This window comes from Sporosarcina sp. P1, assembly GCF_002743155.1.
GTDB lineage: Bacteria > Bacillota > Bacilli > Bacillales_A > Planococcaceae > Sporosarcina > Sporosarcina ureae_B.
In genome coordinates, this window is sequence record NZ_PDYS01000004.1 from 1 (window position 1) to 57,671 (window position 57,671).

A 57,671-nucleotide genomic window follows, 5' to 3' on the forward strand; every position below is an offset into this window, starting at 1 on the left:
TTTACTTACAGTATCTGCAAAGGTATGTACTTTTAGGTAGACGAAATTCTTAACTTACAATAAAAAATATTTTGGGTCACTAGTAAAGTCCGATAAACCTTGTCATTATCATCTTTTCAAGAGGGAGTCGCCGCCAGCTTCCGCTTCAATCCTATGTTGATAGTGGAGCTACCCAGATACGTCACTGTAGATAGTGTGCGAATAAGTTGTTGGCTTTGAACTTAGTTAAGTTCAAGTGCAGGTCAAATTCCATTTCTAATCACTTACTGTCGATATGAATTAGTAAAGCCCTTGAACTTGTTTAAATTCAAGGGCTTGGTTTATATATAGAAACTATTACAATCCTAACTTTAATGGACAACGATACGTGTCACCTACTCATATTACGAGAGATGGGCACTCCGGAAAGTGTTCTTTCCGAAGCGCCAACCCTTAACCTCAACCCGATTGCAACACCATCCACTTCCATCCACTCAATCTTTCATGATCTTCGGTGGAGTCTCGCCTGGAATCGCTGGTTTTTCATTCGGTGTATCTTCCAAGAACTTCGTCTCTACGACTTCTTTTGGCACACTCGCTTTGCCGTTCTTTTCTTCGAGTCGGTCAATCGTCCGCTCGATCGTTTTATTCAACGTCGAAAGCGCAACGATTGTATCCCCTGTTTGTGCTTGTAATTCTTTTTCTGCCGTGTAGAACTCTATATCACCAGTTGCCCGTATGATGTACAACAATATGGACTGGTCATCGCGCTCGCGTAAGTACTGTGTGTAGCTGTATTGTTTCGTCAGCAACGTTTTACGGAACACATGCCCTTGGTTGATACGATCATCTAGTTCGTGGATGGACAAGTTCGGCGTGAATAGGAATTGCCCTGTTGCCAGGTTGAACTGTTGATCAGCGCTTCGTTTATGTGTGGTCGTTTGGAACAACAAGTCTCTTCCTAGATCCGGCGTGAAATCGGCGCATACGTGTGAGTTGTAAGTATCCGTCTTTGTCATCGCCAACATATAACGGTATGGTGTCAAATCCAAATGGTAGCCCGTATGCTCGGATAAAATATCCCCCATATATGTGGGCACGCTAAGTTTTCGCGCATTGGAAAGACCGCCCCATGAATTTTCCACAACCAAAACTTTGTGACCAGCGTCACTAATATTCTTCGCAAGTTCCGCTACGAACCTTGTACTGCCGATTAGTACTACACCCGATTCAATCGGCGTGGTCAAATTAAGTTTCTTTGCAAGCCAACCAATCGAAAAGCCATGGACGATGACGGTCGCAAATACAAGTGCGAAAGTCAAAGCGGTTAAGAGCTCCGCATCTTCATAGCCGTTCTCAAGCAATATCGTCGCGAAATAGCCCGATACGGTCAGTGCCACAATCCCTCGTGGCGCAATCCAACCAATAAGTGTTTTTTCACGATTCGTCAAATCCGTACCAATTGTTGATACCCATATCGATAGCGGTCTGACGACAAATAGCATCGCAAGTACGTATAGAATGATTTTCGGATTCAAAATTTCGATTAAGATATGTGGATCTAACGACGCCGTCAACATGACGAAAATTCCCGAGATAAGCAATACCGAAATATTCTCTTTAAAATTACGGATGTCTTCTAAAGTAGTCAAATGCATATTCGCCATCGTCATTCCCATCGCCGTGACAGCTAATAAACCCGTCTCATGCATGATTTCATCAGATAATACGAAGACAAATAACACGAGGCCGAATAATATCGGCGCTTTTAAATATTCCGGTACCCAACCTTTTTCAAATGCTGTTCCTAGAATTCGACTCGTTCCCCAACCAAGAAGTACGGAAAACAGTGATGCACCAAAGAACAGCAACATCGCTTTGGCCGTTACTTCATCATTGATGAACTTGATAACTTCAAATGCAAATACTGCTAGAAGTGCGCCGAATGGATCAACGACAATTCCTTCCCACTTCAATATCGCGGCTGCGCGGGGTTTTAACCGCGCTTGTCTAAGTAAAGGCAAGATTACGGTAGGACCTGTGACGATGAATAGTCCTCCAATAATAAATGCCACTTCCCACGACAATCCTGCGATATAGTGAGCGGCTAGTGACCCAGCGATCCACGCAATGAACGCGCCGAACGTTACGATTCGCGCAACAGGACGTCCAAATCCTTTAATTTCTTTAAAATCGAGATTTAAACTGCCTTCAAATAATATAATCGCCACTGCGAATGTAATGATGGGTGAATATAGATCCCCCATGGATTGCTGCGGATTGATCAAACCGAAAATTGGCCCTACCAATAACCCAGCAATTGCCATCACGACAATCGCTGGCATCCTCGTCCGCCATGCTATCCATTGCGACGCTACGCCAATTAACACGACCAACATTAAATCCATAATCAATGAATTGAACATTAGGTAGGTCGCCTCCTTCCCTCTTCCAAGCCTTTCTGAACTGCTTTCTTCCCATTGTAATAAACTATTCCCATTTTTCATAGGGTAAGAGGAACAAGCAGATTCAGAAAGGGTGGTTCCTATCGAAAAACAAGTCCAAAAAACAATCGTAATCTATCTTTCCATAACTGAAGGTAAGGGAAGTTATCCTTTACGCCGTGCATTAATACTGGCAAATATGCTAAAAAGCGAAGCACAAGTCATCTTTTTACACGATCAAGAAACACCAGTCCCAAGCGAAAATTTCACATGCCATAAAGTAATCGGTTCTTCTTCCTTCATTAAATTAATAGGCAAACTTCAGCCTGATCTTTTGATTCGAGACAGTGGTCCAAGCTATAAAGAAGAAATGACTAAAATTCATGAACTAGTGCCAAGTATTCTACATTTCGATGATTTCGGTGATGGCGGACAATTAGCAGACTGGGTGATCCAGACGCTGTACCCGGAAACCCAAGAACTTTATGCCGACCACTATATTGTAGGACCTCAGACATTCATGGCAGATGCTACACTGAAATCTTTTCGGCATGCGGGTCTTAAGAGAAAATCTCCATCTTCTTCGCAACTCGTCATTTCATTCGGCGATGAAGACCCGGGCAATCTCACGTTTCGTGCGTTGCGACATTTAAAGCAATTACAAATTCCTTTGTCCGTACTGGTGCTACTCGGCCAGAATTATAAACATGATGTGAGTGAAATCCAAATGATGGCATTGAGTCGACCGAACACGAAAGTCGTACAAGCCCCGGACAACCGTGCAGAGCTATTCTCTAAAGCCGATATGGTTCTGTGTGATGCGGGCTATACACCATATGAAATAGCCGTGATCGGTGTACCTTGTATTGTACTTGCCCAAAACGAGTTCGAATCAAACCTCGGCTTTCCAACCGAACGAAATGGCTTTACCCATCTCGGTCTCGGTCGTAAAGTGACTCAGTCGAACTTACTGAATGCAATCATGGAACCGTTGTTGCATGACGCACGTAAGGAACGCGCCATCAAAAAGCAGTTGCAGATCGATATCGGCACAAGCGATGAAAAGGTACTTGAGGCTATCCGTTATTTGCTGGAGTTCCCTAAACGCACGAGGCAGAATATGTTACACTAAAGGAAAACATTATGATAGGAGTTTTCCATTATGACAAAGGATCAGCTGGAACAAGAGATCGCGGAGCTGAAGATGGACTACATCAGCTTACAGGGCGATATGGAGAAGTTAGAGTCGACAGGTCATGTGAAGATGATCGAAAATGCGGAGCTTCGTCTATCTAAAATGGAAGAGCGCCTCGCGGATTTGAATAAGCAGCTCGCTGAAGCGACGAATTAATACGAACAACCTCCATCGAGTGTATAGCTGATGGAGGTTGTTTTTTGGGTTTGGGAATAGTGAGGATGACTGTGGATTGGGGGTGGGGATTTGCGCTTCGGAGGGGACGCTTTCCTGAGGGCCCGCGGCGAGCCAACTGTTCGCTGCGCTCTCTTAGTTGTCTCGCCTGTCGGGCTTGATCCTCCAGGAGTCGCCCCTCCTACGCGCAGATCCCTTGCAATGCGAGTGTGAGATACTTTTTGTTGTGCATTAAAGTAAGTTCTGTAAGTGGTTGTGAACTTTAGTACTTGTCTTTAAATACGTTAAGACAAAACAATAATTTGCAGACTATCTACAGTGAGTTATCTACGTCCCAACACGATCAACGCAGGATGGAAGCGGAAGCTGGTGGCGATTCCTGATGGATCAGCCTGAACAGGTGAGACAACCAAAAGAGAGCGTAGCGAACTGGTTGGCTCACCGCAGGCCCATGGGAAAGCATCCACCAGCTGGAGCTTCCATCCCCTCCTGCCCCATAAAAAAAAGCCCACAGCAAGTGTGAGCTTAGGCCATTACATACTCTTGGGCTGCTTCGTCTTGCACGAGCAACTCTTTTAGGTACTTCTTCGCGCGGAACAAGCGGGACTTCACAGTGCCGATTGATACACTCATCAACCCTGCGATCTCTACTAACGAATATTGATTCACATAGAAATACTCAATCGTCTTCCGGTAAATACCGTCCAACTCGCTGATCTTCTGTTGTACTAGCTCGGAAATATCACTTTGTTCCATCAACTCAGCAGGAGTTTTCGCATTACTGGGAACCAAATCCAAGATCGGAACGTCTAATGTATCAGGTTGATTCATCACGTATTGACTGTGACGTACATTTTTTCTGTAACGGTCGCGGAATGTGTTCATACAAATCGTCGTCAACCAAGCCTTCATACGGTTGACTTCACTCATTTCACCACTGTAGCGCACTACTTTTACCCATACGTCTTGCATGAGATCTTCTGCTTCTTCCTTATTGCGAGTGAGTTTAAGACATAAATGATATATATAGCGTCCATATTCTTCGTATAATGCGTTTAAGTCGTTTTTCATAATAAGTAGCCTCCGTTTTATAACTGGTACCCTTATTATCACCGACAAACACATTATGAACTATCGCTTTCTCTTTCAGTAACCTTACAATTATGTAAGATTACTTGACAAGTTCTACGCTTCCATAACCTCTTCTTTCGGTTCCTGCTTGGTAATCTTTAGGCGCAAAATCCGCGTTCGGTCCATTTCCTCAATCTCAAACAACAATGAATTATAACTAAACTTCTCGCCTTCTTCTGGAATATGACCCACTTCCTGAAAAACAAATCCACCGATTGTATCATGATCTGTTGGTAACTCTATGTCGAGTAGTTCAATAACGTCTTCAATCTCTAAACGTCCTTGGCAGATTAAATGATTCTCTTCTTTTTCGAAAACCATCGACTCTTCCTCCACGTCCGTTTCATCCTCTATATCCTGTCCAATCATTTCTTCAATAATATCTTCCTGTGTGACGATTCCGAGTGTCCCACCATATTCATCTAGCACAATCGCCATATGTTTCTTTTGCGTTAACATACGCTTAAACACGAGCTCTACGCTTGCGGTCTGCACGACGAACAAAGGTTGGCGATCAATTACCTCGGAAAACTTTCGCTCGGGATACATGGACCACTCAATCAACATTTTCGAATAAAAAATACCGACCACTTTGTCGATACTCTCTTCATATACTGGATAGCGGGTATAGAAATACTGCAATACGACGTCGCGTACATCTTCATACGTAGAATCCATCGATAGTGAAATAATATCCGTACGGTGTGTTTCCATTACATCGCTAACATCTTTATCGCGGAAATCTAGCATACCTTTTAGACGGATTGATTCATCCTGACCGAATGTGCCTTCTGTAGACGCAATGTCCACCATCGAACGCACATCTTCTTTCGTCAACGTTGCTTCCGTCACCGTTCCTTTAGAAATCAAGCGAACAAAGAAATTGGTGAACAACGATAAAACCAATGTCAATGGAATCAATAACTTCACAAGTACCGAAATAGGTGGCGCTACAATATACGCGATACGATCCGCAAATGTCGCAGCAATCGTTTTCGGTAATACTTCTCCGAATATAATCAAAACTACCGTCAAGATCCCTGTCAGTAACCCAATACTCAATCCTTTATCGATTGCAATCATCGTCACAATCGTAGGCATCAAAATATTCGCAATATTATTTCCAATTAGTATCGCCGTAATCATACGGTCCGGCTTGGAAATCAATTTTCGTAATTTTATCGATTTAATGTCTCCCTGATCCGCACGCAACTGAACTTTCATTCGATTGATAGCAGTCAGAGCTGTTTCACTTCCCGATAAAAAGAAGGACAATAATAAACATAGTCCCAGTGCAATAAACAATTGCGTCTCCTCCAACGTTTCTCCATTTATTTGTTATCATTCATCAGATATTATTAACATGAATTCAACATTTCTTATTGCATAAGTATATCACATATATAATCTGAATCGTTAATGCTACATACAGGTAGGACGTATACTTTTATCATTCGGTTCCCTTATCCATAAGTGTCTAAACCTTAATACATCACGAATTTCTGCTATACTGTGATATAGAAAATATCCAAAGAAAAGAGGGTTTACTATGACTTCATCACAAGCATTGGACCACTATTTCACAAACAACCGTGACCGCCACTTGGAAGAGTTAACGAGCTTCTTGGCAATTCCAAGTATCAGTGCACTTTCCGAACATCAATCCGATATGCAAAAAGCGGCGGAATGGCTGGCGAATGAATTCGAAACTGTCGGATTAGAAAACGTGTCGATTGAAAAAACGGCTGGACAATCCGTTGTCTATGCAGACTGGTTACATGCTGAAGGTCAGCCAACCATCCTGATCTATGGCCACTACGATGTGCAACCTGTTGATCCGCTTCACTTATGGGAAACACCTCCGTTTGAAGCAACAATCCGTGATAATAAATTATATGCACGCGGAGCAAGCGATGATAAAGGGCAAGTGTTTATGCACAGTAAAGCGATCGAAGCGCTGATGAATGTTGAAGGCACTCTCCCTGTTAACGTCAAGCTGATTATTGAAGGGGAAGAAGAGATCGGTAGCCCGAGCCTCGAAGAATATATCCAAAATAATCAAGATAAGCTGGCGGCAGATTTCATCGTCATTTCAGATACCGGCATGTACGGACCTGGCCAGCCCGCCATTTGCTACGGGCTGCGCGGATTAGCCGGCGTACAAATCGATGTGAAAGGTCCTAAAGGAGACTTACACTCCGGACTATACGGTGGCGGTGTTCAAAATCCAATCCACGCACTCGTCGAAATTCTAGCTTCATTCCGTGACGCCGAAGGAACTATCGCCATCGACGGATTCTACGATCAAGTTCGCGATCTGACGGAAGAAGAACGCGCAGGTTGGGCAGCTCTCGACTTCGATAAAGAAGCAGTGAAAAAAGAAGTCGGTGTCAAAGAATTAACTGGGGAGCCCGGCTACACGTACACAGAACGCACATGGGCCCGTCCTACACTCGAGATCAACGGTGTATTTGGTGGATTTTCAGGAGAAGGCATCAAAACCGTCCTCCCTTCCGAAGCAGGTGCAAAAATCACATGCCGTCTAGTTCCTGATCAAGAGCCAGATGAAATCATAGAAAAACTACGTGCACACATTGCGAAACACGAACCAGTCGGATGTGAAGTAACGGTCACTGAATTTGATAAAGGCAAGCCTTACCTAACACCATACGACCACGAAGTGATTCAAGCGGCTGGCAGAGCATACGAGCAAGTATACGGTGTACCTACCGTCTATACCCGCGGTGGCGGCTCCATACCCATCGTTGCAGCATTTGATGAAATTCTTAAGTTACCCGTTGTCTTAATGGGCTTCGGACTGGATACCGAAAACTTCCATGCACCGAATGAACATTTCCATTTAGAGAATTTCGATAAAGGATTGCGTGTCATCAGTAGTTATTATGGAGAAATTGAAAAACTCGGGTTGTGATTTGTGAGGGGGTTGATGGGGCTACTGGGGCGATAGAGCGGTTGTGACGTTGGATTGAGCGGTTGCGCGGAGGCATTGAGCGCTCGTGACGCTGGATTGAGCGGTTACGCGGAGGCATTGAGCGCTCGTGACGCTGGATTGAGCGGTTACGCGGAGGCATTGAGCGCCCAGACATGGCAATAGATCACTCACTAAAAACTATGAGCGCCTCCTCCCTTTTCACATAACAAAAACAGGCTACTCCACAAAAGGGGTAGCCTGTTCTACATGAAGAATGGTACTTTACTACTCTCAAGATTCCTCTTCTTCGTCCTCATAATTACCAAAGTACGTTAGGATTTCCTCTACCGACTTACGCGGTGGAGCTTTCGGCGACGTGTCGAAATAGCCGAACTGCAACATGCTGATGATGCGCTCGCCTGCCTCTACACCTAAACGTTCGCGAAATTTCGGGTTGTCGATGAAAGGTGGTGTTTTCCAACAAGTACCTATTCCTTTATCCCAAGCAAGCAATTGGATATTTTGAATTAGTACGCTGGCTGCTGCGTAATCCTCTAGCCGCTCTTTTTGGCGTACATCTTCAGGTACGATGACGAATACAGCTGCACTGGCAGTCGAGAACTTCTTCATTTGTTTTTCGAGATCCTCGTCAGAAAGCTGCTTCCAATTTGCTACACCGAACTCCTTCAAGACGTCCAAAAGCTGTTCATACTGTTCACCTATCGCTACGATTAATCGCCAAGGATTACGGTTTCCGTGGTTTGGAGCCCAAACGGCATCTTCTATAATTTCTGGAATGATCTCTGGTTCGATCGGTTGTCCGTTAAAATTCTTAATAGAGCGCCGTGTGACGATGGCCTCTCTTACCGATAATGCTTGTTCATTCACACTCAACCTTCTCCTTTGCAATAAGTATCTGCTTTTCATTATACCCTAACTTGGTAGTCTGTTACTAGAGGCTATGAGAAACACTTTGATGCAAAACTGGACAATTATGAGAAATGATCATTAATTTTGAAGAAGATATACTTCGCATTCGGTGAGTAAGCATAAGAGTCTTTATAATCCCATGTACGATGATACGCATCATACGTATGCGCATTGACGAGCGGCATATCCCCATTCTTGGCAGTCACGATCGTCGTATGATCGAAACGGCCATCCCCATGGAAATCATATGAAATGACATCTCCCAGCTGTAATTCTTGAGGCGATTTTACTTGAGTTGCAGTCAGTCCTTTTGTAGATGTCGCTAAGTACCATCGCATGGAGTGAGCAACGGTATAACTGAAGCTCCACGTACCTTTTTGCATCCACCAACCCTTTTCGCGGTTTGGTTGTCCATGCATGGGTGCTCCACCCGCCAACAGACATTGTGAAATGAAATTCGTACAGTCATCTTCAAAACTTGGAAAGGCAGGGTTTCTGCTATTCCACCACTTATCCGCATAGTCTACTGCTGCTTGTCGATCGTACAAAAAAATCCCTCCTTGCCATATCATATGACAACGAGGGACGTTCAATTAATGATGTAACACTTTCGATAAAAAGTTTTGGGCACGTTCAGAATCAGGATTCGTGAAGAACTTGGCAGGTGATGCCTGTTCCACGACTTTACCGTCTGCCATGAAGATGATTTCATCGCAAATTTCTTTGGCGAAGCCCATTTCATGGGTCACGACGACCATCGTCATACCACTTTCAGCAAGTTTACGGATCGCATCGAGAACTTCGGTGACCATCTCAGGATCAAGTGCTGAAGTCGGCTCATCGAAAAGCATCACTTGCGGATCCATTGCGAGTGCACGTGCTATCGCGACACGTTGTTGTTGACCACCTGATAGCCGGTTCGGATACGCGTCGAATTTATCGCCGAGACCAAGCGAAGTCAGTAACTCCTTCCCTCGCGTTTCCGCTGCACTTTTGCTTAGTCCTTTTACATTGATAGGCGCAAGTGTGACATTTTGCAACGCCGTGAGGAAAGGATAGAGATTAAAGCTTTGGAAAACGAAGCCGATTTCAGAACGCGCTTTATTAATATTCACTTTTCTATCGTGGATGGAAACGCCGTCTACTACAATTTCTCCGTCATCAATTGGCTCGAGCGCATTGATCGTGCGAATTAATGTAGACTTTCCTGCTCCACTTGGGCCTATGATGGCCACAACGTTTGATTTAGGTACTTCAAGCGTGACATCTGTCAGCACTTGGTTCATACCGAATGTTTTATTTACGTTTTTTATAGAAATCATTTCTGGCACTCCTTCACATCAAACTTCATGAATTTTCTCTCGCTAATAATTTTTGTTCGATCGCCCGAATGATCATGGATAACGTGAACGTCATCGCAAAGTAAACGAAACCGATGAATGTCCATACTTCAATGGAACGCATACTAGTGGCAACGAGATTCTTTGCGTTCAACGTTAATTCCGTTGCACCGATGACCGAGATCAAAGAAGAGTCTTTAATTAGCATGATGAATTGTGAAGCTAGTGGCGGTAGAACTCGTCGGAACGCTTGCGGTAAGACGATCAAGCGCATTGCCTGCCAGTACGTCATGCCTGACGAACGAGCCGCTTCCATTTGCCCTCTTGGCACTCCTTGTATTCCTGAACGAACGATTTCTGCTATGAATGCTGCGGTAAAGACAGCTAGACCGATAATCGATGCCCAATAAGAACCGAGTTTTAAAAATTGGCCGAGTACAAAGAAAATCCAAATCAACAATACTAGCAACGGCACGCCGCGCATGACTTCTACATAAGCTGAGGAAAGAATACGGATGAAACTATTGCGGGAAATTCTACCCATTCCAATCATAATACCTAGAGGAATAGCCAGTAATAATGCGATCGCTGAAATTTCAAGTGTTTTCAACGCCCCTGCAATAAAGATATCCATATTTTGCGATATTACACTGAAGTCATATTCATAACCGCCCATATTATTCTCCCGAAACCTTATCTAGCCAGTCGCTTTCCTCAAACCAGCGACTTCTGGATGCTAATTCTTCCGGGCTATCCACATAACTATGCAAGAATGAATTCAACCATTGAATCGTTTCAAAATCATTTTTCTTCACTGCAATCCCTAAGTTTTCAGCAGACAGCAAACCTTCGAGCTGATGAACTTCCCCTTCGTGCTCTAAGCGCCATACCGCAATAGCAGGTTCATCGTAAACGACTGCATCAGCTTGTCCTGAACCCATTGTCGTAGCTGCCAACGGGAAATCTTCGAAATCTACTACTTCCGCATTTTTGAACTGAGACTTCGCAAGCAGCGCACCCGTAGTTCCGATACCTACCGCGATTTTATTCCCTTTTACGTCAAGCTCTTCCCATGATTTGATACCTTTATTGGCAGCTGGCACCATGATCGCCTGACCTGTTTTATAGTAAGGATTGGACATGCTAATGGATAGTGCACGATCCCCACGAATCGTCATACCTGCGATGACCATATCGACTTCACCTATTTGCAAAGCCGGCCCTAAGCCGTCAAATACGAATTGCTTAAATTCCACTTCCGTATTGAGCGCTTCACCTACTGCGTTTGCTAGATCGATATCGTAGCCGACAAAACCGCCTTCGATGCTTTTCATTTCAAAAGGGAAATAACCTGGTGCAATTCCAATCACCAATTTTTTGTTGTCTTTAATATTCTTCAACGTGGACTTTTCTGTTGATGCTGCCCCTCCGTCGTTACTACTACATCCCGCGATGACCAATACTAGGATGAGTAATAGTGCTGTAAACATCTTCTTCATACATTTCCCCTTCTCTCTCTTTACTAGTATAAATATTCTAAATTAATACAATTATAAGATACCAACTACCAACTGTCTACAAGTATATGTATACGTTTGCTTGTATACTCCCTATATCGGATAAGATCTTATAACGATTACTTTATATACTGCTTAATATACATCACTATGAATAATTATACAATAGTAAATAGTTTCATTATGCATGACGAAGGGGAATATAGTAATACTAGTATAGCCTCGAATAAAAAAACGACAGTTCTTAGAGATTTCTCTCAAGAACTGCCGTCATTACTTTTATGGAGCATAGGGGGCTCGAACCCCTGACCTTTGCACTGCCAGCGCAACGCTCTCCCAGCTGAGCTAATGCCCCTCATATCTGGTACAATATAGAGTATATCAACTGTTCGTTTAAAAGACAATAGGCAAGAAAGGTGGTTAAGAGTATGCAGCATGAAGAAAAAGAGTTGTCTGAAATTGTTTCTCTGTGTGACTCCAAAGGGCTTCTGAATCCTGAATCAATAGGATACGCACGCAGCCCTTTAGTGAGAAGCAATTTAAGAGGACAGTTCATGAAGAAGAAACGCTGGAACAATTGGTGCATCTACGGGGAAGACATTTTATTAACTACCTCGATTGTACATCTGGATCATAAAGTAATTTGTCTAATTTACATACTCAACTATGAAACCCAGCGTTTCTATGAAAAACATGTAACTCTCCCTTTTGGAAGACGTATTAAAATGCCAGAGGAAGCCCTCGATAGTATCAAGTTCGTACACGATGATATTACGATTCAATTCGTTCATATGCAAGGCGAAACGCATCTCTCCATTGTCATTCCTGATTTTGATAATGAAGTATTGCATGCAGATTTGCATATTATTCATCCCGAGAATGATGAATCATTGAATGTAGTCATTCCGAAAAGTCGGGACTCATTCCACTTCACTTCTAAACATTCGATTATGCCGACCGGTGGATATGTGCGTTTTGGTGATCGACGTTTTGATTTCAATCCATATTACAGTTTTGCCGTTTGTGATTTTGGCCGCGGTGTGTGGAATACCCGAACGAATTGGGACTGGGCGATGGCTTCCCAGCGGACAAGTGGTAAACGGATTGGCTTGAATTTCGGTGGTAGTTGGACGGACGGTACGGGACTGACGGAAAATGCCGTCTTCGTTGAAGGCACTATGTATAAATTTCATGAGGATGTACTATTCGATAGCGATAAGGAAGACCCGAAAAGCGCATGGAAAATCCACACAAAATTTTCGGATGATATCCAGTTGACGTTTAAACCATTTTTCCAATGTCCAACACTTGATGATTATATCGTACGCAAGATGTCGGTTAATCAATATGTCGGCTATTTTCATGGAAAGATTCGACTACCAAGCGGACAAGTCTTACCGATTCGACAGATGCTCGGTTCAATTATGGAGCGAAAGTATAATTAATTAAGCTTTTCCTCACCCACCTGTCTACAAAGAGATCATTTTTTGTTTAAGGTCGCTCTTTTAAGGAGATAATACAAGTAGTATAAACTTTAGAAAGGGTGGCGCTTATGTCAGTAATGCGAATGTTATCCATTGTAGGAGTTTCATCTATTTTACTTCTCGGAGGCTGCGCGTCAAAAGACGAAGCACCAAACAATGACGATGCGGTTAGCATTGAAAATGAGGGTGAAGGTAGTACCATAAACACGGGTGACGGTTACGGCTTCACAGATTTCGATTTAACGATCAAGAAAGACAATAAGAAAATCGAGACGGATTATGAAGATGTAAAGCCTGGTGATGCAGAGTACGTCAACGAGTTCCAAGAAGTCAATCTAGAAGGCAATGAAGCGATTGACGATATGCATAAAATGTTTATGGAAATTTTGATTGATAGCGGGACTACTAAAGAAGAAGCGATTGATCGCATTTTGCAGTGGTACGGTCTCGATACGTATGATGAATTCGAGTTGGATGTACAGTTTACAGACGACAAGTCTCTTCATATTGATGAGAAGAAGTAATAACCTATAAACTAGTTATTTATCCGATTTCGGTAACCTGTTTAGTTCACTGGTGCAAAGTTCAAAATAAAGTAGACCGCTAATTCTCCTATGAATCAGCGGTCATTTACATGTCTTTTTATTAATAGGTTGACGTAATTCAAGTAAGTTATACTGACCAAATTAATACGTAAATCATACGAACTCCATTACTAATTGACAGCCTGTATTGTGGTTGGAATCCGTTGATCTGCGCTTCACTCGCAAAAGCCGTTCAACTAACTACGTGCTTCTGAACTTACTCCCATAAACGCACCCTATTGTTCAATAAGAATACAAATTGCAGATTGTATACATTCCTCTAAAGTTTATATTTTTCAAAGGCTTTATTTGGCGGAAGACCTACCGATTCATCAGGCATATAACATTCTCTATCATGATAAGGCATTTCTAACTCTTCCCATTCAAAATCATCGTCAACACATTTAATGAATAAATCATATCCCTCGTCATCAGAAGGCATTAAACCTAATCTTGTTTCTTCATGCTTTAAGGCAACATCAATCGCCTCTTTCAGTTCCAATAAAGCAGTCCTATTGGCAATAAGGTAAGCGTTGCTATGCCACATTTGTTGCCCAAAAATATGGCACGTGGGCATAGGTTCATCTTCATCATAAAACCTACCGTTAAATACATGGTTTAAATAGTCGAACACCTCTTCAGGATGATCTACATCTAAATAAACATCCATGCCACTTTCCCAATACCTTTGTCCTCCACCCCAAAACTGCGAAACAAAGTCATCATATAAATCATTGTTCTCCACAAACAAATATCTTTCCAATTCATCTTCTAAATCCTCGAAATAATAACAGTGAATTCGTTTTTCATCCCTTTTATAAATGAAATGATAAAGATTATCTACCATTTTTTCACTTACGAGTAATTCAAAGTTATACTTCTTTGCCTTGTTAAGCTTTAATACTCCATTGACAAACGGTGTCTCTGGAATAAAAATTGCTTTAAATAACTTTTCATTAGCCATTTTCCAAGCACCTCTTAACATTTTATTATACCTTTATCTCCTAAGTGAATAGCCCGTTTCAGGCACAACACTTCTTCAACAACGACGCCCGTTAATTTAAAAACCATTCATTATTTCTTTACACTATCTAACAAAATAAACCCAAACACCACGCCAGCTATTGTTTGAATGGTGGAATTTCCCGGATACATGATTTCTGGTACAAACGGAAGAATATTCTCCCCCGCTGGTGTAAATATTAATACACACATAGATAATACACCAAATGATGGCAACCCAATCCCCATGAATTTAGCCCAATCAAAGGTCCATTGTCTATTCTCTTTCATTTCAATTATAAGTTTTGGCAACCTGAGCAGTATCCCAATACCAATAGGAAATATTGTTGAAAACAAAATAAATGACAGTACTTCATAATTTTTCATATATTCTTGTTTCAACAGGAACTGATATTTAGCACCTAAATAAATCATAACCCCTATAACCATTGTCCATCCGAAGTAATAAAAGAACTTTCTCATAAAGATCCTCCTTTTTGGCTCGATTCTTGACCAATCATAGTTCTACTATTTATACGCCCATAAAGTGTAAAAGTGTTCAACCTATTGAATGTTTCAAATTCAAGTAACACTGTTCAGACATCCTCATTCCACTCTCTCATATACTCTACTACAAGTATACATAAAATCCCAAAAGTGTTCTTATTACGTTTATAAAACAAGCACCGCTACATGCGATGCTTGTTCATGGTGTAATTATTCAACTTCATAGATCTACACGTAAGTAATTCTTTGTCATCCACTCTCAAACATCAGAAAGAGACACTAGTTGATCGGAAATAAAGGCCCTCGATCAACCAGCCCCACTTACTCTTCATGATTCAACATCCCATTAAACACGCCTTTGCGTTCCAGCAGTTCTTCGTGACTGCCCGATTCGATTAGCTCGCCATCTGCCAGTACGAAAATTTTGTCTGCCTGCTTGATTGTATTCAGACGATGTGCGATGACGAAACTAGTCCGTCCTTCCATCAGGCGCTCTAGCGCTTCTTGAATCGCCAGCTCCGTCACCGTGTCGATACTGCTTGTCGCCTCATCAAGCAACAGTAACGTCGGGTCCGCCACTAATGCACGGGCGATAGATAGCAGTTGCTTTTGACCTTGCGAAATTTCTTCCCCTCCCGCTGTCAGCACCGTATCATACCCCATCGATAACTTGTTAATGAAGCTGTGGGCGTTAGCCTTTTTGGCGGCCTCTTCCACTTCTTCGTCCGTTGCGTCGAGTCGGCCGTAACGAATATTTTCGCGCACGGTCGCTTCGAACAGGAATGGATCTTGTAAGACGAAGGCCATTTGACTGCGCACAGTTTGACGCGGTAGATCATCGATCGGGATGCCGTCGAGCAAGATTTGTCCGCTATCTACTTCGTAAAAACGTGACAGCAATTGCATGATGGTGGTCTTTCCTGCTCCTGTTGCTCCAACGAAAGCCGCCGTTTCGCCTGATTGAACATGGAAACTGAGGTTCTTGATAATCGGTTCCTCTTCATAACTAAACGTCACATCGCGGAACTCGACATCGCCATGTAATGTTTCGATTTGCTTCGTGGCTTCGTCTTTTTCAACAGGCTCGTCCATAATGGCAAACACTCGCTCTGCACCTGCGATGGCGGAAAGTACGGTGTTAAATTGATTGGCCAGATCGTTCAAAGGGCGCGTAAATTGCCTTGCGTATTCACTGAAGATGACAATCGTTCCAACCGTTACGTTGCCATATCCTGTCACCGCCAGCAGTCCGCCTACTCCCGCAACCATCGCAAACGACATATTATTCAGCGTATTCATCACTTTCGGAATGAAACCTGAATACGTCTGCGCCCAGAAACCTGCTGTACGAAGACGTTCGCTTTTTTGCGCGAACTCTTCTATGACGTTCTGTTCTTGCGAGAACGCTTTGACGACTCGTTGACCCGAAACCGTTTCTTCAATCATGCCGTTTAATTCACCGATTGCGCGCTGTTGTTCTTTAAATAAAATACCCGTACGTCGAGTGATCCAACGCATCGCAATGAACATTAAAGGGACGATGATCATCGTCAGCAACGTCAATAACGGACTGAGATACAGCATGATGGATACCGTACCGACGAGTGTCAGCACACTAGAAAACACTTGAATCAACGAAGAATTTAGTGTTTGACTAACGTTTTCAATATCATTCGTCACGCGGCTCATCAATTCACCATGTTGGCGTTTATCGAAGAAACGAATTGGCAACTTCTGTAGATGGCCAAATAATTGCGTCCGCAGACGATAGACAGTTTGCTGTGCGATTCCGACCATCCAGTAATTTTGAAAATACGTAGACAATGAGAAGCCTGCATACACAAGCAGTAATAAACCAATCTGTATACTGAGCCCGTCCACTGTTTTCGGAATGATGAACTGGTCGATAATGTTTCCAATCATCAAGGGGCCTATTAGCGCTAGGGCTGAACTGATTAAAACAAGAGTCAACACTGTAATCAGTAACCCTCGTTGTTGATCAACCAAACGCCAAATTCGTGCGAGCACGGACTTCCAGTTACCCGCTTTCTGCACTTTTTTACGTTGTACTTTTGATAAATCTGCCTTCCGGATAATCGGTTCATAACCAAATGGTTTTCGCATCATGCTACTCCCCCATTCTGTTGCGATTCCGCAATTTCCCGATAGAAGCTGGACGTTTGAAGTAGCTCTTCATGCGTACCATAGCCGACGATCACGCCATCTGATACTAATAAAATCGCATCAGCAATTTGAGCGGTTTGTATTTTTTGCGTGACGATCAGCATCGTCGTATCTTCTTCCTGCAAAGCTTTCCATAATGAAGACTCTGTTTTGACATCGAGCGCACTGGTGCTATCATCCAAAACCAATAAAGACGGTGTACGAATCAACGCGCGAGCAATCGACAGTCGCTGTTTCTGACCGCCAGATAAATTCACACCGCGCTGCCCGACACGTGTTTCATAGCCATCTGTAAAGTCCATGACAGACGAATGAATTTGTGCTTTTTTAGCGGCCTTTTCGATTTCATCGGCAGTGGCATTCGGTTTGCCCCATGACAGATTATCAGCGATCGAGCCCGTAAAAAGGACCGATTGCTGCGGCACGTAGCCGATTAGGTTTCGTAACGTATCGAGCGGCCAGTCTGCTATGTTTTTACCATCAATCCACACCGTACCTTGCGTCGCGGTGAACATGCGCGGGAGTAGTTGAAGCATCGTCGATTTACCGGAACCGGTAGCCCCCATGATGACGAGTTTCTCGCCCGCTGGAACTTCAAACGACACGTCTTGGAGCACGTCTTCAGTCGTTCCTGGATAACGGAATGATACGTGATCGAAACGAACAGAAACAGCACCTGGGTGGCGATTGTCAGCGACCTCTAGCTTTTCAAGATCATCATCGGCAACTAGCAGTTCTTCCATTCGATCGGAAGATGCTTTTGCGCGAGAGAAGATCACAATCAAAAAGGAGAACATCGAGAAGGCACTCGTCATGCGCATCGTATAGTTGACGACCGCTACGACATCTCCAACAGGCATATTGGAATTGCGGACTTCATCTGCACCGAACCAAAGTACCGCCATGAAGCTGACGTTCATAATAAACAGTAACACTGGCAAAATTAATTCCATTAAGCGCATCGCCTGTACACTATCTTTTTTCAACGCACTTGCCGCTTTAGAAAAACGGTTCGTTTCAAAAACACCTCGTAAATAGGCTTTAATGAGACGAACCGCTTGTAAATTTTCTTGTACGAGATGATTGACACCGTCCAAACGGCGCTGGACTAGTCCAAATAAACGGACTCCTTTGCGCGCCATGACGATGAGGAATGCAGCTAAGAAAGGGGCACCGATCAGTAGGAATACCGCAAGTTTAGGACTGACGACAAATGCCATTATCAAACTTCCAAGCACCATCAACGGCGCACGTGCCATAATTCGTAATCCCATGAAGAGCGCGTTTTGTGCAAGCGTCACGTCACTTGTCAAACGTGTAATGAGACTCGACGTCGGAAAGCGCAAAAATGCCGCGAGTGAAAACGTTTGGACACGCTGAAACAACGCTTGTCTAAGATCATAGCCGAAACTTTGTGCAGCATGTGCAGCGAAATAGGAATTGACGACGCCCGAAAAGAGCGCCACAAAGGCGAGTCCCATCATGACGCTCCCCCAAATCAAAACCGTGTTCAAGTCTTCTTTCATAATTCCTTCATCTATAATTCTACCGATCAGCAGAGGCTGCATTAATTCGACCGATAGTTCAAGTAACATGAGTAAAATGGCAATGAACATTGGCCATTTATAAGGTAGTGCATAGCGGAAAACCGTCTTCATCTGATTCACCCTTTACGTGCCGTCTTTACCTCATTATGTCATATAGGAATATGGCGTGTACAGGCGCAAATCTATACTTCGCTGTGGTCGTACTCTTGGATTGATTCCGGGAACGGCGCGTTTTCCTTCTTGCGATTCCCTCCGATAGATAACCAAATAACCCCTACAAGCATGATGGCCGCGCCACTTATTTGCCAGACACCCATCGACTGACCGAGCCAGAACACGGAGACAATCATCGCTGTGAGCGGTTCGAAACTGGAAAGGACGCTTGTTTCAACAGGTGAAATATACGTCATACTTTGCAGGAACATGATGAATGCAAGCGTTCCCATAATGATAACGAGTAATAACATACCCATCGCTGGACCGTTGACCAATGCACCAAGATTCATGAAGAACATCGGTAAGTTGATGATGAATAACGTCACGCCGCCAATGAACATCCCCCAGCCGACGACGAGTAATACACCCCACTCCGACATAAGAACTACGGGATATAACGTGTAAAAAGTGAAGGCAAATCCCACAATTACTCCCCACACAATCGCAGACGTATCTAAAGAAATGCTCGAGAATGAACCGTTTGTCAAAAGTAAGATCAAACCGAATAAGGCAACGATCATACCGATTACTTGACTACCTGGCGGGAATGATTTCTGAAAGATCGAAAGCAGTATGATGATATAGACCGGTGCAACGAACTGGAATAATGTTGCGACTACTGCGTCACTATGTGCAATGGTTTGGACGAAACCGTACTGGACGCCAAGCATTCCGATAACACCAAACATTACCATTTTACGCAACCACAACTTCTGTCTCATAGGACGACCAATTTGTATGCCTTTTGCTTTTAATAACGCTAGCACTACAGCACCCGCAATTGTCAAACGTAGGATTAACATCATAGAAACTGACATTTCGCTATAGTCCAAAATCCACTCCATCATCGGTCCAGTAGCGCCCCATAACATCGAACCTACAATAATCATGATAATTCCTTTTAATCGCAACATGATCCATCACCCCTAACTAGATTGTTGTTTTTTCACCAACATAGTATAAAATTCTCATGCCAGATGTAGACAATGCGTAAACTTCATTTATAATAGTCATATAGTAGAATTGGAAAGGAGTACCTCTATGCATACAATTCCGTTACCAGAGACTAGCGAACACCAAGCCTTAGTCGATAGTCTAAATAAATACCAATTAGTTACACATACTGATGGCGAAGGTCTAATCACCTATACCAACCAAAATTACCTAGCTGTTAGTGGTTGGACTCCCAAACGCATTTTAGGTAAATCGTTTTGGCAAATGTTTTCGGATCGATCTCAAAGTCAGGAAATAGCGAACTCCATTTGGGATTGTTTGCTGTCCGGAAAAACATGGGCAGGTAAAATAGAAAAAATGACGCGCACTGGTGAGCCATTCTTTGTGAATACACTTGCCGTCCCTACTCTATCCAATGCCGGAGATCTTCAGTCTGTGTTCTTTCTGGAACTTGATATTACAGAAGATGTACGCTTGCAGGAACGCTTAGGAGAAATTGCATTCATTGACGTAGAAACTGGACTCATGAGTCGCCATAAGCTGGAACAAGTAGTCAATGACTCTATCGCAAAAGCAACGCATTTTTCATTCGTTTATTTGACAATCGATCATTACTACACTATGAAAGAGCTGCAATCTCAAGAATCTGAGACGCAGCTAATCCAAGAATTCACCAACCGGTTAAAGCGCTACTTCCAGGATAGTCCCATTGCGCGTATCGATACGAATAGCTTTGTCGTGCTGACAGCTTTCGGTGATTGGTATATTCAAGGTTTCTATGAATTCTTAAAACAACAACCTATCTATCTTAGTCACAATGCGCAAACTCTTTCGATTAGCGGCGGGATTGTACGTTTCCCTGAAGATCAAAGAACATACACGCAACTATATAAAGTCGCGATGACTGCTGCAGCCGATGTCATCAGTCAAGGTGGCGGACGGATTGCTTCTTTATCAGCTGAGTCTCATAAAATTCTAAACCGCCGTTTGGAAATCGACCGCAAGATGCTGACAGCACTGGATCGCAATTCATTGCATGTAGCCTATCTGCCGCAATTTGATGTAGCGAGCGAGAAAATCACTTGCTACGAAGCGCTCGTCCGTTGGGAAGATGAAGATCTTGGCATCATCAGTCCCGATGAATTGATTCCGATTGCTGAAGAAAACGGTCTGATTGAAGAAATCGGTGCGTATGTGGCAGAAGAAGCGATGACGTTCGTAACGAAATGGCATCGGGCAGGTAATGATATGAATATTTCCATCAACTCATCCATTCGTGAATCGTTAAACCCACAATGGAAAGACCGATTAATCTCCATCTTAAATGAAACAGGATGCCCCGCAAACAAAGTACAATTGGAGTTCACAGAAAAATTCGCGCTTAAAGCGGAAGAAGAACAATCTGTACTGGCGCAAATGTCCGAACTGCAAAACCTCGGTTTACAGTTCACTCTCGATGATTTCGGCTCTGGATACGCATCGTTGCGATACTTGCAGCATTTGCCAATTACCAGTGTCAAAATTGACCGCGTCTTTATCGATACGTTGTTGAGTAATCCGAAGACACAGAAATTGATTGAAGGATTGATTCAACTTTCGAAAAAAATAAACTTATATACGATTGCAGAAGGCGTCAGCAATGAACAGCAATTTGCGTTGCTGAAAGAAATGGGCATCGATGCGATGCAAGGTCATTTCATCGGAATGCCGATGCCCGCTGAGCGAATCGAAATTAAATAAACTATCGCCACCAAATTAGATGGAGCTCCTTTCATAAAGAAAGGGCTCCATTTTTGTCTATCTTGTTCAGTTGTGGTAAGTCTGAGCGCGTTTGATTACAGCTTACTGTACGGGAGGTGAAAAGACAACCTTTTTTGATTGGGTGGTGGGGTGATTGGGGCGGATTTTGAATGTGGTAGAGCGCTTGACTGGGTTGTTTGAGCGGAAATCAAACAGCATAGAGCGCTCGGCTGGGTTGTTTGAGCGGAAATCAAACAGCATAGAGCGCTCGACTGGGTTGTTTGAGCGGAAATCGTACATCATAGAGCGCTCGACCAACTTCTTTGAGCGAAAACCAAACAACATAGAGCGCTTGACTGGGTTGTTTGAGCGGAAATCGAATATCATAGAGCGCTCGGCTGGATTGTTTGAGCGGAAACCGAACATCATAGAGCGCTCGACCAACTTCTTTGAGCGAAAACCAAACAACATAGAGCGCTCGACCGACTTCTTTGAGCGGAAACCAAACAACATAGAGCGCGCTAGCCTTATTTTTCTATCGATTCGAGAGGTGGCACACTATTGGTTGTGTAGCTAGCCCTTTCTAACGTATCCAGAGGTGTGAAATGGTCTAATGTGTAGCTATTTACTTCATTTGCCGAAATCGTGTAGAGGAAATTGCCGCTATACAACAGACGTTGAATTTCTTTCTCCCAGTCCATGTAGTCATTTGTCATGCGCTTGGTTAGATCAGCTGTCTTAACAATACCGCGTTCAGTAGTGATTTCATATATCATTGCGCCGGAGCTTTGTAGATCTAGGATGTTTTCACGCTTGGATTGCTCATACACCGAAATCGGAAAGCCAAACAAGTTGCGGGTTGGATGAATGAACAACGCGTGATGATCGTGCTGGACAGATGAATAGGTGCCTTGCCCACCGATAACTTCAGATGCGGTTTCTTTTGGATTCGCAAAATCTGTTACGTCGAATAAAGAGATTTTCATGCCGCCTGTTTGGATGAGCGGCGCGCCGCCTTGTGGATTTTTCTTCGCGATTGTTTCATAGCCAAAGCCGATTAAATGGCCTTCGTCAAGCGGATGCAAGTAATTGCTAAAGCCCGGGATCTTCAGTTCGCCAAGCACTTTCGGGTGATGCGGGTCCGCAACATCCATGACGAATAGCGGGTCCGTTTCACGGAACGTTACCATATATGCTTTATCTCCGAGGAATCGTGCGGAATAAATGCGTTCATTGACCGCTAGATTTTCGACCGAACCGACTTGTTTCATATTTTCGTCGAGGATGAATAAATGATTCTTCGCTTTATTGCGTTCATCCCAGAGATTGCCTTCTGTGGTGACTGCACGGAAATAGCCATTGTGTTCATCCATCGAAAACTGATTTAAGATCGTCCCTTTTAGTTGAGCGGTTTGCAGGAAATAGACGTCCGTTTTGTCGAGGCTGAATTTGAATACTTCACTAGTGCTTTGCTGATTGTTTTGGTAGTTAGTAGACGTCAGATACAGATGATCTGCGGACATGTACAGTTGTTCACCACTGCCAAGATAAGCTTTCGTATCCACTCCGCCTTTTTCTCCCGACTCAATATCGAGTGTCGTGATGACCGAGTAGGAGTGTTCCATCGCGCCTGGCAAAATCGAGATTTTATCAAGTGCGAGCGACTGTACTTTTTGATTGGCTGTGGAATCATAGACTTTTGGTATTAGCTGATCTTCTAACGGCTTTGGGTGATCGTACCAAAGGAATGGTTGATTATTCGTGATCATATAGACGAATTGGCCGATTTTACGTGTTCCGATGACGTATCCTTCTGCACCTGTTTCACGAATAAGTTTCGGATTCGTACGGTCTGTGACGTCATAGACACGAATGACGGACAGTTGTTGTGTCGGCATCATCCGGTCTTCCGTGATTTTCGAATCCATATTGGATGTCGGCGCATCTAGATTTCGGCCACCAATTAATACGACTTTATCTTGATCTATATACAGTTGGTTTGCATAAAACTCATCCGAAAAAGCTACCTCGCTGGCACGGACCATCTCGTTAGGATTACGGATATCGGTGATCATAAGTCCTTCGCCATTTAGGATATCATAGAGGAAATCACCATCCGTTTTGACAGTATCTGCTTCGTCTACTCCCGCCACTTGCTGATTGGTTTGTGAATGATCAGCGCCGCCACTAGTAGAAGCTTTATCCTCCGACGAAGACTCTTCCATGATTTCACTGCGTCCTTGAGGCTCCACTCGTTCAAAGAAGTTCTTTATTTCCTTAATGGAAGTGACGGGCTGTACAGATTCGAGGACGGTGAATGAAAGTGCTTTGTAAGCTGCGCGTTTCCATATTCCAAAACTATTCGTTGGGATATGCAATGTATAGTCTCCTGGTTGTAGCTCCCCTACTTGTAACGACGTCTTTCCATTTCCATACGAAAGCTTGGCCGGAGTTCTCTTATTGCTTTTCATAATATGAAACTCCGAAGCATCCAAGTTCTTTTTCACTGGTTCCGTGAAATAGACATTCAGCGATTGACCTGCAAGCACAGATTTCGTGGATGTAATACCCACTTTCGGCCAAAGTAGGAAACTGATCAGTACAAGGATTCCGATCGTTCCTGCTGCCCCCAATACAATGAGCCACCTGCTTGTATTCATAGTTTTCATCTCCTCTTAATTCCTTTGTATTAGAGTAGACTGAAAATTTTTGATTCCGTTACATTCTATTGAAAAAAGCTAAATAACTCCTTTTATAGAGTCATTTTAGCTTGGTCATAGCTTCTTCCATTGTCTGTCGCCTTCTACGTTGCTAATGGATCGTCCTATATGAAATAGATTTTCAAGCTCCAGTTCGTCAAGATATCCTTTCACCTCAAGCATAATGTGATCAGGATCGATCTTCTCCTGGTTGAGTAGACTGACATCGACTTTGAGCGGTATTTTCATTTTTTGTCCCGGTTCGATTTCCAGTCCAAGATCAGTCGAGTACTTGAAGGGGTTCTCTCCCCTACCTTTCTCTATTTTCACCTCGAAGCTGAAGGTTAATGTAGGCTGGTGGATCACCCTGTTGGTGTCATTATTTACTTCAATTAAGTATTCGATTTTTCCATCTTCTAACGCTTTCTCTTGTAACACTTTGAGTTGCACTTTTTCTATATCTTCATAAAGACCTACAGCCGGTACAATCTCTTCATTTTCAGTATTCGACTCTTGCAATAACGGTAGCACGAGTAGCAAAAACATCACAGTGGCCATGGCGACAACGCTCCAGATCACGATGCTCTGCTTTTTCCTACGGGGTTGAATGTTGTTTTTCTTTCTGTGGATCCGGCCTTTTTCTTGTTCGTCCATCATATCCCTCCTCTCTCCACTTCATTTCTATAGGTAGCTTACGATAGTAAACGTCTATTACCAAATTAGTTCCGACTCATTTTTTCATTCTAAAAAGGAAGAGCGGAAAACCTCGCTCTCCCTCGCTAGTATTTATACACTCACAATCGATAATTCTCTAAGTTGTTCAATCGCTTGTTCAATCAATTCCACTTTTTGCACGAGTGCAAGGCGGACGTAACCTACCCCGGCAGTGCCAAAGATGCTGCCCGGTACCATGACGACGCCAGCTTGTTTGATGACTTCGAAAACAAATTCTATATCGTCCAGGTCATACGGATATTTTGCCCAGACGAACATACCGCCTTCAGACGGCGTGGTTTCCCAGCCCAAGGATGCGAGTCCGTCCATTAACGCGTGATGACGTTTAGAGAACTCTGCGCGTAGGCGATCTGTGATTTCTTCTCCATTATCAAGTGCGACAATGGCTGCTTCTTGGATCGGTCCGAATGTTCCATAGTCGAGATTAGATTTTAGTTCGCGCAACACTTTGATCATGTCTGCATTCCCAACAAAGTAAGCGATTCGTGCACCTGCTAAGCTGAAGCTTTTGGATAGCGAGTTGATTTCCATACCGACTTCCATTGCGCCAGGTGTCGTGAGGAAACTTGCCGGACGGTCGCCCGTGAAATAATATTCCGAGTATGCTGCGTCATGAAGTACGATGATTTCGTATTTCTTCGCAAACGCTACGACTTCTTCAAAAAAGGCTTCATTCGGCATAGCCGGTACCGGATTTCCTGGTAAGTTCAAGATAAGTAGTTTAGTCTTTTTCAGCACGTCTTCCGGGACTTCTTTGAGATTAGGCAAGAAGCCGTTCTCCGCAAGCAATGGCATGTAGTACGGTACGGCACCCGCTAGTTTAATTCCTGCGTCATAGGCAACGTAGGCAGGATTCGTCGTGAGGACATAATCTCCTTCGTCACAGAACGCGAAAGGTAAATGAACGAGACCTTCCTGCGAACCCATCGTCTGCAATATTTCTGTATGAGGGTTAATGATGACACCTGTCCGCCGCTTGTAATAATTCGCGACAGCTTCATGGAACCGCTTCGTCCCTCCGAGAGTGTAGCCGTAAGATGATGCTAATGCGCTTTGCTCAGACAACGCTTGACGCACACGCTCGTCAGGCGGAAGGTCGGGGCTACCAAGACTTAAATCGACGACTTGCGCACCTGTCGCTTTTTTTAACTCAGCGGTTGCTTTTAAATCACCAAAGATCGCCGGTGAGAAGATGGACATTTTTTTGGAAGGTTGAAAGTTCATGAAGACACGCTCCTTAGCTGTTATATAGTACGTAATGACTTTATTATAACACGCAAAAAGACAGCTTGGATTAATTTTCTATCGAATATCTGGATGTTTGTTCGCCGGCAATCAGGGAATACTTTTGATAACTACACACCGAGGAGGATGTCACATGAGTCAAGATCGATACGAGAAAATCGACGACAATATAACAGGACAAACACAATCTACGCAGCCTGGCGTCGAGGAAGAGATGCATCCCGCTCCAATTTATGATGATCCTAACTTCAAGGGTGCAGAGAAACTTAAAGGCAAAACGGCATTGATCACAGGTGGCGACAGCGGAATTGGTCGTGCCGTCGCCGTTGCCTATGCGAAAGAAGGAGCGAACGTAGCCATCGCCTATTTGGCAGATCAGGAAGACGAAGATGCGGATAAAACAATTGAATTAATTGAGAAATATGGTGGCAAAGCGAAGAAATATCAAACCGATATTAGTAGCGATGAAAACTGTAAACAGCTGATCAACCAAGTTATTGACGACTTTGGTGATCTTAATATACTGGTCAATAATGCCGGAAAACAATTCCCTCAACAGTCCATCGAAGACATTACGGAAGAGCAGTTGAAGGAAACGTTTGAAACGAACTTTTTCGGCTTGTTCTATATGTCAAAAGCAGCCATTACTCATATGAAAAAAGGCGACTGCATAGTCAACACTTCTTCGATTACAGCCTATAACGGATCGCCTGGACTGCTTGATTACTCCGCGACAAAAGGAGCCATCACAAGCTTTACACGTTCATTGGCGTTAAATCTATCGGAGAAAGGGATTCGAGTGAATGCAGTAGCACCCGGACCGATCTGGACACCATTGATCCCTGCTACATTCGATGCGAAAACAGTGGCTGAACATGGAGCAGATACCCCGATGAAACGCCGTGGACAGCCTGCTGAGAACGCACCCGCTTATGTCTTCTTGGCTTCACAGGACTCAAGTTATATGACAGGGCAGACGATACATGTGGATGGCGGAGATTTCGTCGGTTCTTAATTCGGGATGAACGTCGAAGCGTCATCGCATACTAGTATATATTCATCGTGCTATTGCATTACAACTATAAATTCCACAAAAAAATGATGCGGTAAGCCACACATACTGGCTCACCGCATCATTTTCATTCCTCAAACGGCCATTTAGGCAACATACGATTCAACTTCTTATCACTACGCTCCCCAAGCACATACTCCGCTTGCATGATGGTATGGATTTCACGTGTGCCTTCGTAAATGACAGGCGCTTTGGAGTTGCGTAAATACCGTGCAACTGGATACTCATCCGAATAGCCGTACGCTCCATGGATCTGCACTGCGTCGTCTGCTGCTTGGTTAGCAAAATCACAAGCTTGCCACTTCGCGAGCGACGTCTCACGCGTATTCCGAACACCGCTATTCTTCAACTCACCCGCACGATATACAAGAAGACGACTCATCTGATAACCGGCTTCCATCTTCGCAAGCATCTGTTGCACAAGCTGGTGTTCTCCTATTTTCTTTCCAAATGTTTCACGCGTTGTTGCGTACTCTACGCTCGATTCAAGGCAGGCGTACAATAAGCCCACTGCACCAGCCGCCACGGTGAAACGACCGTTATCAAGCGCCGCCATCGCAATTTTGAATCCTTCACCTTCTTCACCAAGTAAGTTGGCAGCGGGTATGCGCACGTCTTCAAAAAACAGCTCACCCGTGTTACCTGCACGAATGCCGTACTTCCCTTTAATTGCCTTCGATGAAAATCCAGGCATGGTCCGCTCAACAATAAATGCGCTGATGCCGTGATGTTTTTTCGATTTATCCGTGTAGGCGAAAACGAGGAAATTGTCTGCCGCATCACAAAGTGAAATCCACGTTTTCTGACCGTTCAATACATACGTATCCCCGTCACGAACCGCCGTCGTTTGCAGTGCAGAAACATCCGAGCCAGCGCTAGGTTCCGTCAATCCGAACGCACCGATTTTCTCACCTTTCGCTTGTGGCACTAAATACTTTTGTTTCTGCTCTTCCGTTCCCCACTGCATCAGCGTCATGCAATTCAAACCGATGTGTACGGAAACTGCAGTGCGAAAAGCCGTGTCGCCACGTTCGAGTTCTTCGCATAAAATGGCCAAAGCATTATAATCCATCCCACTGCCGCCATATTTTTCGGGTACGCAGACGCCCATGAATCCAAGATCCGCGAGCCGTTTCCAAATTCCTTTGTCAAAACTACCTTGTGTATCCCATTTCGCAATATGCGGCATAATTTCCGCATCCACAAACTGTCTTGCTGTCTGTCGCAACATGTTCTGTTCATCTGTAAATGTAAAGTCCATCTTCGTGTCCTCCTTTACAATGAAACTAGGCTTTTTTGATGCGTGCGTTCACTGCAATCTGCCCGACTGGTAGGCCATATACGCGGTTATACAACTGTCGATAAAACTTTCTAAACTGGCGCTCGTTCAAAGCGGGCAATTCTGAAGTGGTCATCAATAATAATGGATGCTTGAAATTTGTCAGCTTCACTGTTTGATCAAGTGTCAGTCCATTGCGTTCATAAAATGCAATACGTCGTGTCCGAATAGATAATTCTTCTTCATTTCGGGAAAAGTCCGGATCTTCCACTTCCAGTAGAATTCCTGCTGGCGATAACGCGTCCAGACGGCGAAGCATCACGCTACCTAACCCATACGAACGAAATTCGGGCGCTATTGCCAAATAGAGTACGTGAATGCCTCCGTATTTGGGGATTTCCTGATAGATGGCATAGCCGTACACGTTGATGCCGTCCGTCAAGTAGACTGCACGCAAGATGTTTTTCTTGAGTGCTTTACGCATAATTGGAAACGGAATATGGTCGAGAAATCCGAAATCGACTAGCACGAATTCGAATAACCTATTTACCGTCCGTCGATTCGTTGCGAGATGCTGTAATCCCATCTGCGATGAATTCAATGTTTGTTTCATGTTCACTTCACTCCTTAGAAATACGAGGAGATGGTCTATTGAGATCTAAATCCACGCTTTCCTACCAGTATATACTGTATCAGGCCTGTTGTACGTCAATAACAACTCCGCGTTTCTTCATTTCTTGTATATACAGTTCGCCAGGCACGATTTTTTCTGGTGGATAAGCGCCTCTTTTCGTAATGACACCATTGCCAATCATTTGCGCTACAACGGAAATGGTGTTGGCCGTCGCAAGTGCCATGGCCGTTTCGTTAGTGTTCTGATCTTTTTCGGTAATCATATTGAACGTCACCGTATGCGGCTGCTTGTCTTTCGTCCCGCTAACTATGACGCGGAGTAATACAGCATCCGATTTATCTCCAAGGCGTAACTGTGGTGTCAAATGAGCGAGCATGACGTCGCGCACACGTAATGGTCTACCATCTACACGGATCGTGGATTCCCTAGACAGTAAGCCAAGATCCACTAATACTTGAACTTTGTCGGCATGACCCGGGTAACGGATCGTCTTGTATTCTAGCGTTTCAATAGTAGGGAATGACTCAAGCAACGTCGACGTACCACCTGATGTATGGAAAGCCTCCATTTCGCCATAGCCGTTGAATTCTAACATTTCAATTTCCGACAATGAAGGCAATTCCTTCACTTTGCCATTTCGCATAACGCGTGATGTGTCAGTGTAATGATCAAATAACCCTTCCAATGAAAAGACGACATGATAATTCAGTGGCGGCTCAGGTTTGACCGGAACTCCACCTACGTAAAGTTTGATCGACTGAGTTTCATCCAGCAATGATGCGCCGTAACCTGCCAGAATATTAATCATACCCGGTGCCACCCCGAGGTCCGGAATTAGCGTTACACCTTTTGCGATAGCTTGTTCATGTAGCGCAAGCACTTTTTCCGTTGCACCGCCGATATGTCCACCTAGATCCACAACGTGTACGCCTCGTTCTACTGCACAACGGGCGACGGCTTCATTGAATGTATAAAACAGTGCGTTGACAACGATATCGCCCAATCCCATTACGTCGCTAAGTTGCTCTTCATTCGTAGCATCGAGCAATAAAATGTCGAGCTTTTCATTCATTAATTCTTCGGCGAAATCTTCCGCTTGCCGAATCGCACGGTCCGCGAGATACACTTTCTTCACTTCGTCTTGCTTTACTAAATCACGCACGACTTCTTTTCCCATTAATCCCGCACCTAATACAACAATTTTCATCTGCTCATCCCTTCTTCCTGTGAGTTCATTCCGTATCGATTTGTGCGCGTTGCAACTTGCCGCTGTAATCGATGTAAATGCTCTTCCATTCCGTAAAGACATCGAGTGCCGCGACCCCGGAGTCACGATGACCGTTCCCTGTCCCTTTCGTTCCACCAAACGGCAAATGAATTTCCGCACCTGTCGTGCCTGCGTTGATATAGACGATACCTGTATCCAGGTCGCGTTGTGCGCGGAATACTTTATTGACATCTTGCGAGAAAATCGAACTGGACAAGCCATACGCAACGCTGTTATTCACTTCAATCGCTTCATCCAGACTACTGACCGTGATCAATGAAACGACTGGGCCAAAAATTTCTTCTTGCGCGAGTCGGCTATCCCATGCGACATCCGCAAACAATGTGGGCTCAACATAATATCCATTCGCGAATTTCCCTTCATTCAGCACATTTCCACCTGCCACTAGATTTGCACCTTCACTTTTACCGATTTCGATATAGCTCTGGATTTTCTCCAGTGCCTTTTCATTGATCACTGGACCGACTTTCACCGTTTCATCCAGACCGTCGCCCATCGTTAAGTCTTTCATGCTCTCCATCAGACGTTTCTGCAATTCTTCTTTCACATCTTCATGAACGATGACTCGACTACAAGCTGTACAGCGCTGTCCTGCCGTTCCAAATGCGCTCCACAAAATTCCTTCTACCGCTAGTTCAATATCTGCATCTTCCAGCACGATGACCGCATTTTTGCCGCCCATTTCTAGAGATACTTTCTTCAAATGGCGACCGCCTAATTCCGCAACGTGACGTCCTGTTTCCGTCGAGCCGGTAAATGAAATAACCCGTACGTCCGGATGTTCGATCAGCGCAGTGCCTACATCTGCACCTGAACCAAAGACGATATTCGCCACACCACGCGGCAAGCCGGCTTCTTCAAAGATCAACGCCATTTCATATGCCATCAACGGCGTTTCCGTCGCCGGTTTCCAAATGAATGTATTTCCGGCGACAATTGCCGGGAACGATTTCCATGTAGCAATGGCAATCGGAAAGTTCCATGGAGTGATCAGACCCACAACACCAATCGGTGCTCGAACACTCATCGCAAACTTATCCTGCAACTCAGACGGAACCGTTTCACCGAACAATCGGCGACCTTCTCCAGCCATGTAGAACGCCATGTCAATCCCTTCTTGCACTTCACCACGTGCCTCTTCTATGACTTTACCCATTTCCTTCGTCAGTACTTGCGCTAGATGTTCTTTTTTGCCTTTCATAATACGGCCAATTTCATAGAGATAATCCGCACGTTTCGGTGCCGGCACCAAAGCCCATTTCTTCTGTGCTTCCTTCGCCGCAGCAACCGCCTGCCGAACCTCTTCATCCGTTGACAAAGGTACTTGTGCTAATTCATCCCCGTTCGCCGGGTTGAGTACAGCTGTATAACTAGCAGCTTCCTCCTGCCACATGCCGTCAATATAATTAGTTAGCTTCATCAAAACTACTCCTCTCTGCTCGATATAATTTTCGTCAGTTGTCTCTATTAGAATTGTTCGACAATATATCATCCTATTCCTTTAAAGCTAGACATATTCCGGATAAATTCACTTGATGGTCAACAATTGATAACGGGTATAGAGCGCTTGTGTCATTTCATAGAGCGGTTAAATGGATGGATAGAGCGCTCTAGGGGATTGATAGAGCGCCTAGAGCGATTTATGAGCGGATGTCGTGGAAGTATGAGCGCTTAGAAGAAAGTATGAGCATTTCCCCCTAAAGAAAACGACATTCATTGATTGTAAGCGGAAGACAGCGAATCTTGATGGATGTGCATGCGCTTTGATACTCCAGAATGAACGAAATCCGTACTGTAGAGAGTTGGTGTGGGAAGTATCCGCCTAAAACGCAGATCAACGGTGCTTTCCGGCTCATCCCTGCCCATACAAAAAACCGCCACAGCAAGTCGGAAATTCCAACTCGCCATGACGGTTCGCATGCATTACAATAAATACCAAATATAGTGCGCTTCTTCATGACTACCCGGCGTAAGAGCAACACTCTTCGGATAACTCATTTTCTCCACAGCCATCTCCATCAACTTACTGACATGTGGATTTAACTGCTCCGCCTTAGCGAATAACTCTAAAGCGCGCTCTGAAGACGTACCTTGCGCGCGTTCCATCTCGACCAACCATGACAAATACCAATACGCTGCATCATCTTTAGAAACTTCTGCACTCGCCTCCAGCACCTGTGCCGCTTGATCAATTTCTCCTTGATGGATCAACGAAGAAATCGCCAAGTATCGTGCACCTTGATGGTCAAAGAGGTCAAGCGATAGAAGACGCAATAACATGTCGCTCGCTTCAACAAAACGGTCTTGCTCATAGAACCACACACCGTACTGCATCAAGCTGCGTAAATATGGACGATTCGGTGCGAACTTCCACGCATCTTCCGCACGATTGTCAAATTGTTTTTCACCGGAGAATATCGCTTGTTTGAAGAACTTCTCCTGCTCGTCCTTCGAATCTGTCAACTCCGTCTGAAGTAACAACGCATCGACATTCGTCGGATCAGCGCCATATGCACCTACTGCGAAGTCATGTCGCTGCTCGATCGTTTCGGCATTGTACGCCATATAGCAAAGCATCTGTGCTTCTTGTTGTTGATTTTCCGGCTCGAACGGCTGCTGGATCGCTTCTTGAATGTACGCTTGTGCTTCTTCAAACGAATCGAAATTATGCTTTTGCGTTAACATATGCACTTGCCAATTCATTTGCTCAGATGGAAGAGGGTTGGTACCGATATGATACACAGCATCGGTCTGCCTTTCTGCCATCATCTTTTCAAGGTCTTCAATCTTCTCTAGTAGAATATCAGTATGCTTTCGGAACGAAGAGACCGAAACCCCGAACAGTTTACCTACTTCTGCTTGTGTATACGTATTCGTCATCATACTCGTATCGACTGCCAATTGGAACGCCGCCGCAGCGAGTACTTCCGGCTTACGGAACTTCGGATTCTGGTCGGTAAAGTAATACGCCAGCAAGGATAGTAACATTTCATACGCGCCCGGATGTAGCTCTTCCTTCTCGAGTGCAGCATCTAATATTTCCACTACTTCACGTTGCAATGGTGTGAAATTCTGCTCCACTACGTCAGATAACGTCTGAACGTCTAGCTTGCAAACCACTTCATAAATATCGACAAGGTGCTTCTTGAAGAAATTGAAACTATTCTTTTCCTCGCTCGTTTCAGCTAGTTCTTGCACACGCGTCAATAGTTCATCACTCATATGATCATTCACTGCAATGGCAGAAATCGGCATGACCCAGCGCTCTTCATTGCGCATCTCTTCCAAGACAATCGCAACGACAGCGCGAACATCTTCAGGCTCACCCGCTTCTCTTGCCAATAAATACTCGCCTTCACCAAGAATCTCTTTCATATGGTAGACGTCTTTATCCGCCTTCGTCACTTCTGCGAATGTAATGAAAACATTTTGCCAGCTCTTTAAAATGGCCCGTACCGCTCTATTTTGTGTACGGTTTAGCGCTTTTACAAGATGGCGTCTCCAAAGATCTTTCCGCACGACGAAGAAATAGTAATCGCTGACATTCGTCACGAGTTCCTCTTCTTCCATCCACTCACCGAGACGTCCAGCCCACTCTTTCAATAATCCTTCTAATGATTGAATCTCAGCAGGAGACAAGGACGTTTCATAATAGCTGTTTAATACTTTCTTCAATTCTTCTTGGACTGCATTTGTGCCCGGCATTTCTGTTTTGCCACAGCAGTTCTCCACGATTTCCCCGCTTCCGCATGGGCATTTTTCTTTATTCCCTATCACATCGAACACAACCTTTTCTTTTTACTATACCATACTAAAAAGAAGCTCCGCATGCATAGCAGCATACGAAACCCCTTGTTTTACTATTCAGACTGTTTTTTCACTTCACCAGTTGTCGGTGGCATGACCCGTTTAATGAATAACGATAAAATCAATGCGACGAGTGTAATCATAGTAGAAATGAAGAATGCGTGATTGACGCCATCTAGCATCGCCATACGTTCAATCTCCGCTTTCATAGTGGATACATCGACTCCAGAGGCGGCCAAATCCTTCGCTTGGACAGCCGCTGATACATCCAATCGTTTTGTCATAAGCGTCAATAACAACGCCGAACCAATCGCGCCCGATACTTGCTGCAATGTGTTATTCATTGCCGTACCATGTGGGTTGGAGATCATCGGCAACGAGTTCATTCCGTTTGTCATAACCGGCATCATGACCATCGATAAACCAAACATCCGAAGCGTATAGACACCCATCAAATAATAATAACCTGTATCCATCTGCAATTGGCTCAATAAATACGTCGAGAATACCGAAATACTAAGTCCTGTGTAAACTAGGACACGCGGCCCGTATTTATCGAATAAACGACCTGTGATGGGCGACATGATCCCCATCAATACCGCACCCGGCAACATCAGCAATCCAGCATCTAACGGTGAAATCCCGCGAACGTTTTGCACATATAGCGGTGTCAAAATCATTCCAGAAAACATCGCAACAGACAATACCATCGATACGACGGAAGCAAGGGCAAACATCGGATATTTGTAAATCCGAAAATCGAGCATCGGCTCTTTCATGCGTAATTGTTTTAGAATGAATAGCACGAGCGAAATCGTACCAATCGCGATTGTGCCATAGACGATCGGAGAACTCCAACCCTTTTCACCCGCAGAACTGAAACCGTACAGCAAACCACCAAAACCGATAGTCGACAATACTAACGAGGAGAAATTGATGCGTACATCACGATTCGGTGTAATATTCTTGAGTTTGAAGATGGCGAGGGCCAATGTTAGCAATGAAATCGGCAGCACAATCTCAAACAATGTCCGCCACGAATAATGCTCGACTATCCAGCCAGACAATGTCGGCCCAATTGCAGGTGCCGTGAACATCACAAGACCGAACATTCCTAATGCCGCTCCCCGTTTTTCAATTGGGAAAGCCGTCAACATTACATTCATCAACAGTGGCATCATCAGTGCCGAACCGGTAGCTTGGATCATACGTGCAACTACTAGTAAAGAGAATGTCGGTGCGATGATTGCGATAAACGTCCCTAGAGAGAAAAGCACCATCGCGATAATGAAGATTCTTCTATTTGTAAACTTCTGAATGAAAAACGCACTTGCCGGAATCATAATCCCGTTGACCAGCATATAACCTGTCGTCAGCCACTGAACAGCCGATGGAGTAATAGAAAACTCTTCCATAATGACCGGCAATGCAATATTCAGTAAAGTATTGTTCAAGATCGCAACAAACGCCCCTATGAATAATATGGCTATAATGCCATAGGGCGGTTTCTCATGCATTTTTTTAATTTCTATTGATTCTACCATTTTATCCTCCTATAGCATGTGAAAGTTATGTCAGATTTATATTTTATACCGTCAGTATATTTATTACAACTAATAGATTTCAAAAATCTCAAAAGCTTGATGTAACAATGTTTTAAGAATAGTATATAAAGTATACACAGGGTATAAAAAATAAAACACACAGGTGATTATCTATGAATGACCGCAAAAAGCACGTATTGCTTATCGCAAAACAATTATTCATCGACAAAGGCTTTCACGCGACATCTATTCAGGATATTTTGGATGCAGCGCAAATTTCAAAGGGAACGTTCTATAATTACTTCTCTTCTAAAAATGAATGTCTCATGGCGATTTTGCGAGACGCTTATTGTATAAGTTACTTACGAAGAAATGAGCTAGCGATTGGCAAAGATCTAGCAGACCCTGCCTTGCTCTCTGAACAAATTGAAATTCGTTTGACGATGAACCGGGAACAAAACTTACTTCCACTGTTTGAAACAATCGTTCATTCACCTGATGACGAGCTACGTCAATTCGTCAAGCAGATGCACTTCCGTGAACTCGCATGGATTGCGAAACGACTGGTCGACGTCTACGGCGAAGAAGTAAAACCCTACGCCTATGATTGTGCATCGCTGCTTTTCGGATTCATCCAACATGCGCTCAACATCTGGAAAAGTTCAACTACCGAGCGAATTGATACGATGAAACTAGTGGAGTTTGTCATGCAACGAATGGAAGTCCTCGTACCGGATATCGTAAAACGAGACGCACATTTCCTGTCGCAAAACTTGCTGGAAGATATTTTAACAGCCGCAGAGTTTTATCCGATGCCACGCGAAGTGCTAATCGAGAATTTGCAAAAGTTCATTGACAATTTACCGAAGGAAGAAAGTCAACAGACATTATACAGCCAGTTTTTATTGGATGAGCTATCCGCTGAACACCCCCGATTCTATTTACTGGAATCCGTTGTACGTTCGTTCCGTCAAGCGTTTGAAGGTTCCGAATTACAGTTGCAGGCAATCGAACTGTCCGCAGCGATTTGGTTGTTCATCAATAAATCCCAGTGACAACACAAAAGAGACTAGCCAAGTCAGCGAGTACGACGTGGCTAGTCTCTTTTTTCATTGTAGAGGGGGGTGAGTAAATCTTTGCATGTCACACTATACAGTAAAATAAACTAGTTGATCTTAGCGCATACCAACTAACCACGAACTTGATGATTGGGCTCTTCCCCTTGCGCAAATGCAAGTAACGCGTCCACGTTCAACTTCATCATCGCCTTGCGCGTCTTCACTGTAGCACTGCCAATATGCGGAAGCACTGTCACATTCGGCAATGTCAGCAACGGATGATCTAGCGGAACAGGCTCAGTCTCAAACACGTCTAGCCCTGCCGCATGAATCTTTTTCGTGCGTAGCGCATCAAACAGTGCGTCTTCATCCACGATACCGCCACGTGCGACATTGATCAGAATACCCGTCTCTTTCATCTGGGACAACTGTTTTTCGCCAATCATACCTTTCGTCTCTTCACTGAACGGCACCAAAATTAGCACGAAATCAGACGACGCTAGTAAATCAGGCAATCCGGCATAACGACAGCCATACATATCTTCCATTTCGGACTTGCGGTTACGGTTGTGATATAGCACGTCCATATCGAACCCTTTTGCACGTTTCATCACCGCTTCACCGATCCGGCCCATGCCGACGATCCCCAATGTAGCTCCATATACATCCATTCCCGTGAAACCAAGTGGCTCCCATGACGTCCAGCGCCCTTCGCGCAACATATTCTCTGCACCGATCAAATCACGGGCCGTCGCCATCAATAAAGCAAACGCCAAATCTGCAGTCGTTTCTGTCAGCACATCCGGTGTATTCGTTACGGTAATATTCCGTGCCGCCGCCGCTTTAACATCGATGTGATTATAGCCCACTGCCATATTAACGATTAGTTGCAATGAAGGGGCTGCGTTGAGGACTTCTTCATCGATTTGATCGGAAATGACGGTCCATAGCGCGTCAGCGTCAGCCACTTCTTTTAACAACACATCACGGGGAACCGCTTCACTCGTTGATTCCCACATGCGTACTTCATAGTATTCACGTACTGGGGCGATCATTTCTTCCGGCATCTCTCGACAAATATATACTGTTGGTTTCATGGACAGCACTCCTTTAGCCACCGATATAGTTCATATTAATTTTCTTACGGTTCTTCACGGTCTGCTCCGTACGTTCATCGGAATAGCGGTCTTTTCGGCCTCTCCAGACGTTGGCGATCACTTCGTATACTTCTTCGTCGGTTTGATCCGAACGAATTAATTCCCGCAGGTCAAAGCCTTCTGACGCGAAGAGACACGTGTAGAGTTTCCCTTCGGATGATAGACGAGAACGTGTACACGTGGAACAAAACGACTTCGAAACAGATGTAATGAAGCCCACTTGCGCATCCGTCCCTGTATAGCGATAGCGTTTGGCTACTTCACCGTAATAGTCTTCTTCCGCAGGCTCCATATCGAATTCAGTTGCCAGCATGTCGTAGATTTCTTTCTTCGTGACGACTTTTTTAAAACTCCAGCCGTTGTCATTACCGACATCCATGAACTCGATATAGCGTAACGTGATGCCGCGTTCTTTGCAATACGCTGCCATTGGGAGGATCTCGCTTTCATTGATACCTTTTTGTACGACCATATTTACTTTAATGGTGAAGCCTATGTCTTGTGCCTTTTGGATATTTTTGAGAACAAGTTCAGGTGAAATGCCACGGCCGTTGATCTGTCCGAATAATTCTGGATCGAGTGCGTCTAAACTGATATTTAGACGGCGCAATCCAGCGTCGTAAAGCGCTTGCGCGTATTGACCGAGCAACACTGCATTCGTTGTAAGTCCGATGTCTTCGATCCCTTCGATGTCGTGAAGCTTTCGTATCAACTCGGGTAAGTTTCGGCGCATCAGCGGTTCACCGCCCGTCAAGCGTAGTTTCTTCACACCTAACTGAGCAAAAATCCGTGCCAAGCGCTCCAACTCCTCAAACGATAGCAATTCATTTTTAGCTAGAAATAAAAAGTCATCGCCAAAAACTTCTTTCGGCATACAGTACGTACAGCGGAAATTACAGCGATCCGTAACAGAAATCCGCAAATCCCGAATCGGGCGACCGAGCTGATCTACAATGGCATTCATCTTCTTCATCCCCTTTCTAGTTCACATGGCGTGTTGACATTTTTAAAAGTTATTTCAGGTGTATTGGTTAATACAGCGCCTTCAATCCACTGACTTTCATGTTGCGCTTGCACATGCATGACTCGACGATTGCCATTGAGTAACGCTTGTTTTATCGTCGGTTTGACGTTAGCATTCCAGACCGAAACAAGTGGATGTCGTTTGCCTTCTACCGTGGCAGACGAAATATCTCCATGATGCAATTCAAGCAATCTTTTCATGACACCCGCTTCAATAAACGGCATATCACAAGGCAATACTACGTATCGGTCTGCTTCCAACAACTCCATTGCAGATAAAATCCCTGCAAGAGGACCCATTCCGGAAAACGACTCCAGATCTGTCGTCACCCTAACAGTGTCTGGAAACAACTCTTTGCTTTCAGGACGCGTGACAATAACGATTTCATCGCAAATTGGACGCAATGCATCTAACGAATAACGATAGAACGCGTGACCTTCATGCGTCGCAAATGCTTTTGGCGAGCCAAAACGCCGCGATTGACCGCCCGCTAGCAACACACCGACCGTCTTCATCCGCCACTCACTGGTGGAATAAACGCACAGACATCTCCCGCCTGAATGACATCATCCTTTAAGGCATATTCTTCATTCACCGCTACATGAATCGTCTCTTTACCGAAACCCGGATACGTGTCTTCTGCCCAGTTCAGCAATTCATCGACCGTCAAAGGCGCACAATCCAAAGACTCTTCCCCTTTACCCGTCAACTCGCGCAGCCTTGCAAAGTAATGAACTGTAATCATTGTGATTCGCTCCCTTTCTCTGGATATTTCTTCTGTGCACCGATCCATTCTTCGCCGTCTTCCCAGATTTCTTTCTTCCAAATCGGTACGACTTCTTTAATGCGCTCAATTGCATATTCATTTGCGTCATACGCTTCTTTTCTGTGAGGTGACGATACCGCGATGACTACAGCAATGTCTGATATTTTCAGCTCACCAATCCGATGTGCCATAGCGACTCGAACTCCCGGCCACTTCGCTTCCATCTCCGCACCGATTTCAGCAAGCTTCTTTTCCGCCATCGGGACATACGCTTCATACGCGAGATACAATGTCCGTACGCCATGCGTCCATTCACGAACATGTCCCGTGAACACTGTCACGGCGCCCGCTGCCGGATGCAAAACGAGATCGCTGTATTTCTGCACATCAATCGGCGTATCTATGATTTCATATCGTTTCATTCTCTTGCCTCCACCCATTCTTGCAGCCACTCATCGAGTCGTGTAATGTCATCGAACAATTCGGCTGTTTCCACCGTCTGAATGATTCCAGACAACGACTCCAGCTCTTGCCGTTGTTCTTCATTTCGGATGAGCACCACTTTCTCACCGGCTTCTTTTTTATAGCCTTCTATCAATAAAACATCCGGCTCACTAGACGCGGCCAATGTCTTTAACTGTTCAAATGAACGTTCTTTATTCTGTATCAATTGTATCATATCGCCGCCCGCCACAAGAGTTGAGACTGCTCCACATTGTAAGAATTGCACCGTATCCGTATGCGCTGGCGGTAGTGCGGGCGCGCCCCCATGCCCATGATGTTTGAGCACCGCCACTTCGTAACCAAGCTGTTTCAGCACGGTGATCCAGTGCGAAACAAGCGTCGTTTTTCCACTGTTCTTGAAGCCAACGACATGTAGTGTCTTCACAGTTCCCAACGCTCCACACCTTGTTCCGTTCCTAGTAACAATACGTCCACCAGCATACCTTTTTCAAAGCCGCGGGTTCCGCTTGGCAAGACGATCATGCAGTTCCCCCGCGCGATAGATGACACTGCACTGGATTTATTGAAACCTGCAGGCGTCGCTATGATTCCTTCAGTTGTCATCGACCAGCTAGCGCGAACGAAACGAGTGAACGGATTCGCTTTCTTGAAATCTTCCCCAAGAACCGCTTGAATACGCGGCATATAAGGCGCTGTACAGCCCATCATCGAGTAAATGGCAGGGCGTGCGAATAATTCAAATCCCGTGAAGCAAGCAGAAGGATTTCCTGAGAGACCGAATAATAATTTATACCCTAACACTGCCACCGTCGTCACACTACCTGGACGCATCGCCACTTTATTGAACAATACTTCCGCACCGAGTCGTTCGTAGATTACCGGCAAATAATCGTAATCTCCGACCGACACGCCGCCTGTTGTAATAAGCAAGTCTGTTTCCTGCAGTGCCTTCTCAACGATTTCAGTGCATGCATCCAAGTCGTCTTCCATCATGCCATACGATGTATAGTCAATTCCCATTCGCGCCAACTGTGCACGAATCATCGGTCCATTTGAATTGCGGATCTTCCCCGGCTCGAGTTCTTCAGCGACGTCCAATAATTCCGTCCCAGTCGACAATACCCCTGCAATTGGCCGTTTCGCGACACGCACTTGCGCATAGCCAAATGTCGCTAGCAACGCAATGGTTCCTGGATGAATGATCGTTCCTGCTTCGATCAATGTCTCCCCTCGCTTCGCATCTTCGCCTTGACGCGAAATGTTTTCGCCCGCTTCAAACGGCTTACGTAACGTAAATCCATTATCATTCTCCACCGTTTGCTCCAGCATCACGACCGCATCCGCATGTTCTGGAATCAATGCACCTGTCATGATGCGAAACGATTCACCTGGCTCAATCGGACGATCCGCTACATGCCCTGCACCAATTTCTCCAATCACACGAAACGCTTTTCTTGCATCACCTGAAGCACCCACCGAATCTTCCGCACGAATTGCAAACCCGTCATACGGCGAACGATCAAAAGGCGGCACGTCATGTTTTGCGACGATAGGCTCTGCTAGCACACGACCATATGTATCTTCTAACGGAAGAACTTCTGTACTAAGCTTATGTACATGTTTCATCACACGTTCTACAGCTTCTGCCACTTGTATCGGTTTTCGAATTTCTACCACGTACATCTCCTACTTTCTTTTGTTATACTAACTAGTACAATGAAATGAAACGAAAGGATGATCATCATGTCCGAACTTACACACTTCAATGAACAAGGCCGTGCCAAAATGGTCGACGTGTCCGACAAAGAAACATCACTACGTACCGCGATTGCCACATCGTCCATTAGTGTCAACAAATCCATCCACGAACAAATCACTCATGGCACAAATAAAAAAGGAGACGTCTTCGCAGTCGCGCAAGTCGCCGCCATCATGGCCGCGAAAAACACGTCCACCATCATTCCCATGTGCCATCCACTTCCTTTAACGGGTGTCGATGTCCGATTTGATTGGGATATCGATGAGGAATCTTCCCATTATCATGTGCTAATCCAAGCCGAAGTCAAAACGAAAGGCGTGACCGGTGTCGAAATGGAAGCCTTGACTGCCGCTTCTGCCGCCGCATTGACGATTTACGATATGTGTAAAGCGGCTGGCAAGGAGATGGTCATCGGACCGACGATGCTACAGCATAAATCGGGCGGGAAAAATGGAGATTATCAACGCGCGGACTAAACGTCGCGCGTTTTTTTGGTTGGATGGTGGGGTTGTTGTGGTGGTGGTTGTTGCGCTCAATGATATCGCGTGAGCGCTCTATCAGGCTGCGTATACGATCATACTTCTGCGCTATCCGCTCTATGAGCACGCGTAGCCGCTCATTCTTCCACGCTACCCGCTCTATCAGGCCGCGTAGCCGCTCATTCCCCCGCGCTATCCGCTCTATGAGCACGCGTAGCCGCTCATTCTTCCACGCTACCCGCTCTATCAACCCACGCATCCGATCATTCTTCCACGCTACCCGCTCTATCAGGCCGCGTAGCCGCTCACACTTCCGCGCTATCCGCTCTATCAACCCACGCATCCGATCATACTTCCGCGCTACCCGCTCTATCAACCCACGTATCCGATCATACTTCCGCGCTACCCGCTCTATCCACCCACGCATCCAATCATTCGCCCACCCTACCCGCTCTATCCCCACACCATCCCTCATCAATTATGTCAAATGTTTCCCAAGTTCATGCACAATATGCGGTAACTCCGGCAAGATCAACTTATCCATCGCAAGCGTCACAGCCTTGGAAGAGCCCGGCAATAAAAATACCGCCTGTAATCCGATTCCGCCAGCGGTTGCGCGACTGAGCAATGCTTTTGATCCCACATCTTCGGTATAACTCAAAAAGCGAAACAGTTCGCCAAATCCGTCTAGCGGTTTTGTGAAATAAGGTGACACGGTTTCCACTGTAATATCCCGTGCTCCAATCCCGGTGCCGCCCGTGAAAATCATGGCTTGAATCGACGAATCGGACGACCAAGCGGATAACCGCTCTACAATATGCTTTGCTTCATCTTGGCAAATTTCATACGCTTTCACTGTATGTCCAGCTTCGATCAACTTGTCGCAAATCACCTTGCCACTCTTGTCATCCGCTTGGGTCCGCGTGTCACTGATTGTCAGCACCGCGACTGCAATTGATTGATCACGAGCTTTCTGTGGTAAATGAGCTTCTTCCATTTGCTATTCCTCCTAGCCGAATAATGAATGATAGATTTTTCGTCCTTCTCGCATATCTTTCAATCCATGAATTAACAGTCTGCCATTCCCGAATAAAATACAGCGATAGCCTTCCGCTTGAAATTCCACGAAAAACGGTGTCTCCCGGTAATCCGCCCCTAGTTGTTGGGCGACTTTCACACCGTCCGCCACCGTCAACTTACGTCCTGCATCGGGTATGATTTGCACCGTATCACGTCCGCATAGCACCGCGTATTGCGTGCCCGCGGCTTGATGCAACGCAGGGTACGTCGGATGTTCGCCGCATGTTCCGCATTGCGGATTCTTCATCCGACTGATTCCTGCCTCAACCGATGTATTATTCCACACATCAAAATGAAGAAGTTTCGTGCGCATAGCCTTTTCATTTCCCGTCAGCCATTTCATCGCTTCCGCACTTTGATGTGCAGCCGAAATCTGGACAGCAGGCGCAATTACTCCTACTGTATCACACGTTTCATTGACCGCTGGCATGACCGGAAGCAAACAGCGGAAACACGGTGTCTTGCTTGGAATGAAAGGAAATACGCTGCCTGAACTGCTGACGACCGCGCCGTAGACCCAGGGGATATGCAGTTTCCACGCGACATCATTGATCAGCAAACGTGTCTCAAAATTATCCGTTGCGTCGAGTAAGATATCTGCACCAACCGCAATTTCTTCGAGCAACGGTCCGTCGATATGATCGAGCACGGTCGTAATTTCCACATCTTCGCGAATAGCATGTAAGCGATGCGCTGCCGCCACGACTTTCGGCACACTATTTTCTGCATCTGCTTCGACAAATAATTGTTGTCTCTGCAAATTGGATGCTTCAACATAATCTCGGTCTGCAAGCGTTATTTTACCGATTCCCGCGCGTACGAGCGTCTCGGAAATCGAAGAACCGAGCGCGCCACAGCCTATAATCACTGCATGTGCGTCAGCTAGCTGCCGCTGTCCCGACGTGCCAATAGGCTGAAATAATGTTTGCCTTGAATAGCGATTTTCCACTGGATCTACTTCCTTTCATTACACAACAAGCGAGGCAATCGGTTATGACCGATTGCCTGCGCTTATTTCTGGACTAATATCACTGAATGAACCAACATAGCGAACGACGTCGCCTGTTCCATCTTTTACCGAACTGATGGAAAGGAACTCCAAGTACTCTTCGCCACTCTTTTTCTTATTCCAAATTTCACCTTGCCAGACGCCTTGTTCATCAATTGTGCGCCACATTTCGTGATAGTATTCCCGGTCATGCCGGCCTGAACTTAAAATATTCGGGCTCTTACCAAGTACTTCCTCTTCACTATAACCTGTTAGCTTCGTAAACGCCGGATTGACCGAAACGATGGCCCCTTTCGAATTGGTCACGAGAATACCTTGCCCAGTCGAATCAAATACTTCTTTAGACAAGCTCGTACGATCCATATAATAAAGCCAGAAAGCCAATACAAGACTGACTAACGATACTTGTGAAAACGCCATGAAACCGATTGAATAGGAACCCGTCATGGAGAAAATCATCGCGAGTAATAATGGAGGGAAAAATCCACCAAGACCACCCATCATGGATACAATTCCATTCACAGTACCTGCTTGCTTACTGAAATACATCGGTACGAGTTTAAAGATGACACCATTTCCAAGACCCGCAGCTGCTGCAATCATAATACTGCCGACTGTGTACAGTCCGATATCGGGTGAAAATGCCAGAACGATGGATGAAATCGTCAAACCTGCGAAACAGCCCATCAACAAGAATAACGGCTGGAACTTATCGCCTAACCAACCTCCGACAGGACGCAATAACGTCGCAACGACGATGAAGCCGGCTGTACGAAGACCTGCGTCGACCTTATCGAGTTCAAAGTAATTGACGAGGAAACTTGGCAAAAACACAGTAAACGCAACGAATGAACCGAATGTGATGAAATAGAACAATGAGAAGAACCAAAGTTTTTCATTCTTATAGACACCTTTAATTTGCTCCACAATCGGCGCCTTCACTTTTACTTCTTTACGGTCACCGAAAAAGAAGTTCATTGCGATGAATACAAGCAATAAAATTAAATACATTTTGACAGTCATTGACCAGCCAAACTTCATCGCAAGGACGGGTGCTGAAAACGTCGTGATCGCTGTCCCGATGTTCCCCATCCCGTAAATACCATTGACGAGTCCGTGCTTTTCCTTAGGATAATACTTTGGTAGCGATGTAACCCCAACAGAGAAAATCGCGCCCCCTATCCCAAGTAACGTACCGCCGATCAAAAGCCCTGTCACTGTTGACGTTTCACTTATGTAGTAGACAGGAAATAATAGTACAATGAAACTGATAAAAAACATCATGCGTGCGCCATAGACATTGGCGTAGTAGCCGAGTGGAATCCGCAAAATCGAACCGAGTACTACGGGGATTGCCGTGATGATAGCTACACGCTCTGGTGGAATGCTGATATCTTCGCTAATAAACGGTAACAAAGAAGAGATCAGGACCCACACCATGAAGCCGACGACTAGATTTGCTGTCTGCAGAGGTAACTGAATCTTTTGTATCATAGGAATCCATCCCATCTGAAATTAGTTGAAAAACGATCCAACACTCTTTCTTTTAGACTGATAGTATGTGTTACTCTGGTAGAATTGACGTATACAATTGTTCAAATAATTCATCTTGCTCTTTGGCAAGTAAGACCGATTGAACCATCGGAAAGATGACGTTTTCTTCTTTTACAAAGTGAATCATGATGACTTCAAACGCTTCGCCCGCGTCTTTTACGACGTCTTGCATCATAGCGAGAGTAAATTTCGATAGATCTCCTCTTGTGTGATGAAGGAAATGTCCGATAAACGCATCGATCTCATCGTGTTCTTCTTGCACGGCTTGAACCGGTCCTTGATCATTGCCCACATATTTTGCTAGCATCGGAAACAGGTATGCTTCTTCTTTTTCTGTATGGTTTTTCAGCGGATCGATGAATTCGACGAGAAGCCTGCGCATTTTCTTGAGTGCTTCGAGACCTTCATCACGTGTGAATCTATCATTCTCAAAATCCAATACAATCGCATGCCACTGTTCCATCAAAGTCAGTAAGAAACGATGTTCATTTTCAAGCACACGTAATGCAGGTAGCGTATGCATAAATCCTGTATTGCTCATCATCTTTCACCTCCCGATTAGAAACTTAAAAACTTCTTGCGCAGCGCATATTCGACGAGTTCCGGGCGGCTCTTCAATTGCAGCTTATCCATCATTTTCGCTTTATGCGCTTCTACAGTCTTGACGGAAATATACAGCATTTCTGCTATTTCCTTATTGCCATAACCTTTTGCAACAAGCGGTAGAATTTCGATTTCTCGTTTAGATAAAATCTTGAACGGATCATCTTCGTCTGTCTCTTTCGACCCTTTCTTGACAAACTCCCTGACGAGCGAAGTTGCCATGGACGGATGGACATACGTTCCGCCATCGTACACTTGACGAATGGCATGTAGTAACTCTTCGTCGGGCGCATTTTTCAAAATATAGCCTGATGCACCGTTTTTCAGTACGTGGAACATATACTCCTCGTCATCGTACATCGTTAAAATGACGATCTTCGTTTCTTTGAAATCTTCGTGAATTTTGCCTGTCGCAATCAAGCCACTTTGGCCAGGAGGCATGCTGAGATCCAGTAAAATAATATCCGGTCTGTGCTTCGCAACTAGTTCATATGCTTCCAACCCATCTGCCGCTGTTGCTACGACTTCCATATCATCTTGGAAATTCAATATATGCATAAATCCTGTGCGGACGACTGCATGATCATCAGCTATTATGATTTTCACTCGTTGCTCTCTCCTTCTTCAGCGGAATATTCGCTTGGACTGTCGTACCTGTTTGTTGACTAGAAATGATCGTCAAACTACCACCTACCAGTTCCACCCGTTCTTTCATCCCATATAGACCGAGTCCCGTGCCTTGCGGTGTAAAGTCATTGACGTCAAAGCCGACACCTTCATCAGATACTTTTATTTGCAGCTGTCCATCCACTTCATTCAACGTTAAAAAGACGTCTTCTACTTGGGCATATTTCATGGAGTTGAGAATCGCTTCCTGGCCGATACGATACGCAACCGTTTCAATCGCACCTTCATAACGTTGTTCTTTCAAATCGGATTCATAATGTACATACAATCCATAATTCTTCTCGAGATTCTTGATGTGTGTTCGGAAAGCGGCTTCTAATCCAAAATCATCGAGTACAGCCGGTCGCAATTCGACAGATAGATGACGGATCTCATCGAGTAAGCGCATCAGTGAACCTTCTGTTTGACGCAACTTCTCAAGTGCCTTGTCGTTCATGCCCATATATTTCAAGACGCGTAAATCGACGAGCGAACTGAGCATTTCCTGCGCTACACTGTCATGCAGCTCACGTGAAATTCGTTTGCGTTCATTTTCTTGCGCCAAAATCACTTGTTGCATGCGCAATTTTTGATGGAGCACTTCGGATGTCTGAGTTTGTCTCGTTAGATTACGCAACATCAACATGGATACGTGTTGCTCTTCATCTAATACTTGATAGGTTGCGCTGTATGGTTGCAAGCCCAGATCTTTTGTCTCCAAATATAATTGGAATGAAGATACGGTTTGTTGTGGCTTCTCCATAAAACACGAAACACACGTCATCTGTTCATCTTCACTCGTAAAGCCACGGCATGTCAGACAAATGGCATCCGCCTCGCCCTGCAACATCTTTTCATATAGAGAAGGTTCCATTATTTGTTTCGCCGCTTCATTCATTGAGAGAACTTCGCCATTCGCGCCGAAAAAGAACATCGCTTCTGTTGTCCGATCGTATAGTTTATGCAGCATAGTCGTTAGCTGGTCATTGTTCAATAAAGTCATCTTTCAATCGCTCCTTCATGTGAAACGGTCCGAATTGAGGCCCTACCGCATGCTTGAATTGCTCAAACTTGTCAGCGGTTAACCGGTCCACTTCACGATAGCCAATCAAAAGCACACCTTGCACATGGTCATCACGGAATAGAGGAATCGCGCCAAAACTTTTCAGCTTTTCGAATACGACAATTGGATAGTTGTAGAGATCTCCATCCATTACACTTGCGTCTACATTCTCGATTTTCATCGGCTTTCCTGTCTTGAAAACGGTTCCCGCCACGCCTTTGCCTGATTGAAGGACAATTCTACGATAGCGTAAACTGATATTCCCCGTTACATATCGCCACTTTAATTCGTAATGAAATTTCTTCAAATCCACTAATGCCAAGCCGATGAAATCCGCATGAAGCGTTTCTTTCAATTCGTCGATTGCCAGTTGGAAATCTCTATTTACTTGTCCCGTCATAGACCTTATCTCCTATTATTCATCATTCGCTTACCGGGGTGATTGTTTGGTCGGCTGATGTTTTCTATATAGAATATAACTTCTCCCTACATAATTCAATGGCACACTCCAGACGTGGACGAGTCGTGTGAATGGCCACATGGCGAAAATTAGAAATCCAGTTAAAACATGCAGCTTGAACGCAATGGGAACAGATGCCATATATGCAGCTTCCGGCTGGAATATGAGCAATGATCTGAACCAAACCGAAATCGTATCACGGTAATCGAATCCTGGCGTCGTTGTGTTTGTAATTAATGAACTGTAAACACCGATGAAAACGATAAACAACAACAAGGTATTGACGATTAAATCTGATTTCGAGGACAACTTGCGAACATTACTTTTTGTGAAACGACGTGATGTCAGAATAATCATTCCTGCTAATGTCATCACACCAAAGAATCCGCCACCCCACACGGCACCGATATGGTACATATGGTCGCTGACACCCATTGCCCGCGTCCACTCTTTCGGAATTCCAAGTCCCGCCACATGGCCTAAAATGACGGGGAAGATTCCGATGTGGAACAGCAAGCTACCGATCATTAATTGCTTCTTTTCAATAAACTCACTCGACTTCGCGGTCCAGCCGAATTGGTCATTCTTATAACGAAAAATATGTCCTACAATAAATACTGCGATACAGATGTAAGGAAAAATGACCCATAGAAATTGACTAGTCATTAGCGGAAACCTCCCGTTGAATACATGATTTACATGTTTCACGCAGCGCACGGATTAAATGAAGCCATGGACTTTCATACTTTTCAAGTGCTTTCATTAAAAAGTAGGAACCGTCCTCGATGACTGCGAGCAACATGGAAAAGCTCTGTTGCGCTCGCGGATCTCCCTTCCATTCAGCGGCATAAATAAATTCACACATTAACGGAAGTAAGTCGGATAGTTCTTCATCGGGCATTTCGAGCCCGAACATTTCGTATAACACTTTTAACTGCGCCAACGTCTGACCGCGTTCTTTCGAGTCTGCAAATTTTACGTACGTCATAAACAGCGTGGCGTCTTTTTGGAAATCGAATGTGTACGTGTACAACTCCTGTATTTCATCCAAACTGTACGTTTGCATCGTTTCCCAGTACAGCTGCAGGTCGTCATAACCCGCAGCGTTTTCCGTTACGTACTCATTCCACATGTCTGGATGGAACGTCAGCTTTTCCGGATAGTTCAGTTGATGGGAGAAAAAGCCGAAGATATGCTTCTTGTCATATAAGAGATCGAGATTAATCACGCCAGATCCCCCCGTAGAAGTTTTCTTCATAGATTTCCTTGCCCGTTTTCACTGGAGCCGCTCCCGGTGTTACAGGTCCGCAACCGTCACAACCTCCATCCGAGCCCATTACAGAAAATGAGGAATACGGATTTTGAGCCGGTGCTTGTTCACCGTAAGTTCCCATACCGTCGTAACCTGCTGAACCTTGTGAGCGGTAGACGTTCATTTGACTTTCTTTATGCGATGTTGGAATCACGAAACGATCTTCGTATTTGGCTATGGCAAGTAAGCGATACATTTGCTTTGTCTGTTTCGCAGTCAAGCCAACACGCTCCAGTTTGGTTTCGTCGAAATCCTTGCCTGAAGAAACTGCACGCATATATGAACGCATCATAGCCATACGCTGCAAGCCTCCTTTGACGATATCCACATCTCCAGCTGTCAGCATATTGGCCAAATACTGAAGCGGAATTCGCATTTCTTCGATTGCCGGGAAAATCATGTCCGGATTTTTGATGGAATCTTTACCTTCAAAGTAGTTCATGATCGGGCTAAGCGGCGGAACGTACCATACCATGGGCAATGTCCGGTATTCCGGATGCAACGGGAAAGCCAACTTGTACTCGATCGCTAACTTATAAACCGGTGAGTTTTGTGCTGCTTCGATCCAGTCTTCGGAGATGCCGTCTTTAATTGCTTGCTGGATGATTTCCGGATCATGTGGATCCAGGAACAAATCACATTGTGCTTGGTACAAGTCTTTCGGATCCGGTGTAGATGCGGCTTCCTGTACGCGGTCTGCGTCATAAAGCAAGACACCTAGATAGCGGATTCGGCCTGTACATGTCTCAGAACAAACTGTTGGCAAACCAGATTCCACGCGCGGGAAACAGAACGTACATTTCTCCGCTTTATTCGTTTTCCAGTTGAAGTATACTTTCTTGTACGGACAACCCGTCATACAGTACCGCCATCCGCGACACGCTTCTTGGTCGACGAGGACGATCCCATCTTCGTCACGCTTGTACATGGCACCTGACGGACAAGAAGCTACACAGCTCGGGTTCAAGCAGTGTTCACATAGTCGTGGCAAGTACATCATGAACGCTTGTTCAAAGTTGAACTTGATTTCTTCTTCGATTTTTTCGATATTCGGGTCAGTGGGTCCTGTAATATGTGCGCCAGCTAACTGATCTTCCCAGTTCGGGCCCCACTCAGGATCCATGTATTCGCCTGTAATGACGGATTTTGCACGTGCAACCGGCGTATGTTTTCGATCCGGTGCGGACGTCAGTTTTTCATAGTCGTACGTCCATGGCTCATAATAATCTTTCATTTCAGGCATATCCGGGTTATAGAAGATTTTACCGAGTGCGATTTTCGACAGCTTGGAACCCGATTTCAATTCTAGCTTGCCTTTTCGCAACTGCCAGCCACCCTTATAAAGCTCCTGATCTTCCCAGCGTTTCGGGTAGCCGATGCCCGGTTTCGTTTCTACGTTATTGAACCACATATACTCGGCACCTTCGCGGTTCGTCCATGTCGTTTTACACGTCACACTACATGTATGACACCCAATACACTTGTCTAAGTTCATGACCATTGCAACTTGCGCTTTAATTTTCAAGCCAGTTGACCTCCTTCATCTTACGGACAGCGACGTAGACATCACGTTGGTTACCGATCGGTCCGTAGTAGTTGAATCCATAACTGAGCTGTGCATAGCCGCCTACCATTTGGGTCGGCTTCATGTGAATGCGCGTCGGTGCATTATGGCTTCCTCCGCGCTGCTCGGTGATTTCCGAACCTGGCATTTGAATATGCTTATCCTGTGCGTGGTACATAAACATCGTACCTTTAGGCATTCTGTGACTGACAACGGCCCGTGCATTGACGACACCGTTTCGGTTATATACTTCGAGCCAAGCATTGTCGTCGATTCCGTGCTCTTCTGCATCGAGATTCGATAACCACACCGTTGGACCGCCACGGAACAATGTCAACATGTGCTGGTTGTCTTGGTATGTCGAGTGGATATTCCACTTACCGTGCGGTGTTAAGTAACGAAGAACGAGTGCATCTTGTCCGCCTTTAATTTCTGCATCACGGTCCGCAAAGACGAATGGTGGAAGCGTCGGTTTATAGACTGGCAATGCTTCGCCGAATCCAAGGAATAATTCGTGATCGATGTAGAAATGTTGTCTACCGGTCAATGTTCGGAATGGCACGAGACGTTCAATATTCGTCGTAAATGGCGAGTAGCGTCGACCTAATTTATTCGAACCACTGAAGACCGGTGTTGGAATGACTTCACGCGGTTGCGCGGTAATTCCTGCGAATGTGAATCGCTCTGCTGCGCGGTCTGCTGAAATATCTTTCAGTTCCATACCTGTATCATGCTCCGCAGCTTCAAATGCTTTTTGTGATACGCGGCCGTTCGTTGCGGAAGATAGTGTCAACATCGCTTCTGCTGCGTGTTTCGCTGTGTACAATTTAGGCAAGCCGTCTTTCACAGTATCGTCTTCATAAATACCGTTGATGCCTTTCATCAGTTCATATTCATCCGCTACCGAGAAACTGACACCGTGTGCGCCCGTTTTCCCCGTCGATAATAACGGGCCGAGCGTAATATATTTATCGTAAATCTTCGTAAAGTCACGCTCGACAATCGTCATCCCCGGCATTGTTTTGCCCGGAATGGCTTCAATTTCCCCTTTACTCCAGTCATGTACTTCGCCCATCGGCTGAGCAATTTCCTGAACCGAGTCATGTGCTAACGGAGACGTGACTACATCTTTATAGACGCCTGGCAAATGCGTTTGCGCAAGTGTAGAGAACGTTTTCGCGATTTCACGATAAATATCCCAGTCCGATTTAGATTCCCATAATGGATTAACTGCCGGATTGAATGGATGGACGAATGGATGCATGTCCGTTGAAGACAGATCCACTTTCTCATACCAAGTGGCGGCTGGTAGAACAATATCTGCATATAGCGGTGTCGCGGTCATGCGGAAATCGAGTGCTACTAATAGATCGAGCTTTCCTTCCACATCGTCGCGCCACACCATTTCTTTCGGTTTCATATCCTCATTCGGCGTAGCAAGCAAGCCGTCTGATGCACCGAGTAAGTGTCTCATGAAGTATTCCTGCCCTTTTGCAGAACTTGAGATCAAATTCGAACGCCAGACGAATAATGAACGCGGGAAGTTTTCCGGTGCATCTGGATCTTCTGCTGCGAATTGTAGTTCACCAGACTTCAGTTGATCGACGACATGCGCAACGACTTCTTTCGCATCCGTCTTACCTAGCTTCGCCGCTTCTTCCACGAGCAATAAACTATTTTTATTGAACTGAGGATACGATGGCAACCAGCCGAGACGCGCCGCAAGTACGTTATAGTCTGCCGGATGCTGGTATCTCGCTTCTCCGCCAAGTGGCGACTGAAGTGTATCCGTACCCGCTTCTTCGTATTTCCATTGATCGGTCGCAAAATAGAAAAATGATGTGGCATTTTGCAGACGTGGTGGGCCTTGCCAATCTTTTGCGAAGGCAATCGTGCTCCAGCCTTCGATTGGACGACATTTCTCTTGTCCTACGTAATGCGCCCAACCCCCACCGTTCACTCCTTGTGAAGCGGTCAACGTGACGAGGTTGAGAATCGCACGATAGATCGTGTCACTGTTGAACCAGTGATTGATGCCCGCTCCCATAATAATCATCGAACGTCCACCTGTGTCGATAGCATTTTGTGCAAACTCCATGGCGATTTGTGTAACAAGTTCTGGTTTAACGTTCGTAATCGCTTCTTGCCAAGCGGGTGTATAGATAGAAGTCACATCGTCATAACCTGTCGCTTCTAGCTCACTGCCGATTCGATTTACGCCATACTGACTCAACATAATATCGTATGTTGTCGTCACTAAACGCTCAGTGCCGTCCGCAAACTGTACTTTCATCACAGGAATGGGACGCTTGAATGTGCCATTTCCTCGGTTATCGAAGTATGGAAAATGAATTTCTTGCCATTGCTGTGCTTGTTTTTCGATAGATAATGCGGGCTCAATGCGTGTGCCATCTGCATGTTCCAATTGCAAATTCCACTTGACGCCTTCTTCCCAGCGTTGTCCCATCGTGCCGTTTGGAACAATGATTTCATCTGTCGCTTCATCAAATAAAACCGGTTTCCAATCAGCGTGCGCCGTCTCCTGTCCAAGATCACTTGCCCGCAAGAAACGCCCTGCTTTATACGAATCTTCATGCGGATCAAGTAAAATCAAGAACGGCATATCGGTGTATTGTTTGGCATAGTTTATAAATGTTGGTTCTTTACGTTTTTGATAGAATTCATCCAAAATGACGTGTGTCATCGCTTGCGCAACTGCTGCGTCCGTCCCTGGGTTCGCTGCGATCCAGTCATCCGCATGCGTAACACTTTCCGCATAGTCCGGCGCGACGGAAACGACTTTGGTTCCTTTATAGCGAACTTCCGTCATGAAGTGCGCATCCGGTGTCCGGGTAAGCGGTACATTCGAGCCCCACATGATGATATAGCCTGCGTTGAACCAGTCACTCGATTCCGGAACGTCCGTCTGCTCACCCCAAATTTGCGGAGAGGATGGTGGAAGATCTGCGTACCAGTCGTAGAAACTGAGCATTTCGCCACCAAGCAATGAAATGAAACGCGCGCCCGATGCATAACTGACCATTGACATCGCAGGGATCGGTGTGAATCCTGCCACACGATCCGGACCGTATTTTTGTACCGTATAGATGAGTTGTGCCGCAATGAGCATCGTCGCATCTCGCCAATGAATCCGGACGTGACCACCTTTGCCGCGGGCTCTTTTGTATTCATTGGATTTCTCGGGATCTTCAACGATTGCTGTCCATGCTTTAACAGGATCTTTCGTTTCTGCCAACGCTTCGTTCCACATGCGCCACAGTTTTCCGCGTATATAAGGATACTTCACGCGCAATGGACTGTATTCATACCAAGAAAACGAGGCGCCCCGTGGACAACCACGCGGTTCAAATTCAGGCATATCAGGGCCACAGGATGGATAGTCGATTTGCTGATTTTCCCATGTGATGATGCCATTCTTGACGAAGACTTTCCAACTGCACGAACCCGTACAGTTTACGCCATGCGTCGTACGGACAACTTTGTCATGAGACCAGCGTTGACGGTACATGTTTTCCCAATCACGACTTTTCTCTTCTAGTACTGACCAACTTCCAGAATAACTCTCGACAGGTTTAAAATAATTCAATCCGAATCTCTTTTTCATCGAACATTTCCACTCCTTTTCAGAATGTAGCAGTAAATGAATCAGATCTACTTATTCTCTTACCCCCGAATAGACTAAGTAGTCTGAATTCCACATAAGGGAATTCCCTATTGATTACAACGTATCGTAGGACTTTTCTATCAACTCTTGTAAAATATCTTTGTATAAAATAAGTATACGTGTTTCCATACTTGTTTCTATCAGGGAATTCCCTATTCTCCTTTCACGAATCTCTAGTTTTACTTTCTGAGTGAGGGAAAACTCTTTATACCGCCTTCTGAATACGTTCTATTATTTTCACAATTTTAAGTGTTTTTATTTAACAAATGGGAAATTTAGTATAGTTCTCATAATATTATGTTGATTTTATTTATATAAATGATAGAATTATATACAAAATGAAAGGTAAGGTGGATGATACCGTGGCAAACGAATTAAATAAAGTACTTCGTTGTGAAGCACTAAAAGATAAAATTGTTACAGCAGAAGAAGCAGCTTCTTGGATCGAGGATGGAATGTCTCTAGGTCTGAGTGGATTTACTTTGTCCGGAGACGCAAAAGCGGTGCCTTTGGCATTGGCAGAACGAGGAAAAACTGAGGACTTTAAAGTAAACGTTTTCACTGGTGCTTCAATGGGCCCGAACGTAGATGAATTAATGGCCAATGCAGACGTCATCAATTTACGTGTTCCATACCAAGGTAACCCAGCAATGCGCGGCAAAATCAACTCAGGTGACTCATTCTATATCGATCAGCACCTTTCCCATACAGCTGAATGGATTCGCCAAGGCGTAATCGGACCCGTTGACTATGCAATCATCGAAGCAGCAGCTATTACAGAAGAAGGATATATCATCCCGACTGGTTCTGTAGGTAACTCTCCGATTTTCGTTCAAGAAGCGAAGCATGTCATCATCGAATTGAATGTTAATGCACCTATGGAGTTTGAAGGCTTACACGACATCTATATTCCAGATGCTCAAAACCAACGTAAAGAAATCCCTGTGTACAGTGCAACAGATAAAATCGGTACACCAGGAATCAAAGTAGATCCTAAAAAGGTTGTCGGAATTGTTCTTACGGAGAAAGGTGATATTCCTTCCCCTATCGTTCCTCCAGACGAAGAGACACAAGAGATTGCAAACAACTTGTTGAACTTCTTCCGTGACGAGATCAAGTTGGGCCGTATGGATGAAACGCTAATGCCTCTTCAATCAGGTGTCGGTTCGGTTGCGAACGCAGTACTTGACGGTATGAGAAATTCTGAGTTTAAAGATATCGAAGTATATTCTGAAGTACTTCAAGACGCAATCTTCGACTTGATCGATGACGGCGTAGTGAAATTCGCTTCTGCTACTTCATTGACTCTATCTAAAAAGCGTTTGGACAGCTTCAAAGACGATATCGCTAAATACCGTGATAAACTCGTATTCCGTCCACAAGAAATCTCAAACCACCCGGAAGTTATCCGTCGTTTGGGTATCATTTCATTCAACACAGCGCTTGAGCTAGACATCTACGGAAACGTTAACTCTACACATGTTAGCGGAACACGCATGATGAACGGCATCGGTGGATCTGGTGACTTCGCTCGTAACGCACGCATCGCGATTTTCGTTACGAAGTCTTACGCAAAAGGCGGAGACGTGTCATCTATCGTACCTTTCTCTTCTCACGTGGACCACACGGAGCACGATGTAGACGTAATCGTTACAGAACAAGGGTACGCAGATCTTCGCGGCTTGGCTCCAAGACAGAAAGCAGAATTGTTGATCGAGAACTGTGCTCACCCTGACTTCAAGGAAGAGCTACGTGATTATTACAATAGAGCAGTTGAACAAGTTGGCGGACAAACTCCACACAT

At 44.9% G+C, this 57,671-nt stretch carries 50 protein-coding genes, 1 tRNA gene and 1 pseudogene (1 of these 52 running past the window's edge); 10 read left to right on the top strand and 42 right to left on the bottom strand.

Annotated elements, in window-relative coordinates; all coding sequences use genetic code 11:
* Window positions 1-473: 473 nt before the first annotated feature.
* Window positions 474-2,405: a cation:proton antiporter gene (locus tag CSV73_RS06170; protein WP_232319149.1), complete on the bottom strand. Its 1,932-nt coding sequence runs from the start codon at window positions 2,403-2,405 to the stop codon at window positions 474-476.
* A 112-nt stretch (window positions 2,406-2,517) separates the two neighbouring features.
* On the opposite strand from CSV73_RS06170, the gene CSV73_RS06175 reads away from it, so the two are divergent.
* Together CSV73_RS06175 and CSV73_RS06180 are read left to right on the top strand one after the other, a co-directional pair.
* Complete coding sequence (locus tag CSV73_RS06175; protein ID WP_085132646.1) at window positions 2,518-3,555, top strand: glycosyltransferase family protein; 1,038 nt, start codon at window positions 2,518-2,520, stop codon at window positions 3,553-3,555.
* Between the two features lie 30 nt (window positions 3,556-3,585).
* The gene (locus CSV73_RS06180) at window positions 3,586-3,774 is read left to right on the top strand and encodes an SE1832 family protein (protein ID WP_029053516.1); all 189 of its coding nucleotides are present in this window, start codon (window positions 3,586-3,588) and stop codon (window positions 3,772-3,774) included.
* Between the two features lie 543 nt (window positions 3,775-4,317).
* Here the strand turns inward: CSV73_RS06180 and CSV73_RS06185 are convergent.
* Window positions 4,318-4,863 (bottom strand): RNA polymerase sigma factor, encoded by a 546-nt coding sequence (locus CSV73_RS06185; protein ID WP_085132645.1) that lies wholly within the window; start codon window positions 4,861-4,863, stop codon window positions 4,318-4,320.
* 114 nt (window positions 4,864-4,977) lie between these two features.
* The gene (locus tag CSV73_RS06190; protein WP_085132644.1) at window positions 4,978-6,228 is read right to left on the bottom strand and encodes a hemolysin family protein; all 1,251 of its coding nucleotides are present in this window, start codon (window positions 6,226-6,228) and stop codon (window positions 4,978-4,980) included.
* Between the two features lie 244 nt (window positions 6,229-6,472).
* On the opposite strand from CSV73_RS06190, the gene CSV73_RS06195 reads away from it, so the two are divergent.
* Complete coding sequence (locus CSV73_RS06195) at window positions 6,473-7,855, top strand: dipeptidase (protein WP_085132643.1); 1,383 nt, start codon at window positions 6,473-6,475, stop codon at window positions 7,853-7,855.
* Window positions 7,856-8,146: 291 nt separating this feature from the next.
* Here the strand turns inward: CSV73_RS06195 and CSV73_RS06200 are convergent, their stop codons facing one another.
* The 6 genes and pseudogenes from CSV73_RS06200 to CSV73_RS06225 all read right to left on the bottom strand — a co-directional run bounded on the left by CSV73_RS06200 (window position 8,147) and on the right by CSV73_RS06225 (window position 11,997).
* Window positions 8,147-8,743, bottom strand: a complete 597-nt coding sequence (locus tag CSV73_RS06200; protein ID WP_085132642.1) for a nitroreductase family protein — start codon at window positions 8,741-8,743, stop codon at window positions 8,147-8,149.
* Window positions 8,744-8,847: 104 nt separating this feature from the next.
* Window positions 8,848-9,345, bottom strand: a pseudogene (locus tag CSV73_RS06205) (amidase domain-containing protein); the annotation flags it as partial.
* 33 nt (window positions 9,346-9,378) lie between these two features.
* Window positions 9,379-10,107 (bottom strand): amino acid ABC transporter ATP-binding protein, encoded by a 729-nt coding sequence (locus CSV73_RS06210; protein ID WP_085132641.1) that lies wholly within the window; start codon window positions 10,105-10,107, stop codon window positions 9,379-9,381.
* Window positions 10,108-10,132: 25 nt separating this feature from the next.
* A complete protein-coding gene (locus tag CSV73_RS06215; protein ID WP_085132640.1) occupies window positions 10,133-10,801 on the bottom strand; it encodes an amino acid ABC transporter permease in 669 nt (222 codons plus the stop codon).
* A gap of 1 nt (window position 10,802) precedes the next feature.
* Window positions 10,803-11,624: a transporter substrate-binding domain-containing protein gene (locus CSV73_RS06220; RefSeq protein WP_099626891.1), complete on the bottom strand. Its 822-nt coding sequence runs from the start codon at window positions 11,622-11,624 to the stop codon at window positions 10,803-10,805.
* A 300-nt stretch (window positions 11,625-11,924) separates the two neighbouring features.
* Window positions 11,925-11,997 (bottom strand) — tRNA-Ala (locus CSV73_RS06225).
* A 73-nt stretch (window positions 11,998-12,070) separates the two neighbouring features.
* Here CSV73_RS06225 and CSV73_RS06230 point away from each other — a divergent pair.
* Both CSV73_RS06230 and CSV73_RS06235 read left to right on the top strand, forming a co-directional pair.
* Window positions 12,071-13,087: a DUF2804 domain-containing protein gene (locus CSV73_RS06230; RefSeq protein WP_085132638.1), complete on the top strand. Its 1,017-nt coding sequence runs from the start codon at window positions 12,071-12,073 to the stop codon at window positions 13,085-13,087.
* 107 nt (window positions 13,088-13,194) lie between these two features.
* The gene (locus CSV73_RS06235) at window positions 13,195-13,650 is read left to right on the top strand and encodes a YusW family protein (RefSeq protein ID WP_099626892.1); all 456 of its coding nucleotides are present in this window, start codon (window positions 13,195-13,197) and stop codon (window positions 13,648-13,650) included.
* A gap of 340 nt (window positions 13,651-13,990) precedes the next feature.
* Here CSV73_RS06235 and CSV73_RS06240 read toward each other — a convergent pair whose 3' ends face one another.
* The 5 genes from CSV73_RS06240 to CSV73_RS06260 all read right to left on the bottom strand — a co-directional run bounded on the left by CSV73_RS06240 (window position 13,991) and on the right by CSV73_RS06260 (window position 20,080).
* Window positions 13,991-14,674: a hypothetical protein gene (locus CSV73_RS06240; RefSeq protein ID WP_143560929.1), complete on the bottom strand. Its 684-nt coding sequence runs from the start codon at window positions 14,672-14,674 to the stop codon at window positions 13,991-13,993.
* Window positions 14,675-14,784: 110 nt separating this feature from the next.
* Window positions 14,785-15,195 (bottom strand): hypothetical protein, encoded by a 411-nt coding sequence (locus tag CSV73_RS06245; RefSeq protein ID WP_099626894.1) that lies wholly within the window; start codon window positions 15,193-15,195, stop codon window positions 14,785-14,787.
* A gap of 345 nt (window positions 15,196-15,540) precedes the next feature.
* Window positions 15,541-17,346: an ABC transporter ATP-binding protein gene (locus tag CSV73_RS06250; protein WP_369802575.1), complete on the bottom strand. Its 1,806-nt coding sequence runs from the start codon at window positions 17,344-17,346 to the stop codon at window positions 15,541-15,543.
* A complete protein-coding gene (locus CSV73_RS06255; RefSeq protein WP_099626895.1) occupies window positions 17,343-19,061 on the bottom strand; it encodes an ABC transporter ATP-binding protein in 1,719 nt (572 codons plus the stop codon). Before CSV73_RS06255 ends, CSV73_RS06250 begins: the two co-directional genes overlap by 4 nt.
* A gap of 71 nt (window positions 19,062-19,132) precedes the next feature.
* Entirely contained in the window at window positions 19,133-20,080 is a 948-nt protein-coding gene (locus CSV73_RS06260; protein WP_099626896.1) for a DMT family transporter, read from the bottom strand.
* Between the two features lie 127 nt (window positions 20,081-20,207).
* On the opposite strand from CSV73_RS06260, the gene CSV73_RS06265 reads away from it, so the two are divergent.
* Window positions 20,208-21,860 carry a sensor domain-containing protein gene (locus CSV73_RS06265; protein ID WP_099626897.1) on the top strand — a complete coding sequence of 551 codons (1,653 nt, stop codon included), beginning with the start codon at window positions 20,208-20,210 and terminating at the stop codon, window positions 21,858-21,860.
* A 102-nt stretch (window positions 21,861-21,962) separates the two neighbouring features.
* Here the strand turns inward: CSV73_RS06265 and CSV73_RS16330 are convergent, their stop codons facing one another.
* From CSV73_RS16330 to CSV73_RS06280, 4 genes are all read right to left on the bottom strand, one after another.
* Window positions 21,963-22,373 carry a hypothetical protein gene (locus tag CSV73_RS16330; protein WP_143560930.1) on the bottom strand — a complete coding sequence of 137 codons (411 nt, stop codon included), beginning with the start codon at window positions 22,371-22,373 and terminating at the stop codon, window positions 21,963-21,965.
* A 14-nt stretch (window positions 22,374-22,387) separates the two neighbouring features.
* Window positions 22,388-24,520 carry a beta-propeller domain-containing protein gene (locus CSV73_RS06270; protein ID WP_158232295.1) on the bottom strand — a complete coding sequence of 711 codons (2,133 nt, stop codon included), beginning with the start codon at window positions 24,518-24,520 and terminating at the stop codon, window positions 22,388-22,390.
* A 114-nt stretch (window positions 24,521-24,634) separates the two neighbouring features.
* Window positions 24,635-25,213, bottom strand: coding sequence for a hypothetical protein (locus CSV73_RS06275; RefSeq protein ID WP_099626899.1), 579 nt, complete (start codon window positions 25,211-25,213; stop codon window positions 24,635-24,637).
* A gap of 132 nt (window positions 25,214-25,345) precedes the next feature.
* A complete protein-coding gene (locus tag CSV73_RS06280; RefSeq protein WP_099626900.1) occupies window positions 25,346-26,518 on the bottom strand; it encodes an aminotransferase class I/II-fold pyridoxal phosphate-dependent enzyme in 1,173 nt (390 codons plus the stop codon).
* A 154-nt stretch (window positions 26,519-26,672) separates the two neighbouring features.
* On the opposite strand from CSV73_RS06280, the gene CSV73_RS06285 reads away from it, so the two are divergent.
* A complete protein-coding gene (locus tag CSV73_RS06285) occupies window positions 26,673-27,554 on the top strand; it encodes an SDR family oxidoreductase (RefSeq protein WP_099626901.1) in 882 nt (293 codons plus the stop codon).
* 124 nt (window positions 27,555-27,678) lie between these two features.
* On the opposite strand, the gene CSV73_RS06290 is transcribed toward CSV73_RS06285, so the two are convergent.
* The 6 genes from CSV73_RS06290 to CSV73_RS06315 form a co-directional block, all read right to left on the bottom strand.
* Complete coding sequence (locus CSV73_RS06290; protein ID WP_099626902.1) at window positions 27,679-28,872, bottom strand: acyl-CoA dehydrogenase family protein; 1,194 nt, start codon at window positions 28,870-28,872, stop codon at window positions 27,679-27,681.
* A gap of 25 nt (window positions 28,873-28,897) precedes the next feature.
* Entirely contained in the window at window positions 28,898-29,503 is a 606-nt protein-coding gene (locus tag CSV73_RS06295) for a GNAT family N-acetyltransferase (protein WP_099626903.1), read from the bottom strand.
* 79 nt (window positions 29,504-29,582) lie between these two features.
* The gene (locus CSV73_RS06300) at window positions 29,583-30,731 is read right to left on the bottom strand and encodes a saccharopine dehydrogenase family protein (RefSeq protein WP_085132623.1); all 1,149 of its coding nucleotides are present in this window, start codon (window positions 30,729-30,731) and stop codon (window positions 29,583-29,585) included.
* Between the two features lie 25 nt (window positions 30,732-30,756).
* Window positions 30,757-32,232, bottom strand: a complete 1,476-nt coding sequence (locus CSV73_RS06305; protein ID WP_099626904.1) for an aldehyde dehydrogenase family protein — start codon at window positions 32,230-32,232, stop codon at window positions 30,757-30,759.
* A 503-nt stretch (window positions 32,233-32,735) separates the two neighbouring features.
* Window positions 32,736-34,589, bottom strand: a complete 1,854-nt coding sequence (locus CSV73_RS06310; protein ID WP_085132621.1) for a tetratricopeptide repeat protein — start codon at window positions 34,587-34,589, stop codon at window positions 32,736-32,738.
* An 83-nt stretch (window positions 34,590-34,672) separates the two neighbouring features.
* A complete protein-coding gene (locus tag CSV73_RS06315; RefSeq protein WP_099626905.1) occupies window positions 34,673-36,163 on the bottom strand; it encodes a DHA2 family efflux MFS transporter permease subunit in 1,491 nt (496 codons plus the stop codon).
* A gap of 173 nt (window positions 36,164-36,336) precedes the next feature.
* Here CSV73_RS06315 and CSV73_RS06320 point away from each other — a divergent pair, with 173 nt between their 5' ends.
* Window positions 36,337-37,218 (top strand): TetR/AcrR family transcriptional regulator, encoded by an 882-nt coding sequence (locus CSV73_RS06320; protein WP_085132619.1) that lies wholly within the window; start codon window positions 36,337-36,339, stop codon window positions 37,216-37,218.
* A 134-nt stretch (window positions 37,219-37,352) separates the two neighbouring features.
* Here the strand turns inward: CSV73_RS06320 and CSV73_RS06325 are convergent, their stop codons facing one another.
* From CSV73_RS06325 to CSV73_RS06355, 7 genes are read right to left on the bottom strand one after another with little or no spacing between them, the layout of a single operon-like run.
* Window positions 37,353-38,318, bottom strand: coding sequence for a 2-hydroxyacid dehydrogenase (locus CSV73_RS06325; RefSeq protein WP_099626906.1), 966 nt, complete (start codon window positions 38,316-38,318; stop codon window positions 37,353-37,355).
* 13 nt (window positions 38,319-38,331) lie between these two features.
* Entirely contained in the window at window positions 38,332-39,351 is a 1,020-nt protein-coding gene (gene moaA, locus CSV73_RS06330) for a GTP 3',8-cyclase MoaA (RefSeq protein ID WP_099626907.1), read from the bottom strand.
* Complete coding sequence (gene mobA, locus CSV73_RS06335; RefSeq protein WP_099626908.1) at window positions 39,348-39,917, bottom strand: molybdenum cofactor guanylyltransferase; 570 nt, start codon at window positions 39,915-39,917, stop codon at window positions 39,348-39,350. The genes moaA and mobA overlap by 4 nt, the downstream gene beginning before the upstream one ends.
* Complete coding sequence (moaD, locus tag CSV73_RS06340) at window positions 39,914-40,147, bottom strand: molybdopterin converting factor subunit 1 (RefSeq protein WP_099626909.1); 234 nt, start codon at window positions 40,145-40,147, stop codon at window positions 39,914-39,916. Before moaD ends, mobA begins: the two co-directional genes overlap by 4 nt.
* Window positions 40,144-40,590 (bottom strand): molybdenum cofactor biosynthesis protein MoaE, encoded by a 447-nt coding sequence (locus tag CSV73_RS06345; protein WP_099626910.1) that lies wholly within the window; start codon window positions 40,588-40,590, stop codon window positions 40,144-40,146. The genes moaD and CSV73_RS06345 overlap by 4 nt, the downstream gene beginning before the upstream one ends.
* Window positions 40,587-41,057, bottom strand: coding sequence for a molybdopterin-guanine dinucleotide biosynthesis protein B (mobB, locus tag CSV73_RS06350; RefSeq protein WP_158232296.1), 471 nt, complete (start codon window positions 41,055-41,057; stop codon window positions 40,587-40,589). The genes CSV73_RS06345 and mobB overlap by 4 nt, the downstream gene beginning before the upstream one ends.
* A complete protein-coding gene (locus CSV73_RS06355; RefSeq protein WP_099626912.1) occupies window positions 41,054-42,310 on the bottom strand; it encodes a molybdopterin molybdotransferase MoeA in 1,257 nt (418 codons plus the stop codon). The genes mobB and CSV73_RS06355 overlap by 4 nt, the downstream gene beginning before the upstream one ends.
* Before the next feature lie 66 nt (window positions 42,311-42,376).
* On the opposite strand from CSV73_RS06355, the gene moaC reads away from it, so the two are divergent.
* The gene (moaC, locus tag CSV73_RS06360; protein ID WP_085132611.1) at window positions 42,377-42,868 is read left to right on the top strand and encodes a cyclic pyranopterin monophosphate synthase MoaC; all 492 of its coding nucleotides are present in this window, start codon (window positions 42,377-42,379) and stop codon (window positions 42,866-42,868) included.
* A gap of 481 nt (window positions 42,869-43,349) precedes the next feature.
* Here moaC and CSV73_RS06365 read toward each other — a convergent pair whose 3' ends face one another.
* From CSV73_RS06365 to CSV73_RS06415, 11 genes are all read right to left on the bottom strand, one after another.
* Window positions 43,350-43,868 carry a MogA/MoaB family molybdenum cofactor biosynthesis protein gene (locus tag CSV73_RS06365; protein ID WP_099626913.1) on the bottom strand — a complete coding sequence of 173 codons (519 nt, stop codon included), beginning with the start codon at window positions 43,866-43,868 and terminating at the stop codon, window positions 43,350-43,352.
* 12 nt (window positions 43,869-43,880) lie between these two features.
* Complete coding sequence (locus CSV73_RS06370) at window positions 43,881-44,900, bottom strand: ThiF family adenylyltransferase (protein ID WP_099626914.1); 1,020 nt, start codon at window positions 44,898-44,900, stop codon at window positions 43,881-43,883.
* 42 nt (window positions 44,901-44,942) lie between these two features.
* Window positions 44,943-46,454: an MFS transporter gene (locus tag CSV73_RS06375; protein ID WP_099626915.1), complete on the bottom strand. Its 1,512-nt coding sequence runs from the start codon at window positions 46,452-46,454 to the stop codon at window positions 44,943-44,945.
* Window positions 46,455-46,524: 70 nt separating this feature from the next.
* Window positions 46,525-47,058 carry a hemerythrin domain-containing protein gene (locus CSV73_RS06380; protein ID WP_232319146.1) on the bottom strand — a complete coding sequence of 178 codons (534 nt, stop codon included), beginning with the start codon at window positions 47,056-47,058 and terminating at the stop codon, window positions 46,525-46,527.
* Between the two features lie 14 nt (window positions 47,059-47,072).
* Window positions 47,073-47,723: a response regulator gene (locus tag CSV73_RS06385; protein ID WP_085132607.1), complete on the bottom strand. Its 651-nt coding sequence runs from the start codon at window positions 47,721-47,723 to the stop codon at window positions 47,073-47,075.
* Window positions 47,704-48,786, bottom strand: coding sequence for a sensor histidine kinase (locus tag CSV73_RS06390; protein ID WP_099626916.1), 1,083 nt, complete (start codon window positions 48,784-48,786; stop codon window positions 47,704-47,706). Before CSV73_RS06390 ends, CSV73_RS06385 begins: the two co-directional genes overlap by 20 nt.
* Window positions 48,767-49,246: a GAF domain-containing protein gene (locus CSV73_RS06395; protein WP_099626917.1), complete on the bottom strand. Its 480-nt coding sequence runs from the start codon at window positions 49,244-49,246 to the stop codon at window positions 48,767-48,769. The genes CSV73_RS06390 and CSV73_RS06395 overlap by 20 nt, the downstream gene beginning before the upstream one ends.
* Before the next feature lie 30 nt (window positions 49,247-49,276).
* Window positions 49,277-49,972, bottom strand: coding sequence for a respiratory nitrate reductase subunit gamma (narI, locus tag CSV73_RS06400; RefSeq protein ID WP_085132604.1), 696 nt, complete (start codon window positions 49,970-49,972; stop codon window positions 49,277-49,279).
* Complete coding sequence (gene narJ, locus CSV73_RS06405) at window positions 49,965-50,534, bottom strand: nitrate reductase molybdenum cofactor assembly chaperone (protein WP_085132603.1); 570 nt, start codon at window positions 50,532-50,534, stop codon at window positions 49,965-49,967. Before narJ ends, narI begins: the two co-directional genes overlap by 8 nt.
* A complete protein-coding gene (gene narH / locus CSV73_RS06410) occupies window positions 50,527-52,143 on the bottom strand; it encodes a nitrate reductase subunit beta (protein WP_085132602.1) in 1,617 nt (538 codons plus the stop codon). The genes narJ and narH overlap by 8 nt, the downstream gene beginning before the upstream one ends.
* On the bottom strand, window positions 52,133-55,807 hold the full coding sequence (locus CSV73_RS06415; protein WP_099626918.1) for a nitrate reductase subunit alpha: 3,675 nt from the start codon (window positions 55,805-55,807) through the stop codon (window positions 52,133-52,135). Before CSV73_RS06415 ends, narH begins: the two co-directional genes overlap by 11 nt.
* 398 nt (window positions 55,808-56,205) lie before the next feature.
* On the opposite strand from CSV73_RS06415, the gene CSV73_RS06420 reads away from it, so the two are divergent.
* A protein-coding gene (locus CSV73_RS06420; RefSeq protein ID WP_369802576.1) for a succinyl-CoA:acetate CoA-transferase ScpC crosses the window boundary here: on the top strand, window positions 56,206-57,671 show its 5' portion. 79 nt of this gene lie beyond the right edge of the window; 1,466 of the gene's 1,545 nt are visible here — the first part of the coding sequence; its start codon is at window positions 56,206-56,208; the stop codon falls past the right edge of the window.

Bases quoted from the DNA above. Each gene is read 5' to 3' on its own strand.
- CSV73_RS06320 (WP_085132619.1), top strand. From the start codon at position 36,337: ATGAATGACCGCAAAAAGCACGTATTGCTTATCGCAAAACAATTATTC.
- moaA (WP_099626907.1), bottom strand. From the start codon at position 39,351: ATGAAGAAGATGAATGCCATTGTAGATCAGCTCGGTCGCCCGATTCGG.
- CSV73_RS16330 (WP_143560930.1), bottom strand. From the start codon at position 22,373: ATGTTGTTTGGTTTCCGCTCAAAGAAGTCGGTCGAGCGCTCTATGTTG.
- CSV73_RS06215 (WP_085132640.1), bottom strand. From the start codon at position 10,801: ATGGGCGGTTATGAATATGACTTCAGTGTAATATCGCAAAATATGGAT.
- CSV73_RS06375 (WP_099626915.1), bottom strand. From the start codon at position 46,454: ATGATACAAAAGATTCAGTTACCTCTGCAGACAGCAAATCTAGTCGTC.
- CSV73_RS06275 (WP_099626899.1), bottom strand. From the start codon at position 25,213: ATGGACGAACAAGAAAAAGGCCGGATCCACAGAAAGAAAAACAACATT.
- CSV73_RS06300 (WP_085132623.1), bottom strand. From the start codon at position 30,731: ATGAAAATTGTTGTATTAGGTGCGGGATTAATGGGAAAAGAAGTCGTG.
- CSV73_RS06170 (WP_232319149.1), bottom strand. From the start codon at position 2,405: ATGTTCAATTCATTGATTATGGATTTAATGTTGGTCGTGTTAATTGGC.
- CSV73_RS06185 (WP_085132645.1), bottom strand. From the start codon at position 4,863: ATGAAAAACGACTTAAACGCATTATACGAAGAATATGGACGCTATATA.
- CSV73_RS06290 (WP_099626902.1), bottom strand. From the start codon at position 28,872: ATGGACTTTACATTTACAGATGAACAGAACATGTTGCGACAGACAGCA.
- CSV73_RS06260 (WP_099626896.1), bottom strand. From the start codon at position 20,080: ATGTTGCGATTAAAAGGAATTATCATGATTATTGTAGGTTCGATGTTA.
- CSV73_RS06270 (WP_158232295.1), bottom strand. From the start codon at position 24,520: ATGAATACAAGCAGGTGGCTCATTGTATTGGGGGCAGCAGGAACGATC.
- CSV73_RS06195 (WP_085132643.1), top strand. From the start codon at position 6,473: ATGACTTCATCACAAGCATTGGACCACTATTTCACAAACAACCGTGAC.
- CSV73_RS06415 (WP_099626918.1), bottom strand. From the start codon at position 55,807: ATGAAAAAGAGATTCGGATTGAATTATTTTAAACCTGTCGAGAGTTAT.
- CSV73_RS06240 (WP_143560929.1), bottom strand. From the start codon at position 14,674: ATGGCTAATGAAAAGTTATTTAAAGCAATTTTTATTCCAGAGACACCG.
- CSV73_RS06365 (WP_099626913.1), bottom strand. From the start codon at position 43,868: ATGGAAGAAGCTCATTTACCACAGAAAGCTCGTGATCAATCAATTGCA.
- CSV73_RS06315 (WP_099626905.1), bottom strand. From the start codon at position 36,163: ATGGTAGAATCAATAGAAATTAAAAAAATGCATGAGAAACCGCCCTAT.
- moaD (WP_099626909.1), bottom strand. From the start codon at position 40,147: ATGATTACAGTTCATTACTTTGCAAGGCTGCGCGAGTTGACGGGTAAA.
- CSV73_RS06255 (WP_099626895.1), bottom strand. From the start codon at position 19,061: ATGAAGACGGTTTTCCGCTATGCACTACCTTATAAATGGCCAATGTTC.
- CSV73_RS06325 (WP_099626906.1), bottom strand. From the start codon at position 38,318: ATGAAACCAACAGTATATATTTGTCGAGAGATGCCGGAAGAAATGATC.
- mobA (WP_099626908.1), bottom strand. From the start codon at position 39,917: ATGAAGACGGTCGGTGTGTTGCTAGCGGGCGGTCAATCGCGGCGTTTT.
- CSV73_RS06250 (WP_369802575.1), bottom strand. From the start codon at position 17,346: ATGATGCGAAAACCATTTGGTTATGAACCGATTATCCGGAAGGCAGAT.
- CSV73_RS06210 (WP_085132641.1), bottom strand. From the start codon at position 10,107: ATGATTTCTATAAAAAACGTAAATAAAACATTCGGTATGAACCAAGTG.
- CSV73_RS06265 (WP_099626897.1), top strand. From the start codon at position 20,208: ATGCATACAATTCCGTTACCAGAGACTAGCGAACACCAAGCCTTAGTC.
- CSV73_RS06380 (WP_232319146.1), bottom strand. From the start codon at position 47,058: ATGATGAGCAATACAGGATTTATGCATACGCTACCTGCATTACGTGTG.
- CSV73_RS06390 (WP_099626916.1), bottom strand. From the start codon at position 48,786: ATGACTTTATTGAACAATGACCAGCTAACGACTATGCTGCATAAACTA.
- CSV73_RS06305 (WP_099626904.1), bottom strand. From the start codon at position 32,232: ATGAAGCTAACTAATTATATTGACGGCATGTGGCAGGAGGAAGCTGCT.
- CSV73_RS06220 (WP_099626891.1), bottom strand. From the start codon at position 11,624: ATGAAGAAGATGTTTACAGCACTATTACTCATCCTAGTATTGGTCATC.
- moaC (WP_085132611.1), top strand. From the start codon at position 42,377: ATGTCCGAACTTACACACTTCAATGAACAAGGCCGTGCCAAAATGGTC.
- CSV73_RS06345 (WP_099626910.1), bottom strand. From the start codon at position 40,590: ATGAAACGATATGAAATCATAGATACGCCGATTGATGTGCAGAAATAC.
- CSV73_RS06230 (WP_085132638.1), top strand. From the start codon at position 12,071: ATGCAGCATGAAGAAAAAGAGTTGTCTGAAATTGTTTCTCTGTGTGAC.
- CSV73_RS06295 (WP_099626903.1), bottom strand. From the start codon at position 29,503: ATGAAACAAACATTGAATTCATCGCAGATGGGATTACAGCATCTCGCA.
- CSV73_RS06395 (WP_099626917.1), bottom strand. From the start codon at position 49,246: ATGACGGGACAAGTAAATAGAGATTTCCAACTGGCAATCGACGAATTG.
- CSV73_RS06245 (WP_099626894.1), bottom strand. From the start codon at position 15,195: ATGAGAAAGTTCTTTTATTACTTCGGATGGACAATGGTTATAGGGGTT.
- CSV73_RS06280 (WP_099626900.1), bottom strand. From the start codon at position 26,518: ATGAACTTTCAACCTTCCAAAAAAATGTCCATCTTCTCACCGGCGATC.
- CSV73_RS06180 (WP_029053516.1), top strand. From the start codon at position 3,586: ATGACAAAGGATCAGCTGGAACAAGAGATCGCGGAGCTGAAGATGGAC.
- CSV73_RS06285 (WP_099626901.1), top strand. From the start codon at position 26,673: ATGAGTCAAGATCGATACGAGAAAATCGACGACAATATAACAGGACAA.
- CSV73_RS06235 (WP_099626892.1), top strand. From the start codon at position 13,195: ATGTCAGTAATGCGAATGTTATCCATTGTAGGAGTTTCATCTATTTTA.
- narI (WP_085132604.1), bottom strand. From the start codon at position 49,972: ATGACTAGTCAATTTCTATGGGTCATTTTTCCTTACATCTGTATCGCA.